Below are 40,953 nucleotides of genomic sequence, written 5' to 3'. Positions count from 1 at the left end.
GGATGCTCGGAAACGGGCACGTCCGGTTCGGGAGGCGGCATGGGGAAACGGGCCGGCCGGAAGACCGACACCGCGCCCCATGCCGACCTCACCAGTTGAGCGCGGCGGGCGACGCGGTGGCGCGACGGGAGTTGTACGTCATGCGTGCGGGCGTGCGGTTGCAGACCCTGCCGGCCGCACCGACCAGGCCCGCCGAACGCCGGCGGGGACGGGTGCGGGTCGGATGACCACCCGCCCTCGCCCGCACCTGCCGATGCGCCCGGCGTGGCTGTGCCGCAACTGCGCCGCGCCGTGGCCGTGTGGCCCGGCCCGGCTCGACCTCGCGGCCGAGTTCTACGGCCATTCGATCGCCCTGGCGTTCTACCTGGCCGCGTCGATGCACGAGGCGATCGACGACGCGTACGGCCTGGGTCTGTGCCCTGACCTGCCCGCGATGCACGCCCGGTTCCTCGGGTGGTTGTCCCGGGCCCGGCGACCGGAGCGGCACACGACTCAGGCCCGACCGGAGCGGTGAGGCCGCCGGGCGGGCGACAGCCCGTTGCGGCAGCGCACGGACCCGTTGCGGCGGCGCACCGGCTCGTTGCGGCGCCGCACCGGCTCGTTGCGACGGCGCACCGACCCCGGCGTGGCGGCGCACCGACCCGTGGCGGCGGCTCACCTGGCCGGCACGGCGGACGCCTTGACCTCGTGCCGGACGATGAGGTGGTGAAGGTACGGCAACCGTACTTCGACCGGGTTGTCCTTCTGTTCTTCGGGTTGCTGCTGTTCACCGGAGCTGTCGGGATCGCGTACCCGCTGTTGGATGTCGCCTGGGTTGGCCTGTTCCTCAGCGCGGCGGCGGTGGCGCTCGGCCTGGCGACGGGTGGCCGGCTGGTCCGGGACGCGGTGTTGCCGTTCCGCGTCGACGTCGATTCACGGGGCTGGTCGGTGCGGACCCCGAAACTGACATGCGACCTGCGGTGGGACGAGGTTGCCGCGGTCGTGCTCGTCGACGATCCGGCGGCCGTCGGCCGACGCACCCTGAGGGGGCCGCGTCTGCTGCTGGTGCCCGCTGCCGGGGTGCGTCTGGGCGTGGCGTTGCCGGAGAAGAGCCCGGTGGACGGCCGGGCGGCCGTCGAACTGTTCGAACTCCGCGAGGTGGACTACGAGGAGGGTCGGTTCGCGCGGGATCTGGCGGTGCTGGCGGGTGAACGGTTGCACAACCTGTGTCGAGCACCGGTCCGGCCGTCCGACGCGGTTCCCCTGCGGCGCTTCCCGGACGAGCCCGACCGTGTCCGGCTGGTGCGGTGGTTGGACCGGCGCAGGGCCCTGCTGTTCGCCGGCTGGTACCTGTTCGTCCTCGTTCCTCCGCTGCTGCTCGTCGACGTGGCGGCACTGCGCCACGAACTGCTCGGCGTCGTCGTGCTGGTCGTCTCCCTGGTGGTCGTCGGCGTCGTCGCCAGGGTGGTGCGGCACCTCACCGAGAGCTGCCGGGACCTGGTCGGCGGGGAGGCGATGATCGACGGCTCCGGCCTCGTGCTCGGTCCTGACCCGACGGCGCCCCGGGTCAGCCTGCTGTCGGGGATCGTCCGGGTGTTGCGACCGGGGCAGCTCAGCGGCTTCGGTAGGGCGTGGGTGCTCGCCCGCTCGGCGGACGGGGAACCTCCGGTGCCTCTGCTGCTCCTCGCTGATCCACGCACCGGGCTGCTGCGCGATCGGGACGACCTGCGGGCACTTAAGGCGGTCCTGCGTCGCTCCGCCGACGAACGGGACCGCGCCGCGGGTCGGCAACTCGACGAATTGGCGGCGCGGGCACCGGCATCCGCCGCGTCGCCCATCCTGCCCCTGTCGGGAGCCCCGCCGGCCCGCGCCCACGCTACCGCCCTGTGGGAGGCGGCGAAGGGGGTGGGACGTGCGGTCGTGCTGCTCGGTGTCGTGGTCACCGTCGTGATCGCGGGCGGCTGGGTGGTCGAGCGGACGACAGTCGTGGGACCCGTCCTGCTCGCCACCGCCGCCGCCCTGTTCTTCGCGTGGCTCGCCTACGCGGTGTACCGCGTGGTGGTGCTGCTCCGAACGCTGTTCGCGATCGTCGCGCGCCCGTTGCGCTGAGCCGGGATGGGGCGGCGTCGTCCTCAGAGACCGGTGCTGGGGTCCGGCACGGTGACCCGCGCCGGGGTTCGCACCCCGAAGACGGTGGCGACCAGATCACTGACCGTGTGCACCCCCGCGTCGATCGTCTTGCCGGGTGGGAGTTGGTACATGATCGCGACGACATAACGCTGGTCGTCGCCGGCGAATCCCACGGTGTTGGTGACCCAGTGCTTGCCGCCCGGGTCTGGTTCGATCGACCAGCCGTTCTTGGTGCCGGGTTGCTGTGCGGTGCCGGCCGCCCAGACGCCCCAGTGCTGGATCGAGCCGACCGAGCGCATCGCGTCGAGGAGGTAGGCCCGGTCGGTCGGGTCGAGGCGGTCCAGCACGTACGACATCAACCGCTGTAGATCGTCCGCCGTGCACTTGAGGTGTCCCCAGAAGCGCGAGTAGCCGGGGACGGTGGTCAGCCCCGTCATCCCGTAACGCTGCTGGAAGCGTTTGAGTTGGCTGTCGCGGCCGTAGCGGTTCCACAGGGCGGTCGCCGCGTCGTCGGAGGAGACGTTGAGCATGTCGGCGATCTGCCCGCGTGCGGTGGCGTCGAGTGTGATCTCGCCGGCACGGGCACGTTCCAGCAGGCCCACGGCCATCGCGAGCTTGATGGTGGAGGCCGTCCAGATCGGATGGTCGGTGGTCCCCGCCTGCCAGAGTTCGCCGGTCCGGCGGTCCCGCACCAGGATGCCGAGGACCCCCGGTCTGGTCGTGACCAGGGTGGCCGCCGCGGTGAAGCGCCGGCGCTGCGCCTCGTCGACGCCGACCGAGCCTGACGTGCTGGGCTGCACGTCCGGCGCCTGACCCAGTCCGCTCGTCGAGTGCGGCGGGGAGGCCCCGGTGGTCGGCGGGCTGGCCGGGCCGCTCGAACAGCCGGCGAGCACGAGCACCGCGCCCAGCGCCGCGAGAACCACTGAACGCCAGGCGAGGCGTCGACCTGGCCGCGCGGCCGCCAGGTCGCCCCCACGGGCCTCGTCGCCCTCGAACCGTCTGACTGTCACGGCGGGTGATCATAGTCCGGCCTGGGGCCGCGCCCGGTGCAGCCCGCGATGCCGGTCAGGCCCACGCTGCCGCTGACCGGGCGGGTCAGCAGTGCGGGCGGTCGAGCGGGGCGGCACCGGCGAGCGCTTCGACTGTCGCCGTCGGTGCGGCCGCCGCCGGAGGTGGCGAGGGCGCGACGGTGGGGCTCGGCGGGGCCGAGGGGGAAGCGCTGGGCGGGGCGGCACTTGCGAGGGCAACGGTGCTGCGTTGGATCCGCTGAGGGGTCATCCGGATACCGGTGGCGGTCGCCTGGCGTCCGTACACGTCGGTGACCCTGATGCGGTAGGGCCCGGGGCCGAGGCCGCCCTCGACGGTCCAGTAGTTGTCGCTCTGCCGGGCCGCCTTGCGGAAGCCGCCGCCCGGTCCCGCCGCCTCGACCGAGCGCAGCGGGTTGCCGTGGTTGCCGACCTGCACCGCGAACCAGTACCGCGAGGCGCCGCTCTTCATCCGGAAGGTGAGGCCACCGTCGAGCGGGGGGTTCACCACCGCGCGGTACGTCACCGACACGATGCCCTGCGCCCGGTCGGCGATCTTGGCGAACGCCTCGTCGGAGAGGTCGATCTTGCCGGCTCCGCATCCGCCGCACTGATCCATGACCATGACCCGGACCTTGCCCTTCGGGCCGCTCACGTCCAGGTAGCTGCCGCAGGCCGCCGCCCCGGCGTACGCGGACGCGCCGAGGGCCACGTAGAGCCGGTCCGCCGGCGGGCCCGGAAAGGAGCAGGTGCCGCCCGAGCGGCCCGCGTCGTAGAAGCTTGCCTTTCCCTTGTGGACGGCATTGCCGGTCGGTGGGGCGGCGCAGGCGGGGGCCGCGCCGCCGCGGACGGCGAGGGTGATCCCGAGTACGGCCGCCAGCGCGGTGACCCCGCCGCCGGCCAGCCAGTGTCGGACCCGCCGACTCGACCGGGGTGTGCCGTTGTCGCCGCCCGGGGTGTCGTCGTCGGGGGCCGTGCCTGGTGCCGTCACGGCGCCTGATGTTGCCGCATGGCTCGGGGGCAGCGCAAAGCCGTCCCAGCTGTCGTCACTCGGCGGATCGGCGGGGGCGCAGTCCGTTCAGGGCGGTGGTGACGACGAGGTCGGCGTACTCAGCGGTGAGTGGCCCACCGCGTTGTAGCCAGCGGCTGAACACCGGTCCCCAGATCAGGTCCACCGCCACGTCGAGGTCGATGTCCTCGGCGAGTTGGCCGGCCTGCTGGGCGCTGCGCAGGCGCTGCCGTTTGGCCTCCTTCAACGGCCCGTCCAGGCGTTCGGCGTAGACCGCCGCCAGGTCCGGGTCGTGTGCGATCTCGGTGGCCAGGGCGCGCATCGGTTGCTCGTACCGGGGATCGTTCATCTCCTCGACCGTGGCGCGCAGCACCAGGGTCAGGTCCGCCGCCAGGTCGCCGGTGTCCGGCAGCGTCGGCGGCCCACCGTCGGCGGCCTCGCTGAGCAGGAGGAAGGCGTCGAAGATGACCGCGCCCTTGGACGGCCACCAGCGGTAGATGGTCTGTTTGCCGACGCCGGCACGGGAGGCGATGCCCTCGATGCTGACCTTCGCGTACCCGACCTCCTGGAGCAGGTCGAAGGCCGCGCTGAGGATGGCGCGTCGGGAGGTCTCTCGCCGCCGTGCCGTGTTGGGCGTCATGAGGCGGCACGATACCAGCAGCGAGACGGACCGTCTCGTCTTGACGGGCGCCTCGTGTGGGGCCTACCCTTCTGGCATCACGAGACGGACCGTCTCGTCTCGTTTCGAGAATGGAGACCGACATGCGTACCTGGTTCATCACCGGCGCCAGCCGCGGCCTGGGTCGCGCGTTCGCCGACGCAGCGCTCGACCGCGGTGACCGGGTGGTCGCCGCCGCCCGGACCATCGCGAGCGACGACTTCGACGAGCGGCACGCCGACCGGCTGCTGGCCCTGACCCTCGACGTGACCGACCGGGCGGCGGTCATCGCCGCCGTGCACACCGCCGTCGAGCACTTCGGACACCTCGACATCGTCGTCAACAACGCCGGCACCCTGTCCCTGGGCATGATCGAAGAGTTCACCGAGGCGCAGGCGCGCGCCCAGTTCGAGGTCAACCTCTTCGGCGCGCTGTGGGTCAGTCAGGCCGTGCTGCCACACCTACGGGCCCAGCGGTCCGGCCACCTCGTGCAGATCTCCAGCATCGCCGCACTTGGCGGCTTTCCGAGCACCGGCCTGTACAGCGCGAGCAAGTTCGCCCTGGAGGGCATGAGTGAGGCGCTGGCGATGGAGGCGGCGGCCTTCGGCGTCAGGCTCAGCATCGTGCAGCCGGGCGGATACTGGACCGACCTCTACACCAGCCTGAGCGCCACGACGCCCCTGCCGGCCTACGCGCCGCTGCGGGCCGAGTTGGAGCGGCAGTGGGCGGAAGGCTCGATCGACAGCCCACCCCGGCTGGCCGCCGAGGCGTTGCTGCGCCTGGTCGACAGCGACGACCCGCCGCTACGGCTCCTGCTCGGCAGCATGGTGTACGACCTGGCGTTCGACATCTCCCGCCGGCGGATGGACACCTGGGCCGGCTGGGAGCAGGTCAGCCGCGCCGCCGAGCACGCCGTCGCGGCACCCGGACCTGAGCAGTGAGAGGGCTCCTCGTATCGCCACGAGCGACAGGTGCGGCGTTCTAGGCTCCGAGATATGGCGGCGGCGTGCCCATCTCGAACTGGCACACAAGTCCGGGCAGTGCCTTCACCCCATGTTTTCTCCTCACGAGGCGCAAACCTAGACGGAGAGGAACACGCATGGCTGTCAAGACCAAGACCCGTCCCGGTACCACGGAGATTCGGCCGTTCAGCGTCGACATTGCGCAAGCAGACCTCGACGACCTGAAGAGGCGCATCAAGGCCACCCGCTGGCCGGACAAGGAGACGGTGGACGACCAGTCGCAGGGCGTGCCACTCGCAACCATCCAGGCCGTCGCCCGCTACTGGGAGAACGAGTACGACTGGCGCAAGATCGAGGCGCGACTGAACTCGGTGCCGCAGTTCATGACCACCATCGACGGGGTGGACATCCACTTCATCCACGTGCGCTCGAAGCACGAGGACGCGCTGCCGCTCATCGTCACCCACGGGTGGCCCGGATCGGTGATCGAGCAGATGAAGATCATCGAGCCGCTCACCGACCCGACCGCGCACGGCGGCAGCGCGTCGGACGCCTTCCACCTGGTGATCCCGTCGCTACCGGGCCACGGCTTCTCCGGCAAGCCGACCGGGTCGGGATGGAACCCGCAGAAGATCGCGACCGCCTGGACCGAGCTGATGACGCGTCTGGGCTACACCCGGTTCGTCGCGCAGGGCGGCGACTGGGGTGCGGTCATCGTGGACCAGATGGGCCTCCAGGCGCCCCCGGAACTGCTGGGCATCCACACCAACATGCCCGGTGCGATCCCGCCCGAGATCGACCTGCTGTTCCAGGGCGACACCACCGGCGCGAACAACGCCATGGGCTCGCTGCCATCCGGGCTCTCCGCCGACGAGATGCGTGCCGCCGAGGAGGCCAACTACGTCTGGAAACACGTCGCCTACGCCCTGATGATGGCGACACGTCCGCAGACACTCACCGGGCTGGCGGACTCTCCGGTCGGTCTGGCGTCGTTCCTGCTCGACCACGACGCGAAGAGTCTGGCCCTGATCGCGCAGGTCTTCGACGGCGCCAAAGCCGGCCTCACCCGCGACGACATCCTGGACAACATATCGCTCTACTGGTTGACGAACACCGCGATCTCCGCGTCCCGCCTGTACGCGGAGAACAAGCTGTCGTTCTTCGCCGCCAAGGGCGTGACCATCCCGGTCGCCGTGAGCGTCTTTCCCGACGAGCTGTACGAGGCGCCGCAGAGTTGGGCCGAGCAGGCGTACCCGAACCTCATCTACTACAACAAGCTCGACGTGGGTGGGCACTTCGCGGCCTGGGAACAGCCGAAGATCTTCTCCGAGGAGCTTCGCACCGCCTTCCGGTCGCTGCGCTAGATGGCCGTGCACCTGCCCGCGCTGAACGGGGCGGCCGAGTGGCTCAACTCCGAGCCACTCGGCCCCGCCGACCTGGGCGGGCGCGTCGTCCTGGTCAACTTCTGGACGCTGACCTGCATCAACTGGCTGCGCCAGGAGCCGTACGTGCGGGCCTGGTCGCAGGCGTACCGCGACGACGGGCTCGTCGTCGTCGGGGTGCACACGCCGGAGTTCGGGTTCGAGCACGAGGTCGACTGGGTGCGGCGGGCGGTCGCGGCGCGATCGATCGACTACCCGGTGGCTGTCGACAACGACTACGCGATCTGGAACGCGTTCGACAACCACTACTGGCCGGCGCTCTACTTCGTCGACACCTTCGGGGTCATCCGCGACGAGCACTTCGGTGAGGGGCGCTACGAGCAGTCCGAGCGGGTGCTCCAGCAACTGCTCGGCATCGAGCGCGACCCCGTACCCGTCAAGGGGGTCGGCCCGGAGGCCGAGGCCGACTGGACCAACCTGCGCACGCCCGAGACGTACCTCGGTTTCCGTCGTGGCGAACACTTCGCGTCGCCGAACGGCCCGGCGCTCGACGAACGCCGCGCCTACCAGGTGCCGGCGAGCCTGGGCGTCAACACGTGGGCCCTGGCGGGGGAGTGGACGTTCGGATCGGAGAACGTCACGCTCGACCGGGCCGGCGGCGGCATCAGCTTCCGGTTCCACGCGCGCGACGCGCATCTCGTGCTGGCCCCCGGGGCGGGCGCGTCGATCCCGTTCCGGGTGCTGCTCGACGGCGCGGCGCCCGGCCCGTCGCACGGCGTCGACGTCGACGAGGCGGGCAACGGTGTGCTGGAGGACGGCCGCCTCTACCAGCTCGTCCGCCAGGACGGCGCGGTCGGTGAGCGGACCCTGGAGATCACGTTCGGTGAGCCCGGCGCCGAGGCGTACGCCTTCACCTTCGGCTGACGCGCGCCCACCCCCGGATAGTATCGACTGCTGTGACAACGCCTGAGATCACCATCGCCACCCCAGCGGACCGCTCTGCGGTGGTCGCCACGCTGGTCGCCGCGTTCGTCAGGGATCCCATCCTGCGGCACCTGTTCCCGGACGAGGAGACCTACCCGCGCTACGCCGCCACCTTCTTCGGGAACCTCTTCGACAAGCGGGTGCACCGCTCGTCGATCTGGACGATCGGTGGGGGCGCGTCGGTCGCCATCTGGGAGCCACCGGCCGAGGACCACCAGGCGGCCCCGGTCGACGGGTCCACGGCTCACTACCCCGCCGACGTGCTGGCCCGCGTCCAGGGCTACGACGACGCCGTGCACGCCGCGCTGCCGACGTACCCGTTCTGGTATCTCGGCGTCCTGGGCACCCACCCGGACAGCGCCGGACGCGGTTGGGGTCGTGCCGTCATGCGGGCCGGGCTGGATCGTGCCGCCGCCGAGGGCCTGCCGGCGATCCTGGAGACCAGCAAGCCGGGCAACGTCGACCTGTACCGCCGGGCCGGGTGGGAGGTGGTGGGCTTGCTGGCCGAGCCCGTGCCCACCTGGATCATGCAGCAACAGCGCGAGGGCGCACGCCTCGCCGAGGCCCTCCCCGGGAGGTAGCACGGCGTCGACGGTGGCGATCGTGCGGCCGCACCCGACCGATGCGGGCATCGGATGTCGGGTGGGCCACCGGCTCCGCGACCTAGCGTCGGTGCTCGAAAGGGAAGGGAGTGCCGGGTGCTGGATCGGCTCAACGACGCCATGGCGTACATCGAGCGACACCTCGACCGCAGGATCGAGGTGGCCGAGCTGGCGCGGATCGCGCTGACGTCGGAATACCACTTTCGTCGGCTGTTCTCCGCGCTGGCCGGGATGCCGCTGTCGGAGTACATCCGGCGGCGTCGGCTCACCGTCGCCGGTGCGGACGTGCTGGCGGGGGAGCGGACGTTGCTCGACGTCGCGGTGCAGCACGGCTACGGCTCGGCCGAGGCGTTCGCCCGGGCGTTCCACGCCGTGCACGGCGTGGGGCCCGGAGAGGCCCGGCGTACGGGGGCAGCGTTGCGCGCCCAGCCCCGGATGTCCTTCCGACTCACCGTCGAAGGGAGCGGCAGCATGGAGTACCGGATCGTCGACAAGGACGCGTTCGCGCTGGTGGGACGCAAGGCTCGGGTCCCACTGGTGCACGAGGGGATGAACCCGGCGATCGTCGCGTTCGTCCGGAGCATCGACACGGAGACGGCCGAGCGGATCGAGGCGCTCTCCGATCAGGAACCGAGGGGGATCGTCAACGTCAGCGACAACCTCGCCGACGGCCGGCAGGAGGGCGCCGAGCTGGACTACTGGCACGGCGTGGTGACCGGTGCCGTGCCACCGGAGGACCTGGACGCGCTGCCGGTGCCGGCCGGCACGTGGGCGGTGTTCACCACCTCCGGTGCGTTTCCGCAGGCCGTGCAGCACCTGTGGCGCGACGTGTTCACCACGTGGTTTCCGTCCAACCCGTACCGCAGCCGACCCGGACCGGAGATCTCCCGGGTCCGGGTGAACGCGGACGGCACCGAGGCCGACGCCGAGCTGTGGATCCCGGTCGAGAGGACCCCCACCCCTATGTAGAGTTCCGATACAGTGGTCGGATGCGGATCACCATTCCGGTCGCCAAGGTCCTCGGGGCGCTGCTCGCCGAGCCCGACGAGCAGCGCTACGGGCTGGACCTGATGCGACTGACCGGCCTGCCCAGCGGCACCCTCTATCCGGTGCTGCACCGGCTGCGAGGGGCCGGCTGGCTGGCCGCCGACTGGGAGCCGATCGACCCGGTCCAGGCGGGCCGGCCGGCCCGTCGCTACTACCGCCTGACCGCCGACGGCGTGGCGCAGGCCCGGCAGGCGCTCGCCGACCTGCGTGCCGCGATCCCCGACGGTCGTCCCTCGTGGGGTGGCACCGAGCCGACCGGCGCGCCGGCGTGGTGACCCGTCGCGCCGCCGAGTTGCTGTTGGAGATGGCCGCGCGTCGGTGGCCGGTCGACGTCCGCGAGGATCTGCGCCGCGAGTGGGCCGCCGAGGTGCACGTGCTCGCCGAGAGTGGTCGCTGGACGACGGTGCTGGGCTTCGCGGTGAGCCTCGCCGTCAGCCGGGCCGGTGCGCCGGTCGTCGACCGCCGCCTGCTGCGCGGTCGAGTCGGCCGTACCGCGGCGGCTCTGCTGCTGTCCCCGATCGCCTGCGTCGCGATCGTGATCGGCGGCGCCTACCTGCTGGATCCGCTTCAGCCCTGGCTGGCGGGAGTGGACTGGCCGGCGCGGGCACAGAAGCCGATCTGGGCGGCGGTCACCGTCGTGTCGGCGGTGTTGCTGGCGATGGTTGCCGCGCGCGGGGCCCGGCACGGCGCACTCGACGGCCCGTTGCGCATCGCGCTCGGCGTGGTGCTGCCCATCGGCGTGACAGTGGTCGCGTGCCTGTCCGTCCTCGTCCCGGAGGACCTGGCCACCTCGATACCCGGGTTGCTGCTCTGGTTGGCCGGTCTGACGCTGGCCCTCTGGGGCGCGGCGAGCCTCGCCGCCCGCAACCGCCTCCGCGCGGCCTGGTGGGTGGGCGTCCTCGGCGCACTCGCCGCGGCCGACCTCGCGGTGGTTCTCGCCGTTGTCGACGCCATCTCGGCGGGCAGTCGCGCCGGCCCGGTCATCGGTCCGACGCCAGTGGAGGACATCGACCGGATCTCCGCGCCGCTGTGGCTCCTCGCCGCCTGGACGGACTGGAACATCGGCCTGCCCCGGCCCGCCATCCCCTGGGAGATCTTCGGAATCATCACCGACCACGTGCTGGCGGAACCGATGCTCTACCTGGCCTGCACGCCGTACGCCCTCGCGTACACCATCCGGGCGGCGCGGTCCGCGCCCACCGCGCCGGTCGTCCGCACGCCGACCCCGGTGTGAACCTCAGTCGGGCACGTCGTCCCACGTCGTGCCCGGCTCCAGGTAACCGGCCACCTGGTTCGCGCGCAGCGCGTACGCGATGACCAGCAGGGCGTGCTTGTCCACCTCGGGCAGCCGATCCAACGGAAACCACCCCACGGCCAGCGACTCGTCGTCGTTGACCCGGGCGGTGCCGCCCACCAACCGGCACAGGAAGCCCAGATTCAGGTACTCACATCTGTCGCCGTTGGGGTAGGTGTGCGGATGCGAGACGGCGCTGGACAGCCGCACCGGCGCCACGTCCAGGCCCGTCTCCTCCCACACCTCGCGCACCAGCGCGGTGGCCGGCTGCTCGCCCGGCTCGACGAAACCGCTGATCACCGACCAGCGCCCGTCGTCGGCACGTTGACCGAGCAGCAGCTCACCGGCGTCGTTGCGAACGACGGCGCTGACACTCGGCAGCCAGAGCAGGTCGTGACCGACGTGCTTGCGCAACCCCACGATGTAGTCCGGTGTCGCCATCGGGTGATCATAGGCCGCGACCCCGCTGGCCAGCCGTCGCACGGGTCGGCCCGCCCAGGCGACGGATGCGGGTGGCCCCGTGTCCCGGGCACGCCCCCGGTGTCGATTCTCGTATTGATCACGACCGCGGGTCAGGCTCGGGTGATCGCGCCGCAACGAGCTGGTCGTCCTGACCTATTTCGGGTGTTCTGCCCCGCAAGAGTCGATGCCTATCTACTGTGGAGAGGGTCGGCGACTTGCGCGATCCGGTGGCGGCCGGTCGGTTCGCGGTGCACAGTGATTCCCATGAGCGACAGCGAACGTGGTGGGCATTTCTACTGGTGCACCCGGCATCACCGGGTCGAGACGGACGCCGACGTGTGTCCGGCGAAGCATGTCCTCGGCCCGTACGACTCGGCGGCCGACGCGGAGAACGCCCTGCAACGGGTGCAGGAGCGCAACGAGGCGTGGGATGCCGAGGACGCTCGTTGGGCCGGGGAGGACAGGTAGACGGCGCGGGACGGCCCGTGCCGAGGTATTTCGTGCTCCGCGAGGACGCACGCGAGAGCACGTCCCCGAGGAGGGAACCACGATGGCCGAAGCACAGCAGGCCACCACCCGTCCGACCGCCCGACGCACCACCGCGAAGAAGACCGCCGCGGCCGAACGGAACACGGCGGCGAGCCGGACCACCCCCGTGCGCAAGTCCACCGCGAGCGCCGCCGCGGCGAAGGCCCCGGCCCGGAAGGCCGCCGGCGGCGCGGGGCGTGCCCCGGCGAAGAAGACCACCACGGCGGCGAAGAAGGCCCCGGCGAAGAAGGCCCCGGCGAAGAAGGCCGCGACCAAGACCGTCGCGAGCAGGACCACCGCCGCGTCGAAGACCACCGCCGCCAGGGCCGGCGCGACGAAGAGGGCCGCGACCAAGACCAGTGTGGCGGCCAGGAAGGCCCCGGCGAAGACCTCGACCGCCACCCGCAAGACGACCACCGCCGCGAAGCGTGCTCCCGCGTCCACGGCACGCAAGAGCACCACCGCCGCGACCAGGACAACGGGCGCGGCGAAGAAGACGACGAGCGTCGCGAAGAAGACCACGAGCGCCGCGAAGAAGACCACGGCGTCGGCGGCGAAGAGGACCACCGCCGCGGCGAAGGCACCGGCTCGCAAGGCCGCGACCAAGGCGTCCCCGGTGCGGAAGACAACCGCGAAGAAGGCCCCGGCGAAGAAGGCCCCGGCCAAGAAGACCACCGCGAAGAAGGCCGCTGCCACCCGCCCGAGCGGCGGCGTCCGCAAGGCCGCCGCGAAGAAGGCGCCGGCCGCGAAGGCGACCGGCACGTCGTCGAGCACCGCCCGCAAGGCGGCGGCGAAGAAGGCCCCGGCGAAGAAGACCACCGCGGCCAGGGCGCCGGCCCGCAAGGTGACCGCCCGCAAGTCGCCGGCCCGCCCGGTGGCCGCCCGAGCCACCACCCCCCGCAGTACGCGCAGCGCCGCCCGGAAGGCGACCGGCTGAGGACACGTGTGTCTCGGTCCGGCTTGTCCCGTGGACCCGTCGCGACGCCACCGCTGAGGTGACGGGTGCGCACGCCGCTCCGAGCGCAGCGGTCAGTGCCGCTGCTCGGCGGAGATCTCGGCCGGTCACCGGAAGCGGATCACCGCCGGCGCTGTCAGGATTGACCCGTGGTCATTCGACGCGTACTCGCGCCCCGCATCGACTTCGGCGCGCTGCGCCGCGAGTTCGGCCTGCCCGAGGGCTTCCCGGCGGCCGCCCAACGGGAGGCCGACGCGGCGGCCGCCGCGCCGCCGCGGCCCTCCGTCGACCGCACCGACGTGCCGTTCGTCACGCTCGACCCGGCCAGCTCGCGTGACCTGGACCAGGCGATGCACCTCACCCGCCGTCCGGGTGGCGGCTACCGGGTGCGGTACGCGATCGCGGACGTCGCCGCGCACGTCGAGCCGGGTGGCGCGCTTGAGGAGGAGACCTGGCGTCGCGGGCAGACGGTCTACCTGCCCGACGGTCACGTGCCGCTGCATCCGCTGACCCTCAGCGAGGGCGCGGCCAGTCTGCTGCCGGACGACGACCGGGCGGCCGTGGTGTGGACCATCGACCTGGACGCCGACGGCGGCACGGTAGCCGTCGAGTTGGAACGCGCCCGGGTGCGCAGCCGCGCCAAACTCGACTACGCCGGGGTGCAGGCCGCGGCCGACGCCGGGCGACTGCCCGAGCCGATCGCGTTGCTGCCCGAGATCGGCGAACGACTGACCGCCCGCGGGCTGCGCCGGGGCGCCATCAACCTGCCGCTGCCCGAGCAGGACGTGGAGCCCGACGGCGACGGCTGGCGGCTGGTGCTGCGCGGGCCGGTGCCGATGGAGGAACACAACGCGCAGATCTCCCTGTTGACCGGCATGGCCGCCGCCGACATCATGCTGGCCGGTGGGATCGGCCTGCTGCGGACGATGCCCGCCCCGAAACCGGAGGCGGTGCAGCGGCTGCGGGCGGCCGCCGCCCCGCTCGGCGTGCACTGGCCGGACGGCGCGGGCCCCGGCGAGGTGATCGCCAGCCTGGACGCCGCGCAGCCGCGCTCCGCGGCCTTCATCGACCAGGCGGCCGAGCTGATGCGCGGCGCGGCGTACACCGCCTTCGACGGCACGCGGCCCGAGCAGCCGGAGCACGGCGGCGTGGCCGCGGCGTACGCCCACGTCACGGCACCGCTGCGACGCCTGGCCGACCGGTACGCCACCGAGGTCTGCCTGGCCCTGCACGCGGGCCGGGACGTGCCCGACTGGGCGCGCGCGGCGTTGCCCCGGCTGCCCGAGGTGATGGCCAGCACCGACCGGGTCGCCTCGGCGGCCGCCCGGGGCGCCGTGGAGTTGGCCGAGGCGGTGCTGCTGGCCGACCGGGTGGGGGAGACCTTCGAGGCGGCCGTGCTCGACGTCGACGCCCCACCCAACGGCAAGTCCCGGCCCCGCCCGCCCGGCGGCACGGTGGCCCTGGACACCCCACCGGTCCGTGCCCGCTGCCACGGCGACCTGCCGCTCGGCGAGCGGGTCCGGGTCCGCCTGGTCACCGCCGACCCGGCAGCCCGCACGGTGCTGTTCGAGCTGCCCTGAGCCCACTCGCGCCGGGCTCGCCCGTCTCCGGGGTGGCATCGCGGGCGGCCGGCGTCGCCGGCAGCGGGGATTGTCACAGCGCCTGCCGCTGCTGACCGACCGGACGGTTTGCGAGGATGAGCCCATGGCATACGACGCGAGCACGCTGCCCGACGTGTCCGGGCTGACGGTCGGCATCATCGGTGGCACCGGCGATCAGGGTCGTGGTCTCGCCTACCGGCTCGCCCGAGCGGGTCAGACGGTGCTGATCGGCTCCCGGTCGGCGCAGCGGGCCGCCGAGTCCGCCGCCGAGATCGCCGCGCTGCCCCGGATGCCGGCCGACGTGCGGATCACCGGCGCGGCCAACGACGAGGTGGCCCGCCGCAGCGACGTGGTGATCATCGCGGTGCCGTGGGACGGGCACGCCGCGACTGTCGCCGCCCTCGCCGAGCCGCTCGCCGGGACGATCGTCGTCGACTGTGTCAACCCGTTGGGCTTCGACAAGCAGGGCCCGTACGCGCTCACCGTCGCCGAGGGCAGCGCCGTGCAGCAGGCCGCCGCGCTGCTGCCCGACTCCCGCGTCTGCGCGGCGTTCAATCACGTCAGCGCCCCGCTGCTGGCCGACCCCGAGGTCGACCGGATCGACCTCGACGTGCTGATCTGCACCGAAGACCGTGAGCTCGTCGACATCGTCGGGGCGCTCGCGGCCCGGATCCCCGGGATGCGCGGCATCTACGCGGGCCGGTTGCGTAACGCCCACCAGATCGAGGCGTTCACCGCGAATCTGATCGCCATCAACAAGCGCTACAAGGCGCACGCCGGCATCCGCGTCACCGACCTCTGACCCGGGCGGCGTGCTCCACTCCGGTTTCCTGAAAACGCGGTGTCCCGGCGCTCGGGACACCGCGTTTTCGGCAAAGCCGAGTCGATCAGGCCCTAGAAGGTGTGCTCGGCGGCCGGGAACTCGCCGCCACGGACCTCGTCGGCGAAGCGGCGGGTCGCGTCGGTGAGGGCGCCGGCCAGGTCCGCGTACCGCTTGACGAAACGTGGCGCCCTGCCCGTCCGCAGGCCGGCCATGTCCTGCCAGACCAGCACCTGGGCGTCGGTGTCCGGGCCGGCGCCGATGCCGACCGTGGGGATCGGCAGCTCGTGGGTGATCCGCTTGGCCACCTCACCGGGCACCATCTCCAGCACCACCGCGAACGCGCCCGCCTCCGCCACCGCCCGCGCGTCGGCGAGCACCTCGTCGGCGGTGTCGCCCCGGCCCTGCACGCGGTAGCCACCGAGGGTGTGCTCGCTCTGCGGGGTGAAGCCGATGTGCGCCATCACCGGGATGCCGGCACCGACGATCGCGGCGATCTGCGCGGCGCAGCGGCGGCCACCCTCCAGCTTCACCGCGTGGCAGCCACCCTCCTTCATGAACCGGACGGCGGTGCGCAGCGCCTGGGCCGGGCCCTCCTCGTAGGAGCCGAACGGCAGGTCACCCACCACGAGTGCCTGCCGGGTCGAGCGCACCACGGCCCGTACCAGCGGAAGCAGGTCGTCGGCGGTGATCGGCAGGGTCGTCTCGTAGCCGAAGACGTTGTTCGCGGCCGAGTCGCCGACCAGCAGCACCGGGACGCCGGCCTGGTCGAAGATCCCCGCGGTGTACTGGTCGTACGAGGTCAGCATCGGCCACCGTTCGCCGCGCTCCTTGGCGGCGATCAGGTCGCGGGTGCGGACCCGACGGGTGACCGGTCCGCCGTACAGGGCGGTCACCTCGCTCGGAGTGGACTCCACCATCTCTGTCTCCCTTCCTCGAGGCCGCCTGCGCGGTCCCCGGGTTCCGTCGCGATCGTCGCACCGCGAGACGGGGTGACGGCAGGGCCCAGTGCGAGATGTCACTCCACCAGGCCGCGGGGCGGTGCCGGGCCGCGCCACCGACCCGGCACCCCCAGGTGTACGCCTCAGCCGTGCTCGCGCCACCGGTTGGTGATCGGCAGGCGGCGGTCCCGGCCGAACGCCTTCATGGAGATCTTCGTGCCCGGGGCGGACTGGCGTCGCTTGTACTCGGCGGTATCCACCAGCCGCAGCACCTTGTCCACCACCGCCGGGTCGTGGCCCGACTCGACAAGCCCGTCGCGGCCGAGGTCACCGTCGACGTAGCCGATCAGGATCGGGTCCAGGACGTCGTAGTCGGGCAGGCTGTCGCTGTCGAGCTGGCCCGGGCTCAGCTCGGCGCTCGGCGGCTTGCCGATCGAGTTCTCCGGGATCGGGGCGGTCTCACCGCGCCGCTCCGCGTCCCGGTTGCGCCACTTCGCGAGCCGCCAGATCAGCGTCTTCCAGACGTCCTTGACCGGGTTGAAACCGCCCACCGAGTCGCCGTACAGCGTGGAGTAACCCACCGCCAGCTCGCTCTTGTTGCCGGTGGTCAGCACCAGGTGGCCCTCCTGGTTCGACAGGGCCATCAGGATCACGCCCCGGACCCGGGCCTGGAGGTTCTCCACGGCCACCCCGGACAGCGACAGGTTGGCCAGGAAGCCGTCCACCATCGGCTGGATCGGCTCGACGCGGTAGTCCAGGCCGGTGCGCTTGGCCAGGTCGGCGGCGTCCTCCCGGGAGTGCTCGGAGGAGTGCTGACTGGGCAGCGACACACCGACCACCCGGTCCGGACCCAAAGCGTCGACGGCCAGCGCGGCCACCACCGCCGAGTCGATGCCGCCGGAGAGCCCGAGCACCACCGACGGGAACCGGTTCTTGTTGACGTAGTCGCGCAGGCCCAGCACGAGCGCCTGCCACACCTCGGCCTCGTCGGCCACCGGCTCGATCAGCCCGCCGGTCGCGGCCGGGCCGGACGGCGTGGGCGGAATCCCGTCCAGCGTGTGGTGCGCGACCCGCATGCCGTCCGCGATGGTCTCGGTGGTCGGCGTCGTGGTGGCGGCCGGCAGCTCGACGTCGTGTACGAGCAGGTGCTCGACGAACTGCGGGGCCCGGGTGAGCAGCTCACCGCCGGCGGTGACGATCATCGAGTCGCCCTCGAAGACCAGCTCGTCCTGCCCGCCGATCATGTTGACGTACGCGATGGCGGCCCCCGCCTCGGCGGCCCGGCGGCGGACCAGCGGCAGCCGGATGTCGTCCTTGTTCAGCTCGTACGGCGAGCCGTTGATGTTGACCACCAGGCCGACGCCGGCCTGCCGGGCCGCGGCGAACGGACCACCGGCCTGCCAGAGGTCCTCGCAGATGGTCAACGCGACGTCCACGCCGCCGATCCGCACCACGGTCAGGCTGTCGCCGGAGACGAAGTAGCGGTCCTCGTCGAAGACCCCGTAGTTGGGCAGGTGGTGCTTGAAGTAGCGGGCGGCCACGGTGCCCCGGTGCAGCAGCGCGGCGGCGTTGCGGGCACCCCGGCCCGGCTCGGCGTCGCCGCTGACCTGCGGCGGCCCGTCGGCGTCCAGGTAGCCGACCACGACCGGCAACTCCCCGAGGCCGTCCGCGGCCAGGTCGGCGGCGAGCCGCTCGACGGCGGCCTGGGACGCGGCGACGAAGGAGCGCCGGAAGACCAGGTCCTCGACCGGGTACCCGGTCAGCATCATCTCCGGGAAGAGCACCAGCTGGGCACCGGCATCGGCGGCCTGGCGAGTCCAGCTGCGGACCAGGGCCGCGTTGCCGGCGAGGTCACCGACGCTCGGGTTGACCTGGGACAGGGCGAGACGCAGGGTGGGCATGCCTTCATCTTGCCCCAGCCTCCGCGCGACAATCCGTACCCTCGGACGAGATTGCCGCCACCTGCCGCGACAGGCGCCCGCGAGGCCGCGACGGCAGGGGCCCGGCCGTCCCTGACGGCGGACGCGGACGGCACAGCCGGGCCGCACGCGTTCGCCGGGCGGGACACGAGGGGACGGCCGGCGGCGGTTCGCGTAACGTCTGCGTAACCAGGCCCGGTAAGACTGGGCGATCAGGTCGGGGCAGCCCGGCCAAGGCGGACAAAAAGAGTGTCGCGAGGGGTTGGGGAAGTGGACCGTCAGCAGGAGTTCGTCCTCCGCACGCTGGAAGAGCGGGACATCCGGTTCGTCCGGCTGTGGTTCACGGACGTGCTGGGCACGCTCAAGAGCGTCTCGGTGGCGCCGGCCGAGTTGGAGGCGGCCTTCGAGGAGGGCATCGGCTTCGACGGCTCGGCGATCGAGGGCTTCGCCCGCGTCTTCGAATCGGACATGGTGGCCATGCCCGACCCGACCACCTTCCAGGTGTTCCCCTTCGAGGGTGGGGTCAGCGGCGAGAGCGCCCGGATGTTCTGCGACATCCTGCTGCCCGACGGCGGCCCGTCCTGGGCCGACCCCCGGCACGTGCTGCGCCGCGCGCTGTCCAAGGCCGCCGAGAAGGGCTTCACCTTCTACACCCACCCGGAGATCGAGTTCTTCCTGCTGGAGAACGGCCCCCAGGACGGCTCGGTGCCCACCCCGGTGGACACCGGCGGCTACTTCGAGCACACCACGCACGCCGTGGCGCGCGACTTCCGCCGCCAGGGCGTGCTGGCGCTGGAACGCATCGGCATCTCGGTGGAGTTCAGCCACCACGAGGTCGCCCCCGGCCAGCAGGAGATCGACCTGCGCTACGCCGACGCGCTCACCACCGCCGACAACATCATGACCTTCCGGCACGTGGTCAAGGAGGTGGCGCTCTCCACAGGTGTGCAGGCCAGCTTCATGCCGAAGCCGTTCACCGACCAGCCCGGCAGTGGGATGCACACCCACCTGTCGCTGTTCGAGGGCGAGCGCAACGCGTTCCACGACGGTGGCGACCCGATGAAGCTCTCCAAGGTGGCGAAGTCGTTCATCGCCGGCCTGCTGGTGCACGCCCGGGAATACACGGCGGTCACCAACCAGTGGGTCAACTCGTACAAGCGGCTGTTCCCGCAGGCCCTGCCGGACCGGATCACCGAGAGCCCGGCGTACGTCTGCTGGGGTCACCTCAACCGTTCCGCGCTGGTCCGGGTTCCCGCGTACGGCAAGCCCAACTCGGCCCGGGTCGAGGTCCGCTCGTTGGACTCGGCGACCAACCCGTACCTGGCCTTCGCGGTGCTGCTCGGCGCCGGCCTGAAGGGCATCGAGGAGGGGTACGAGCTGCCGCCGGGCGCCGAGGACGACGTCTGGTCGCTGACCAGCGCCGAGCGGCGTGCCATGGGATACGAGGCACTGCCGGAGAACCTCGCCGAGGCGATCGACGTGATGGCCGAGTCGGAGCTGGTCGCCGAGGTGCTCGGCGAGCACGTCTTCGACTTCTTCCTGCGCAACAAGCGGGCCGAGTGGGAGCAGTACCGTCGCGAGGTCACCCCGTACGAGCGGCAGCGTTACCTGGCGCTGTAGTCGCGGGGCTGACGCGGTTGCGCACTGCCGCTATCGTCTCGATCACCGCGCCGGTACCCCTCCGGGCGGAGAGTCGGGAGGCAGTCGGTGCTGGAGGATCTGCTCAGCGGTGCCTGGCAGAGCGTCGTGTTCGGGATCGTCGGCGTGGGGCTGATGGCGGCCGGCTTCGGCCTGGTCGACCTGCTCACCCCGGGGCGGTTGCGGGACCTGATCTGGGTCGACCGCAACGTCAACGCGGGGCTGCTGCTGGCCGCCAACCAGCTCGGCATCGCCGGGATCGTCTTCACCGCGATCCTGACCAGCTACAGCGACTTCGGCAGGGGGCTCGCCTCCACGGTGCTCTTCGGGCTGGTCGGGCTGGCCATCATGGCGCTGGCCTTCGTGGTGCTGGACCTGCTCACCCCGGGCAAGCTCGGCGAGGTCATCTGCTCGCCCGAGCCGCACCCGGCGGCCCGGGTCAGCGCCGCCACCCACTTCGGCGCCGCGCTGATCGTCTGCGCCTGCATCGCCTGAGGCGGTCGCGTCCCGGTCCGATCGCTGAGCCGGTCGCGTGCCGGTCCGGCGTCGTACCCCGGCCGTAGCGTGCGGGGCATGAACCGTACGGACCGGCTCTACGCGTTGGTCGAGGAGCTGCGGGCGGTGTCGCCACGGCCACGCAGCGCCCGCTGGCTGGCCGTCCGCTTCGAGGTGAGCGGCCGGACCATCGAGCGGGACATCGGCGCCCTCCAGGAGGCCGGGGTGCCGATCTGGGCCGAGCCCGGCCGCACCGGTGGTTACGTCCTGGACCGCAGCCGCACCCTGCCCCCGGTCAACCTGACCGCCGCCGAGGCGGTGGCGATGGCCGTCGCGCTGCACCGGCTCGACGGCACGCCGTTCGCCGGGCCGGGTGCCACCGCGCTGCGCAAACTGGTGGCGGTGCTGCCGGCCGCCGACGCCGCCGAAGCGCATCGCCTCGCCGGCCGGGTGCACCTGGTCGGTGACGGGCCGGCCACGCCCGTCCCGGCCATCGTCGCCGACGCGGTCGCCGCGCGGCGGGTGCTGCGCATCCGGTACGCCGACCGCGCCGGCGCGGACTCGGTGCGCGACGTCGAGCCGCTGGGCTACCTCGGCAACCCCCGACACTGGTATCTGCTGGCCTGGTGCCGGCTGCGCGACGAGCTGCGGTGCTTCCGCACCGACCGGATCCGGAGCGTCCAGGCGTTGCCCGACGTGGTGGTCCGGGAGTTCCGCCCGACCGATCTGGACATCCCGCGCGAACGGGTCCGTCCGTTGAGTCTGGTCTGATACCTGACAGCATGCCGAGCAGGCTTGCGGGAGGCTGGCGGGTCTGCCGTCGCGGGGGAGGACCAGGTGCCCGACACGCTCAGCTACGCCGACGCCGTCCGGCTGCTCGGCGGGGAGAACAGCCGGTTCGTCACCTGGTTCGACAAGCTGACGGGCTGGTCGCTCCTGGGTGCCTCGGCCGCCGGCGTGCCGGGAGCGCTGGGCATCTTCGACGCCAAGGCGGAGTTCGTCCGGCTCGGCCACGAGTTGGTGCGCAACGTCTCCGAACAACGCTCCGGGTTGTCCCGGTACGACCGGACGCAGCGTCTGGAGGCGGCGCACGCCGTGATCGCGGTGACCGCCTTCTTCGAGGCGCTGCACGACGTCGATCTGCCCTTCGACGCGGCCGACCTGGCGGTGGACAAGCGGGAGCAACTGGCACTCGCCGGTTCCGGGTCGGTCAACGACGGCATCATGGACTCGTTCTTCGGCACGGCGGCACCGCTGCCGGGGCCACACCTGCCGTACCCGGCGCTGCGGGCGGCCCTCGTCACGTACTTTGACGGTCTCGCCGGCCGGGTCCTGCACTTCGTCGAGGGATTGGCCGTCTGGGAGCAGGCAGCCCACCAGCAGCGGCGCGGCACCGCCACGGCCCTGTCCCGACTTCCGGACGTGGCCGTCGGACGGCACCGGGACCTGTTGACCCGGTTGGCGGAGGACTTCTTCGAGGTCAACTTCTGGCTGGGGTTGCAGGAACACGAGGCCACCCGCCACCAGCTCCGGGCGATCTCGGTCGGGTTGGAGGAGATGCGCCAGGCCCTGGCCGCCATGTCCACGGGCCGCGCTCCCAACGACAGACGTGTCGGTCTCGCCGCCGCCTATGCCTCCGATCTGCGGCGACCGATCGTCTCGTCGGGGGACGTGCCGGCGGGTCTGCGGATGCCGACGCTCGGTGAGGCGTACGTGCCGCCATTGTGCCGGATCGCCGAGTTGGGGGCCGGGGCGCGCGCCAGCGACGAGAACTGGTGGCGCGACCGCCCACTCCGCGAGGATCTGTGGCAGTCGCTCGTGGTGCACCTGACCTCGGCGGGTGCGACGACGGCGCCGTTGCTCGTGCTCGGTCAGCCAGGTTCGGGCAAGTCCGTGCTCACCCGGATCCTCGCCGCCCAGCTCCCCGCCGCCGACTTCCTGGTGATCCGTGTCGTGCTGCGGGAGGTGTACGCCGCCGGTGACCTACAGGACCAAATCGAACAGGCACTACGCGCGGCGACCGGCGAGCGGCTCACCTGGCCCGACCTGGTCCGGTCGGCCGGCGACGCCATGCCTGTCGTGTTGCTCGACGGGTTCGACGAGTTGCTCCAGGCCACCGGCGCCAGCCAGACCGACTACCTGCGCAGGGTGGCGGCGTTCCAACGTCGTGAGGCGGATCAGGGGCGGGCGGTCGCGGTGCTCGTCACCACCCGGACGAGCGTCGCCGATCGCGCCCAGCCGCCGCCCGGCACGGTCGCGGTGCTGCTGGAGCCGTTCGACGCGACCCGGATCGATACCTGGGTGGCCACGTGGAACCGGGTCAACGCCGGCTGCTTCCGGGCGTCGGGCACCGGTCCCCTGGACCCCGAGGTGGTGCGGGCACACCGGGAGCTCGCGGAGCAGCCGCTGCTCCTGCTGATGCTCGCGCTCTACGACGCCGACGGACACGACCTGCGCTCGGCCGGCGCGTTGGGGCGTGGTGAGCTGTACGAACGGTTGCTGAAGCGGTTCGCCCACCGGGAGGTCCTGAAGCAGTCCTCCGGGTTGTCGGAACGGGACCTGGCCCGGGCGACAGAGGAGGAACTGCGTCGGCTCTCGGTCGTCGCCTTCAGCATGTTCAACCGGGGCGTGCAGTGGGTGAGCGAGGACGATCTCGATGCTGACCTGGCCGCGTTGCCCTTCCTCGGGCGGCGGGCCCCGACGGTCCGGCAGGACGAGCGGGGGTCGCTGAGCACCGCCGAGATCGTGCTGGGGAGGTTCTTCTTCGTGCACCGTTCCACGGCGGTGCGGGAGCACGGGCCGTCGCACACCTACGAGTTCCTGCACGCGACCTTCGGCGAGTTCCTCATCGCCCGTACGGTCACGCTCGTCCTGCGTGACCTCGTGGTGCGGGAGGCCGCGACCCTGCTCGACGACGCTCCGGTCGACGACGACCGGCTGTACGCGTTGCTCTCGTTCGCCGTGCTGTCCAACCGTGCGCCGGTGGTCACCTTCGTCGTCGAGGCGCTGGCGGCGTGGCCGGAGCAGCACCGCGCCGAAGCTCTGGACCTGCTGCTGCGACTGTTCCGTGTGACGTCGGAACCGCGCCCGGTGGGCCGCCACGAGTCCTACCAGCCCCGGCGGTTGCACCTGCCGGAGCGCTGCGCGGTGTATGCCGCGAACCTGCTGCTGCTCGCCTTGTGCGTCGCCGACCTGCCGTGCGGCGACGTGTTCCCGTCCAGTACGCATCCCGTGCGGAGTTGGCGGAGGCAGGCGTTGCAGTGGCGGGCCCACCTGGACGACGCCGCCTACCTCGGTCTGCTGACCCTGGTCCATCCGATCCGGAGTTGGCAGGACGGTTACCCGGGGCTCATCCTGTCGCTGAGCCCCGAAGCCGATTCGACGGAACCGGACCCCCGCTGGCACTTCCCCGCCCCCCTTGACATCACGACCTCTGATGAAGACGGGGCGCACAGGTACGTCCCCGATGTTGATCTCTCCCTGTGGCGCCGAAGCGTCCATTTCGAGTGCGATCCGCACGCCGAGGCGATGCTGCACGCCGTGGAGCCGGCGAGACTCTCCTTGCCGGAGAGGCGCGTCGACACCCTCACTTACTTCTTGAGCTTTCCGGACGGAGACCGCTCGGAGGCTCGACTGTTGCTCGATGTCGCTCTCCTGCCGCTGCATCCCACGCCGCTCCCGCAGCGGGAGCGGGTGTACCGGCGACTGCTGGCAAGCCTTGAGCCGCAGCGGCCGACGTCGCAGCACCTGCCGGTTGCCGCCTTCCTGCTGGACCGGCTGGCCCTCGACACCGAGCTGTCATCCGCGTTCGCCGCCAGTGTCCTCCAGCGCCTGGACGAACTGGACCTGACTGTGGGCCAAGCCGCCCCGGCGGTCAGGTGCGTGCTCGCCTTCGTGGGCCGTGACGACCAGGTCGACGCCAGGTGGGTCGCGCTCGTCGGCGGCCTGCTCGCCGGGGCTCGGGGTGGGGCGGCCGGTAGGGGACATCCGCTCGACTGGTTGGACGAGACGACCTGCGAGCTGGTGGTGCGGATGTACGAGCTCGAACTTCATCGCGAGCCGATTTCGGCGGCGGAGGCGCAGCACTTCGCGTTCTGGCACGGCTCCCGTCGGCCCGACCTGGTGCAACGGCTGCGGCGGTTCGCGGACGGGCCGTAGGCCGGCCAGTTCTGTTGAAACAGAAACACCGACAGGACGTTGTCGCGGACGCCGCCGAGTCTGTTCCAGACAACGGCCGTACGGCCGGCACGGGAAACTCTGGAGGCAGTAGATGTCCGCGACACCCATCACGTGGTTCGAGATCGGCACCGACCGGCCGGAGGAGGCGGAACGCTTCTACGGCGGGCTGTTCGGCTGGACCTTCGAGGAGCAGGGCTCGGCCAACGGCGGGTCCTACCGGGTGACCGGGGCCGGCGGCGACACCGGGATCGGCGGGGCGATCCGGGCCACCGACGGGACGTCACCGAACTACGCGGTGTTCTACGCCGAGGTCGCCGACGTGGCGGAGACCTGTCGGCGGGCCGAGGAGTCCGGCGGCCGGGTGCTGGTGCCGGCGCGAACGGCCCCGAGCGGGCTCACGTTGGCCCACCTGCTCGACCCGGCCGGCAATCACCTGGGGGTCTTCACGCCCCCGCCGGCCTGACGCTCGGGTCGGCCTTGCTGGTGCGCGGGGATGATCGACTCGGTTTTCAGGATTCGGGGGTGTTGGGCTGGCGTGGACACCGCCGGTTCACGGAAGTCGAGTGGATCAAGTCGGGGCAGGCCCGGTCTGGCCAGGGCCTGCCCCGGTGGGTCACCTGCCGGGCGTACCCGCTGGGCCGCCGTGGTTGCCCGGTCCGCCGTGACCGCCCGGCCCACGGAAGACGCCGGCCTCGATGGCCTTGGTGATGGCGTCGGCCTGCTCCTGGGTGAGCTTGCCGTCCTTGACCGCCTGGTCCAGGCGTGCCTTGAGTGCGGCCTGCCGTTCCTTGAGCGCGGCCTGCCGGTCCTCGGCGGACGGGCGCTGCGGCCGATCGGCCGGCCGGTGCTGCTCGCGGACCTTCTCCAGCGCGGCGGTCACCTTGTCGGTGGGCACGCCCAGCTCCTTGGCGAGCGCTTCGGCGAACTCGTTCTGCCGGTCGGCCTTCGCACCGGGGGCGGCGTCGGCCTTCGCACCGGGGGCGGCGTCGGCCTTCGCGCCGGGGGCGGCGTCGGCCTTCGCGCCGGGAGCCGGAGCGGTGCTGGCGTTCGGTGTCGGAGTCGGGGTGTCCGCGGCGAACGCGATCGTCGGGGCGGCGATCCCCACGCCGAGGACACCGGCGGTGGCCAGACCGGCCAGCAGGTGCTTCCTACGGATGGTGCGGGACATGCTGTCCTCCAGAAGGTCGGTGACGTGCGCTGTCAGCACCGACAGTGACCAGGCTGGCTGGGCGTGACCCGTGGCGAACCTGTCAGCGGGCTGACAATCTTGGCTCGCCGGCGGTCAAATCGATTGCGCCACCACCCGATGAACCAGCAGGGTTGGCGATTCACCGACGAAAGGACGCACGTCGAGATGACCGTCGAGATCCGGGAGATACCGCTCGTCGAGCCGGGCGTCGGCCCGTACGGCATCACGGCCGGCCCCGACGGCGCGTTGTGGCTGACGTTGGTCCACGCCGGCGCGATCGCCCGCCTGGGGGCCGACGGCGGGGTCCGGACGTACCCGCTGGATCCGCCCGGCGGCCGCCCACTGGTCATCACGGCGGGGCCGGACGACGCCCTCTGGTTCACCCGCTCGGCGGACGACCGGATCGGTCGGATCAGCACCGACGGCGAGCAGCGCACGATCGCCCTGCCGACCGGTGCCGGGCCGGGCGGTATCGCCGTCGGAGGAGATGGCGCGCTCTGGTACGCGGGGATGAGCTCCGACACGATCGGCCGGGTGGACGTCGACGGCACGGTCACGGTGTTCCCGTTGCCGGTGACCGGCGGGTTCGCCTCGATGATCACCGCCGGGGCGGACCAGGCTCTCTGGTTCACCCTCAACCAGGCGAACGCGATCGGCCGGATCGACCTCGACGGCCGGGTGACACTGCATCCGTTGCCCACCCCGGACGCCGGCCCGGTCGGCATCACGCTCGGCAGCGACGGTGCGATCTGGTTCGTGGAGATCACCGCCGGCCAGCTCGGCCGGATCGCCGCCGATGGCGAGACCGTCGAGTTCCCGCTGCCCGATCGTGCGGCCCGTCCGCACGCCATCGTGGCCGATCCGGCCGGTGGCGTCTGGTTCACCGAGTGGGGCGCCAACCGGATCGGTCACCTCGATCCCACCGGCCGGATCGACAGCTACGCCCTACCCACCCCCGACGCCGAACCGCACGGCATCACCCGCACCGCCGACGGCATCTGGGCCGCGCTGGAGATCGGCGCGGTAGCCCACCTGCCCCTCGCCTAGCTGATCAGGAGCCTTGCGTCACCGCGGGGGCTGCGGTCAGGGTGCCGGTGTCGGCGTCGAGGGTGGCCTGGGTGCCGAACGGGACAGTCAGCTGGCCGTGGCCGTGGCCGATCGGCAGGCCGCCGAGCACCGGTACGCCCAGGTCGCCGAGGCGTTCGGTGAGCACGTCGACGATCGTGGTGTCCCAACCGTCGCCACAGTCGGTGAACTGCCCGACCGCCACCCCGGCCAGCCCGTCCAGCGCGCCGGCCCGGCGCAGGTGGGTGAGCATCCGGTCGACCTTGTACGGGGGCTCCTGCACGTCCTCGATCAACAGCACCGCACCGGTCAGGTCGGGCAGGTCCGGGGTGCCGATCGACGCGGCGATCAGGCACAGGTTGCCGCCGAGCAGGGTGCCGGTGGCGCGACCCGGAACGCGTACGCCGAAGGTCTCCTCGGTGGGCAGCGCGCTCATCGACACCGGCTCGGTCGTCATCAGCGCCGCGTGCAGGGACTCGGCGGAGCGCAGCGGGGTCCGCTCGTCCCGCCAGGCCGCCCCCGGGCCGTGCACCCCGGCCAGCCGGGCACCCCGCCACAGGGCGAGTTGCAACGCGGTGATGTCCGAGAATCCGGCCACCACCTTCGGGTCACGGCGTACGGCGGCCATGTCGATGGCGTCCACGATCCGTTGGACGCCGTAGCCGCCACGGGTGCAGATCACCCCGCGTACCCGCGGGTCGGCGAACGCGGCGTTCAGGTCTGCGGCACGCAGGTCGTCGGTGCCGGCGAGGTAGCCGTGGCGGGCGTACGCGTTCGGTGCCGGGACGGGCCGCAGGCCCCAGCCGAGAAGCAGTTCCATCCCCCGGGCCACCCGCTCCGGCGAGGTCGGCCCGGACGGTGACACCAGCAGCACCGTGTCACCCGGTCGCAGCACGGGCGGGCGGACGACGGCGGTGTCCTCGTTGATCACAACCGCAGAGCCTAGCGACCCCGCCGGATCCAGGCTCGACGGCCGGCGCGCGCATCCCGGTGGCGGGGGGCATGGCGGCACACCGCGCACCGGCTAGCCTCGACGGGTGGCAACCGCGCTGGTGATCGAGAACGACCCGACGGACGACGCGCGCCGGCTGGGTGAATGGCTGACCGAGGCTGGGCTGGAGCTGCGGGTGGTCCGCCCGCACGCCGGCGACGAGCTCCCCGCCGACCTGGAGGGGTACGCGGCGTTCGTGGTGCTGGGTGGCGACCAACAGGCGTACCCGCTGCCGGACGGCTCGCCCGGCGCTCCCTGGTTCCCGGCGGTGGAGGGCCTGCTGCGCAAGGCCGTCCGCTACCGGGTGCCCACCCTGGCGGTCTGCCTGGGCGCGCAACTGCTCGCCACCGCGCATGCCGGTCTGGTCGAGCGGAGCGCGTCCGGGCCGGAGATCGGCCCCGGCGTGGTCGGCCGGCGCGACGCCGCCGAGCACGATCCGTTGTTCCGGTACGTGCCGCTGATCCCGGACGTGCTCCAGTGGCACGCCGACGAGATCACCGAGCTGCCCCGGGGCGCCACCCTGCTGGCCGCGTCCACCCGCTACCCGCACCAGGCGTTCCGCCTCGGTGACCGGGCGTGGGGGTTGCAGTTCCACATCGAGTGCGACGCCGCGATGATCGCCGACTGGGCGACCGACTCGACCCAACTCGCCGAGCTGGGCTACGACCCGGAGCTGGTGGTGGCGGCCTGCGCCTCGGTGCTGGCCGATGTCGAGGAGGTCTGGCAGCCGTTCGCCGCCCGGTTCGCCGCGCTGGCCCTCGGCGAGCTGGACGACAGCACGACGCGGCGCGGCCTGCCGCTGCTCGGGCACTGATGAGCCGGCCGACCAGGGCACCGGGCCGGCTCGCCCGCTACGGCTTCGGCACCGCCGAGGGCGACGGCGGCGCACGCGCCGCGGATCTGCTCGGTCCGGACGGGCTGCGGCTGTGGCGGCCGGAGGAGCAGGAGCCGGCCGACGAGGCCGCGGCGGAACTGCTCGCCGCACTGTCCCGGGCCGCCGACCCGGACCTGGCGCTGCGGCAGCTCCATCGCATCGTGGAGACCGAACGCCGCACGAGCGCAGGCAGCGCCGGGGGTCGCACGAGCGCCGCAGGCAGCCCGAGCGCAGGCCGCGCCGGGGTCAGCCCGAGCGGCGGCAGCGGCGGGGTCAGCCCGAGCGCAGGCAGCCCGAGCGGCGGCAGCGCCGAATCGTCGCTGCTCGCGGACCTGCACACCGACCCCGGCCTGCGGCGGCGACTGGTCGCGGTGCTCGGCGCGTCGGCGGCGCTCGGTGATCACCTGGTGGCCAACCCCGAGCACTGCCTGGCGCTGCGCACCGCCGCGGACGGGCTCGCGCCGATCGCCGAAGGGCGGCTGGAGCCGACCGGCGATGGTAACCCGGTGGCGGTGCTGCGGACCGCGTACCGGCTGGCACTGTTGCGGATCGCGGCGGCCGACCTGACCGGCGGGCGCGGCCTGGAGCAGACCATGGCCGCGCTGTCCGCGCTTGCCGACGCGACGCTTGCCGCGGCGTACGAGATCGCCGTCACGGAGCTGGCGGAGGGCACCGGGCGGCCCCGACTCGCGGTCGTGGCGATGGGCAAGTGCGGCGGTCGCGAGCTGAACTACGTCTCCGACGTGGACGTCATCTTCGTGGCGGCCGAGGACGCCGACCTGTCGGCCGCGACACTGGTGGCGACCCGGCTGATCCAGATCTGCGGGCTCGTCGCCTGGCCGGTGGACGCCGCGCTGCGCCCGGAGGGCAACCGGGGCCCGCTGGTGCGTACCCTGGCCAGCCACCTGGCCTACTACCGCAGGTGGGCGCGCACCTGGGAGTTCCAGGCACTGCTCAAGGCCCGCCCGGCCGCCGGTGACGTGCCGCTGGCACAGGAGTGGATCGACCAGCTCGCGCCACTGGTGTGGCGGGCGGCCGAACGGCCCGAGGCGGTCGAGGACGTCCGCGCCATGCGACGGCGGATCATCGACCACATCCCGCCGAAGGAGTTGGAACGCGAGATCAAGCGCGGCCCCGGCGGGCTGCGCGACATCGAGTTCGCAGTCCAGTTGCTGCAACTCGTGCACGGCCGCGTCGACGAGACGCTGCGCGGCCCCGGGACCATCCCGGCGCTGCGCGCGCTCGTCGCCGGCGGCTACGTCGGTCGGGCCGACGGTGAGGCGCTGCTGCGCGGCTACCGCTTCCTGCGCGGCGTCGAGCACCGACTCCAGCTCCAGGGCCTGCGTCGTACGCACACCGTGCCCAGCGAGCCGGGCGCGTTGCGCTGGCTCGCCGCCGCGCTGGGTTTCACGGCCACGCCGGGGCACAGCGCCGTGGAGAGCTTCCGGGCCGAGTGGGTCACCCACGCCACCGAGGTACGCCGACTGCACGCCAAACTGCTCTACCGGCCGCTGCTGGAGTCGGTGGCCCGGGTGCCGGCCGACGGGTTGCGACTCACCCCGGAGGCGGCCAGTCACCGGCTGGAGATCCTCGGCTTCGCCGACCCGGCCGGGGCGCTGCGGCACCTCCAGGCGCTCACCGGCGGGGTGAGTCGCACGGCCGCCATCCAGCGGACGCTGCTGCCGGTGCTGCTCAGCGAGTTCGCCGACGCGCCGGAGCCGGACCGGGGGCTGCTCAACTACCGCAAGGTCTCCGACGAACTGGGCAGCACCCCCTGGTATCTGCGGCTGTTGCGCGACGGTGGCCCGGTGGCCCGGCGGTTGGCCCGGGTCCTCGCCCTGTCCCGGTACGTGGCGGACCTACTCGCCCGGGACCCGGAGGCGCTGCGGCTGTTGGCCGAGGAGAACGAGCTGGCTCCGCGTCCGCCCGAGGTGCTGCGGGAGGGGTTCCTGGCGGCGGCGGCCCGGCACACCGACCCGGTCGAGGCCACCCGCGCGGTGCGCGCGCTGCGACGTCGGGAACTGGTCCGGGTGGCCTGCGCGGACGTGCTCAGCCGGGCCGGCGCGCTCGCACCCACGCCGAACCGGCCCGACGGCACGAACCGACCCGTACCCGGGCTGCTCGACATCACCGAGGTCGGTACGGCACTCGCCGACGTCACCGACGCCACGCTGGCCGCCGCGCTGCGCGCCGCCCGGGCCAGCCAGCCGGCGCCAGCAGGGTTGCGGTTCGCGGTGATCGGCATGGGACGGCTCGGCGGGTACGAGTCGAACTACCTCTCCGACGCCGACGTGCTCTTCGTCTACGACCCGCCCGCCGGTGCCGGCGAGAGCGAGGCCAGCGCGGCGGCGCACGCGATCGCCGAGGAGCTGCGCCGACTACTCGGCGTACCCGCCCCCGACCCGCCGCTCGGCGTCGACGCCGACCTGCGCCCGGAGGGCCGGCAGGGTCCGCTGGTGCGAAGTCTCGCCGCGTACGCGGCGTACTACGCCCGCTGGTCGCGGGTGTGGGAGGCGCAGGCGTTGCTGCGCGCCCGGTTCGTCTGCGGCGACGCCGACCTGGGTGCCGAGTTCGCGACGATGATCGACCCGGTGCGGTACCCGGCCGACGGGCTGACCCGCGAGCAGGTCGTCGAGATCCGCCGGATCAAGGCCCGGGTGGAGACCGAGCGGCTGCCCCGGGGTGCCGACCCCGCCACCCACACCAAGCTGGGTCGGGGCGGGCTCGCCGACGTGGAGTGGGCGGTGCAGCTCGTCCAGCTCCGGCATGCGGGCCGGATCCCGGAGCTGCGCGGCACGCGTACCCTCGATGCCCTCACGGCGGCCAAGCGGGCCGGCCTGGTCGACCCGGCGGACGCCGCGGAGATGGCCGCCGGGTGGTCCCTGGCCGCGCAGGTCCGCAACGCGTTGATGCTGGTCCGGGGTCGGGCCGGCGACCAACTGCCCCGGCACGGGGTGGAGTTGGCCGGCGTGGCGCGGCTGCTCGGGCGCGACGACCCGGGGGAGTTCCTGGACGAGTACCTGCGCACCGGCCGCCGCTCCCGTGCCGCCGCCCAGCGGGTGCTGGAGGGGTAGCGGGCGCGTCAGCTACCGAGGGTGTATTCGCCGGGGCGGGGCACCGTGACGGTGGTCCAGGCCCCGTCGGCGGAGACCGTGGCGCCGCCGGACGCGACAAGCCACCGGCTGTGCCGGACCCGGACCGCCACCGGACCGGCGGTCGGGGCCCGGAAGGTCACCGTCGCGCCGTCGGCGCGGATCAGCTCGGCGGGCGCGGCGACCAGCGGCGTCGGGTCGGCCACCGCCCAGACCCGCCAGTGCGGGCCGGACCAGACCGGCGTCAGGTACGGCAACCCGCCCTCGACCAGCTCCGCCTCGGCCCGCCCCACCCAGGACAGCGGGGCGTCCGGCAGCGCCACGAACTGCACGGCGTTCTCCGCCAGCCAGGCCCGGTAGCTGCTCGGCGTCAGCGGCGTGCCGGTGCCGGCCGCGCCGGGCACGGTGGTGAAGAACAGCGGGTTGCGGTCGATGTCGGCCTGCCGCAGCCAACCCCGGGCCAGCGGCACCTCACCGAGGCGGGCCGCCTCCCAGTAGTTGCGGGTCGGCGGCACCTCGACCCGGCCGGTGAGCCGTTGCCCGGCCAGGAAGGCGCGCAGCGGCGCGTGGTAGCCCGGCGCACTCGTCGGGTCGCCGATGCCGAGCAGGTCGGCGGGGACCACCGGCGGCTGCCACACACAGACCGCCACCAGCAACGCGGTCAGACCCACCCCGCCGCGCAGTCGCGCCGGCCGCGACCGCCTCGCCGCGGACCCGGCTGCGGCGGCGCTGGTCCGGGCGGCGCTGGTCGGGGTGGTGCTGGTCGGGGTGGTGCTGGTCGGGGTGGCGTCGGTCGGGGCGGTACGCCTCGCCGAGCGGAGGGCCAGGCGCGCGGAGAGCCAGGCGGGCGGGCGGGCCGCGGCGGCCAGCACCGGCAGCGCGAACATCGTCACCAGCCGGGTCGCGTTCAACCCCACCGGCGTGTGCACCGCGGCGGCGGCGAGCACCCCGGCGGCGGAGAGTAGCGCGCCGAACCGCACCGGCCGGCACGTCACCAGTGCCGCCACCAGCAGGCTGGTCAGCACCGCGCGGATCGTGTCGGTGCGGCTGATGTTCATCCAGCCGCCGTCGCCGAACAGCAGCGCCGTCGCGGCCAGCGGCACCGCCGCCGCGACACCGAGCGCCAGGCCGTCGGCGTACCGGCGGGTGAGCAGCAACGCGACGCCGACCAGGCCGACGAACAGGCCGGCCACCGGGCTGGTCGCCGAGGCCAGCAGCGCGGCGAACGCGGCGAGCGCGAGCCGCCCTCGCCCTCTGTCGCCTCGGGGTGCGCCCGGACTCAGCGCGAGCAGCGCGGCCAGCCCGAACGCCACGCCCAGGGCGTAGGTGACCCGGCCGGAGACCAGGTTGCCGACAAGCGTGACCACCCCGACCAGGCTGCCGAGCAGCGGTCGGGGCACCTCACCGCGGACCAGCAGCGCGGCCAGCGCGGCGGCCGACGCCACGAGAGCCAGCGCGCCCGTCACCCGCACGCCGAACAGTGCCATCAGGGGCTGGGAGAGCAGGCTGTAGCCGAACTGCTGCACCCCCGCGTACCACCGCAGATCGACCGGGGTGGGCCCGTGGGCCGCGAAGAAGTCCGCCCGGGCCACCTGCGCGGCGAGGTCCGACCCCATCAGCGGCAGGGCCAGCCAGAGCGCACCGAGCACGACTGCGGAACCGGTGGCCACCGCCACCACCCGACTGCGTCGCATGCCCACCTCCGTACCGCGACCACCGTACTGGCAGCATGTCCGGCGTGCCTCACCACCTCGCGCGTTGGATCGGCCTGGCGGGATCGGCGTTGCTCGCCGTCGCCGCGTTCCTCGGCGGCGCCCTGCCCGGCTCCCCCCTGCGTTCCAGCCCGGTCAGCATCTGGCAGGGCCCGAACGGCCCGCTGGTCCTCGCCGCCTGGCTGGTCGGCACCGCGTTGCTTGCCTACGCCTGGTGGGCGCTGCGGGACTCGGTGCCATCGACCCGCTGGGCGTTGACCACCGTCGGGCTCTGGCTGCTGCCGGTGCTGATCGCGCCGCCGCTGGCCAGCCGGGACGTGTACGCGTACGCCTGCCAGGGCGCCAGCTACGCCGCCGGGATCAACCCGTACGAGCAGGGCGTCTCCGCGCTGCCCTGCCCCTGGCTGGACACCATCTCGTACATCTGGCGGGACACGCCCGCGCCGTACGGGCCGCTGTTCGTGGTGCTCTCCGCTGCGGTGGTCAAGGCCACCGGCTCGCTGACCGGCGCGATCGTGGTGTTCCGGCTGATCGCGGTGGCCGGGGTGGCGCTGACCGCGATCAGCCTGCCGGTGCTGGCGCGCCGCGCGGGCGTACCCGCCGATCGGGCGATCTGGCTGGCGCTGGCCTGCCCGCTGGTCGCCGTGCACCTGGTCTCCGGCGCGCACAACGACGCCCTGATGGTCGGTCTGCTCGTCGCCGGACTGGCCGTGATCGTCTCGCGGCCGGGCCGCCCCGGCCCGCTGCTCGCCGGTGGCGCGCTGCTCGGACTGGCCGCCGCGATCAAGGTGACCGCGGCGGTCGTGGTGCCGTTCGCGGCGTTGGTCGCGATCGTCGGCGGGTACTCGATCCGGGCTCTGTTCCGGCACGGCGGGTGGGTGGTCGGCGGCGCGGTCGCCGCCGTGGTCGGGGTGACCGTCGCGGCGGGGCTGGACTTCGGCTGGGTCAGCGGGCTGGCCAGCGGCGGTGACGCGATCGCCTGGACGTCGCCGTCCACCGCGGTCGGCCAGACCGTCGGCTACCTGGCGCTGCCGTTCGGCGGGCACGTCGACGCGCTGCCGGTCACCCGGGGGATCGGCGTGGCGGTGCTCGCGCTGCTGCTGGTCTGGCTCTGGTGGCGGGCCCGCACCCGGGAGCCGCTGTGGCACGCCGCGGTGGCGTTGACCGCCACTGTCGCCCTCGCGCCGATCTTCCACCCCTGGTACTGGATCTGGCCGTTGGCCGTGCTCGCGGCCACCGCCCGACGGACCGGATGGTTCACCGTCGTCGCGCTCGTCGCGTCGTTCCTGGTGCTGCCCGACGGCACCGGCCTGCCCCGGTTCACCAAGACGGTCGGGGCGCCGCTGATGACGCTGTTGGTGATCGCCCTGGTCGTCTGGTTGGTACGGTCGGCTCGGGTGGCCCGTCAGCCGGTCGCCGCCGATTGAGGGAAGGTGCGCCGGTGACCGCTCCCGGCGCGTCGCCCCCGCCGGCTGGTCCCGGGGTCGCGCGTTCTGCCCGGTACGCGGGGCTGGTCGGCGCGGTCCTGCTCGCCGTCGCCGGTTACCTCGGCGGGGCACTGCCCGACGCCCCGCTCGGCGCGACACCGGAGTCGATCTGGCGAGCCCCGGGCGGCCCGGCGACACTGGCCTGCTGGCTGGTCGGCACCGGGCTGCTGGTCGGGGCGTGGTGGTCACTGCGCGAGACGGTGCCGTCGACCCGGTGGGCGTACGGCACCGCCGGGCTGTGGGCGCTACCGCTGCTCGTCGCGCCGCCGCTGGGCAGCCGGGACGTCTACTCGTACGCCTGCCAGGGCTGGACGTACGCGCACGGCGTCGACCCGTACGCCGTTCCGGTGGCGGCGGCGGGCTGCCCCTGGGCGGACGCGGTGGCACCGATCTGGCGGGACACCCCGGCACCGTACGGGCCGGTGTTCGTGCTGCTCGCGGCGCTCGCGGTGGTGCTCGGCGGCGGCCTCACCGGCACGATCGTGGCGCTTCGGGGCATCGCCGTGGCGGGGCTGCTGCTGGGCGCTCTCTGCCTGCCCGGACTGGCACGTGCGGCCGGGGTGCCCACCCGGCGGGCGGTCTGGCTGGCGCTGGCCGGCCCGCTGGTCGGGGTGCACCTGGTGGCCGGGGCGCACAACGACGCGGTGATGCTGGGCCTGCTGCTGTCCGGGCTCCTGATCGTGGTCCGCCGACCGGGTCGGCCGTCGGCGCTGCTGCTCGCCGGGGTGCTGCTCGGATTGGCGGTGACGGTGAAGGCCAGCGCGGTGGTGGTGGTGCCGTTCGCCGCGCTGGCCGCGGTGCGGGGCCGCCACACCGTACGGTCGTTGGTTCGTGACGGCGGCTGGCTGACCGGGGGGTTGCTCGCCGCGCTGCTGGTCAGCTCGGCGGTGTCCGGGCTCGGGTTCGGTTGGGTGGGCGGGTTGACCCACAGCGGTGACTCGGAGCAGTGGACGTCGCCGCCCACCGCCGTCGGCCTGGTCGTGGACTATGCCGGCGCGCTGGCCGGGCGGGGCCCGCAGGCGGTGCCGGTGCTCCGGGCGGTGGCCCTGCTGCTGCTCGCGGTCGTGCTGGTGGTGCTGTGGTGGCGGGCCTGGCGGGCCCTGCGGGCCCCGGATGATCCGCCCCTGGCCCGCCCCTGGGTCACGCTGCACGGCGCCGGCCTGGCCCTGGCCGCCACGGTGGTCCTGTCCCCGGTCTTCCACCCCTGGTACGCGACCTGGCCACTGGTGCTGCTCGCGCTCACCGCCCGGCGGACGACGTGGTTCGTGCTGCCGGCCGCGGCGGCGGCCTTCCTCGCACTGCCCGACGGCACCAACCTGGCCCGCTTCACCAAGGCCCCCGGCGCCCTGGCGATGACCACCCTGCTCCTCGCGGCCCTCCTCCTGCACACCCTGCGCAGGATCTCCCAACCGCGCTGATCACGAGGTTGGTGGCGGTGTCGATCTCCGAACGCCCCGCCAACCTCATGATCAACGAAGGGTGTGGTCAGGATTGCCTGCCGCAGGTCGGGCAGGCTTCGTGGCCGCGCCTGGTGCTGGGGGTCAGGCGGGTGCGGGACCGGAGGGTCAGGAGCAATACGGCGGGACCGACGAGCGCGACGACGACGGTGGTCATGGCCAGCGCCGTGAAGCTGACGCCGCCACGTGTCGGGACGATGGCATCGCTAAGGGCGGGCACCGCCAGGAAGCCGGCGGGGGTGAGCAGCGTGACGAACGCCCAGCCGCCGCGGGTATCGCGGCTCATCGCCAGACCCGCCGCCAGCAGCGCCCCGGCGACCAGCAACAACCCACCGACAGCGGGCAGGAAGTGCAGGACGGTGAAGCCGTAGTAGCTGTAGCCCGCTTCCAATCCCACCAGGAATTCCGTCGCCGCCACCGCCACCAACGCGGACACCAGCGGCGCGAGGCGGATCGCCCTCGATTGTCGGTCCGGCAGGGCGAGCCCCAGCAAACCCAGGGCCACCTGCGGTATCAGCACGTACAGCGGCGGTCGGGGCGCGTCGAGCAGCACGGCCACCGGTGGCAGCGCCAGCGTGAGCAGAAGCGCGAGGGCGATGGTCAACCGGGCCACCCGGCTCGGCGCGACGGCCGTCGCGACCGCCGCCAGCAGCCAGCCCGCCCACGCGACGACACCGAGCGAGACGAAGGGGCCGACGCGGGGTACGCCCCATTCCACCGGCGCCGGATGCAACTCCGTCACGCCCCAGACACCGGCGAGGACGCTCGCGGTGACCATGGACAGCAGCGCCGCGAGGCGTACCCCGGGAACCAAGCTTGCGACGCCGCCGGCCCGCAGTCGCTGGCGGAGCCCGCCGCGGAGGAGGTCCGCGGCGTCCGCGGGCGAGGGCCAGCGGCGACCCGGGTCAGCCAGATCGAGGTACGTCCCGACGATCTCGGCGCCCCGGGATCGCCGGTAGTCGACGGGGTAGGCGCGCAGCAGCCGCAGGTAGCGACGCTCAAGCTCGGTCATGCCAGCCCTCCGGCCACGCGCGGGGTGATCGGTCGGGCGGTGCGGGCCCGCTCGGCGAGCCGGGCGGTGGCGGCCTCGACGTTGCGACGCAGCCGCTCGGTCTCGGCGGTCAGCGTGGCGTCGCCGGTGGGGGAGAGCCGGTAGTAGCGGCGCAGCCGGCCATCCACCACCTCCTCCCGGTCGACCTCGACGAGGCCGGCGTCGACAAGCCGGTCCAGTGCCCCGTAGAGCGTCCCGGGGCGCAGCGACACGCGGTTGTCGGAGAGGGCGGCGACCTCGCCGATCAGGCCGTAGCCGTGCATCGGCTCGGCGGCGAGCGCGGTGAGGATCAGGAAGGTGGGTTCCCGCAGCGGTGTATCCATCGCTGCAATGTATCGGACGCGAAGGTATATCGGAAGACGTTATAAAGCCGCCGGGGGGGGGGGCGGGGGCGGCGGGGGGGGGGCGGGGGCGGGGGGGGGGGGGGGGGGGCGGGCGGGGGGGGGGGGGGCGCCCGGGGGGGGGGGGGGCGGGGGGCCCCGGGCGGTTTTTAGCGTTCTTTTATTTTCTGCCGCGGCTTTTCGGGGGCCCCCCCCCCCCCCCCGCGGCGGGGCCCCCCCCCCCCGGGGGCCCCCCCCCCGGCCGGTGGTGAGGTGACTGCTCAGCAGTCGTAGTACATGGCGAACTCGTGCGGGGTCGGGCGCAGGCGCACCGGGTCGACCTCGTTGGCGCGCTTCCAGTCCACCCAGGTGGAGATCAGGTCCGGGGTGAAGACGCCGCCGTCGAGCAGGTAGTCGTGGTCGGCCTCCAGCGAGTCGAGCACGGCCGGCAGCGAGCCCGGCACCTGCTTGACGTCGCCCCACTCCTCCGGCGGGAGGTCGTAGAGGTCCTTGTCGATCGGCGTCGGCGGCTCGATCTTGCTCTTGATGCCGTCCAGGCCGGCCATCATCATGGCCGAGAACGCCAGGTAGACGTTGGCCGACGGGTCCGGAACGCGGAACTCGACGCGCTTGGCCTTCGGGTTGCTGCCGGTCACCGGGATGCGCGTGCAGGCCGACCGGTTGCGCTGCGAGTAGACCAGGTTGACCGGCGCCTCGAAGCCCGGCACCAGGCGACGGTACGAGTTGACCGTCGGGTTGGTGAAGGCCAGCAGCGACGGCGCGTGGTGCAGCAGACCACCGATGTACCAGCGGGCCATGTCGGACAGACCCGCGTAGCCGGTCTCGTCGTAGAAGAGCGGCTCACCGTTGAGCCACAGGCTCTGGTGGGTGTGCATGCCGGAGCCGTTGTCACCGAAGAGCGGCTTGGGCATGAACGTCGCGGTCTTGCCGTTGGCCCACGCCTCGTTCTTCACGATGTACTTGAAGAGCTGAAGCTGGTCACCCGCGTGCAGCAGGGTGGAGAACCGGTAGTTGATCTCGGACTGGCCGGCGGTGCCCACCTCGTGGTGCGAGCGCTCCACGTTGAAACCGGTGTCGACCAGCCGGCGCACGATCGAGTCACGCAGGTCGGCGTAGTGGTCGACCGGCGGCACCGGGAAGTAGCCACCCTTGTACGCGGTCTTGTAACCACGGTTGCCGCCCGGCTCTTCGCGGCCGGTGTTCCAGGCGCCCTCGACCGAGTCGATGTAGTAGAACGACTGGTGCGCCGAGGTCTCGTGGCGGATCGAGTCGAAGATGTAGAACTCCGCCTCGGCACCGAAGTAGGCGGTGTCGGCGATGCCGCTCGCCGCCAGGTACGCCTCGGCCTTTTTCGCGACGTTGCGCGGGTCGCGGCTGTATGCCTCGCGGGTGAACGGGTCGTGGATGAAGAAGTTCAGCGCGAGCGTCTTCTGCGCGCGGAACGGGTCGATGAACGCGGTGGCGACGTCCGGGAGCAGGAGCATGTCCGACTCGTGGATCGCCTGGAAACCGCGGATCGACGAACCGTCGAACGCGAGGCCGTCGGTGAAGAGGTCGTCGTTGACGGACTCGACCGGCAGGTTGAAGTGCTGCATCACGCCGGGCAGGTCACAGAAACGAACGTCGACGAACTTCACGTCCTCGTTCTTGAGGTATCGCAGCAGTTCCTCGGGATTGGCGAACACACATCCTCCTGGCACGTCCACGGGGTGGCTAGGCTTCTGGCGACGCTAGGGCCGGGCGGTTGCCCGGCCGTGTCTCCGTTGTTTCTGCCGTGTTACGTCCCTCGTGGGACGTGGGTGACGCTCCCGTTCACGCCTCCGGCCCGCCACGAACGCCGTACCGACTGTGCCAGTGTAGTGACATCTGATGCCTTTGGCCCGAATCAGCACACCGTGGCGGCGGTCCCGGCAAGCCCTCGTGCCGACGCGGATACCCTTGACCGCTGTGACCAACCCGCACGCCCCGGCAGCGCCGGCCACCGACCCCAGCTTCACCCCGCCGAGCCTCGGCAAGCGGTTCGGGGCGCTGATCATCGACTGGGTGCTCTGCCTGCTGGTGTCCAACTTCTTCGCCGACCCGGTACGCGACGGCTGGGCGCCGGTGCTGGTGTTGGTCCTGGTGTACGGCATCTTCCTCGGCCTGTTCGCCCAGACGCCGGGCATGTACATCACGAAGATCCGCTGCGTGAGCTGGCGCGACGGCGGCCGGATCGGAGTGCTCCGCGGGCTGATCCGTGGCCTGCTACTGGCGCTCGTCGTCCCCGCGCTGATCATGGACGAGCACCGCCGTGGCCTGCACGACCGGCTCGCCGACTCGGTCGTCGTCGACGCCCCCCGAGGCTGAGCCCCCCGGGGCCCGTCCGACGTCCCGGGCCCGCCCGGCGTCCCGGGCCCGCCCGGCGTCCCGGGCCCGTCCGACGTCCCGGGCCCGCCCGGCGTCCCGGGCCCCTCCCGCGCCCTCGGTCCCTCCGTCCCCGGTCGCAGCCCCGTGCCAACCTGCCGCCCCGCGATCTTGCACTTACTGTCGCGACATAAGGGGTCATCCCGCGCATCTCGGCGACCGAAAGTGCAAGAGCGGCGGGGCATGCGGCCTTGCCCCCTGCCGCCCGGCCCGCCCGAGATCGTGCTCGATCCTGGGTGGCAACGCCGTTGCGGTAGGGCTGTGGCCGACGGGTCAACCCGCTGCTGACTGACGGGGCTTGTAGATCACGACACGTCGAGCAGGGGAATCGCGCCGATCTTGCACTTTCTGTCGCTGATTTCAGCGGGAATGTTCACTAATGTCGGGGCAGAAAGTGCAAGATCGCGATGCAGGCTCGGCGATCATGGCGTGGAGCGCCTGGTGTGGTGTTCTGCGGGCTCCTTGCGTCCGTTAATTCCCGCCTCTTGAGGCCAACTGGAACCAGGATCGAGCACGATCTTGACCGGCGACGGGGCCCGGGCCGCCCTCCGGCGGCCCACGCGTCCGCATCCGGGCAAGATCCTCACAACTTCAGGGATGTTGCTGCCTCCGGCGCGTCTGAGGCAGCAACATCCCTGAAGTTGCGACGATCTTGGCGCGGGGCGCGGGGCGCGGGGCGCG

The 40,953-nt window shown here is 72.6% G+C and carries 36 protein-coding genes; 24 read left to right on the top strand and 12 right to left on the bottom strand.

What is annotated here, in order from left to right; genetic code table 11:
* The first annotated feature begins 223 nt into the window (after positions 1 to 223).
* On the top strand, positions 224 to 514 hold the full coding sequence (locus ACGFIW_RS33480; protein WP_393324473.1) for a hypothetical protein: 291 nt from the start codon (positions 224 to 226) through the stop codon (positions 512 to 514).
* A 191-nt stretch (positions 515 to 705) separates the two neighbouring features.
* Positions 706 to 2,088, top strand: a complete 1,383-nt coding sequence (locus ACGFIW_RS33475; protein WP_393324470.1) for a hypothetical protein — start codon at positions 706 to 708, stop codon at positions 2,086 to 2,088.
* 23 nt (positions 2,089 to 2,111) lie between these two features.
* On the opposite strand, the gene ACGFIW_RS33470 is transcribed toward ACGFIW_RS33475, so the two are convergent.
* The 3 genes from ACGFIW_RS33470 to ACGFIW_RS33460 form a co-directional block, all read right to left on the bottom strand.
* On the bottom strand, positions 2,112 to 3,119 hold the full coding sequence (locus ACGFIW_RS33470; protein ID WP_393324467.1) for a hypothetical protein: 1,008 nt from the start codon (positions 3,117 to 3,119) through the stop codon (positions 2,112 to 2,114).
* 85 nt (positions 3,120 to 3,204) lie between these two features.
* Positions 3,205 to 4,125: an expansin EXLX1 family cellulose-binding protein gene (locus ACGFIW_RS33465; protein ID WP_393324464.1), complete on the bottom strand. Its 921-nt coding sequence runs from the start codon at positions 4,123 to 4,125 to the stop codon at positions 3,205 to 3,207.
* A 55-nt stretch (positions 4,126 to 4,180) separates the two neighbouring features.
* Positions 4,181 to 4,783, bottom strand: a complete 603-nt coding sequence (locus ACGFIW_RS33460; RefSeq protein ID WP_393324462.1) for a TetR/AcrR family transcriptional regulator — start codon at positions 4,781 to 4,783, stop codon at positions 4,181 to 4,183.
* A gap of 110 nt (positions 4,784 to 4,893) precedes the next feature.
* On the opposite strand from ACGFIW_RS33460, the gene ACGFIW_RS33455 reads away from it, so the two are divergent.
* From ACGFIW_RS33455 to ACGFIW_RS33425, 7 genes are all read left to right on the top strand, one after another.
* Positions 4,894 to 5,742 (top strand): SDR family oxidoreductase, encoded by an 849-nt coding sequence (locus tag ACGFIW_RS33455; protein ID WP_393324459.1) that lies wholly within the window; start codon positions 4,894 to 4,896, stop codon positions 5,740 to 5,742.
* Between the two features lie 158 nt (positions 5,743 to 5,900).
* A complete protein-coding gene (locus ACGFIW_RS33450) occupies positions 5,901 to 7,127 on the top strand; it encodes an epoxide hydrolase family protein (protein ID WP_393324456.1) in 1,227 nt (408 codons plus the stop codon).
* Complete coding sequence (locus ACGFIW_RS33445; protein WP_393324454.1) at positions 7,128 to 8,069, top strand: redoxin domain-containing protein; 942 nt, start codon at positions 7,128 to 7,130, stop codon at positions 8,067 to 8,069.
* 32 nt (positions 8,070 to 8,101) lie between these two features.
* Entirely contained in the window at positions 8,102 to 8,710 is a 609-nt protein-coding gene (locus ACGFIW_RS33440; protein WP_393324451.1) for a GNAT family N-acetyltransferase, read from the top strand.
* A 117-nt stretch (positions 8,711 to 8,827) separates the two neighbouring features.
* Entirely contained in the window at positions 8,828 to 9,700 is an 873-nt protein-coding gene (locus ACGFIW_RS33435) for a GyrI-like domain-containing protein (protein ID WP_393324448.1), read from the top strand.
* Positions 9,701 to 9,720: 20 nt separating this feature from the next.
* Entirely contained in the window at positions 9,721 to 10,053 is a 333-nt protein-coding gene (locus tag ACGFIW_RS33430) for a PadR family transcriptional regulator (protein WP_393324445.1), read from the top strand.
* Positions 10,014 to 11,012 carry a hypothetical protein gene (locus tag ACGFIW_RS33425; protein WP_393324442.1) on the top strand — a complete coding sequence of 333 codons (999 nt, stop codon included), beginning with the start codon at positions 10,014 to 10,016 and terminating at the stop codon, positions 11,010 to 11,012. Before ACGFIW_RS33430 ends, ACGFIW_RS33425 begins: the two co-directional genes overlap by 40 nt.
* 3 nt (positions 11,013 to 11,015) lie before the next feature.
* On the opposite strand, the gene ACGFIW_RS33420 is transcribed toward ACGFIW_RS33425, so the two are convergent.
* Positions 11,016 to 11,513 (bottom strand): NUDIX domain-containing protein, encoded by a 498-nt coding sequence (locus tag ACGFIW_RS33420; protein WP_393324439.1) that lies wholly within the window; start codon positions 11,511 to 11,513, stop codon positions 11,016 to 11,018.
* A 285-nt stretch (positions 11,514 to 11,798) separates the two neighbouring features.
* On the opposite strand from ACGFIW_RS33420, the gene ACGFIW_RS33415 reads away from it, so the two are divergent.
* From ACGFIW_RS33415 to npdG, 4 genes are all read left to right on the top strand, one after another.
* Entirely contained in the window at positions 11,799 to 12,002 is a 204-nt protein-coding gene (locus ACGFIW_RS33415) for a hypothetical protein (protein ID WP_393324437.1), read from the top strand.
* Positions 12,003 to 12,084: 82 nt separating this feature from the next.
* On the top strand, positions 12,085 to 12,999 hold the full coding sequence (locus tag ACGFIW_RS33410) for a histone (protein WP_393324434.1): 915 nt from the start codon (positions 12,085 to 12,087) through the stop codon (positions 12,997 to 12,999).
* A 167-nt stretch (positions 13,000 to 13,166) separates the two neighbouring features.
* Positions 13,167 to 14,597 carry an RNB domain-containing ribonuclease gene (locus ACGFIW_RS33405; protein ID WP_393324431.1) on the top strand — a complete coding sequence of 477 codons (1,431 nt, stop codon included), beginning with the start codon at positions 13,167 to 13,169 and terminating at the stop codon, positions 14,595 to 14,597.
* A gap of 124 nt (positions 14,598 to 14,721) precedes the next feature.
* Positions 14,722 to 15,420, top strand: coding sequence for an NADPH-dependent F420 reductase (npdG, locus tag ACGFIW_RS33400; protein WP_393324428.1), 699 nt, complete (start codon positions 14,722 to 14,724; stop codon positions 15,418 to 15,420).
* 92 nt (positions 15,421 to 15,512) lie between these two features.
* Here the strand turns inward: npdG and panB are convergent, their stop codons facing one another.
* On the bottom strand, positions 15,513 to 16,358 hold the full coding sequence (gene panB / locus ACGFIW_RS33395) for a 3-methyl-2-oxobutanoate hydroxymethyltransferase (RefSeq protein WP_393324425.1): 846 nt from the start codon (positions 16,356 to 16,358) through the stop codon (positions 15,513 to 15,515).
* Between the two features lie 164 nt (positions 16,359 to 16,522).
* The gene (locus ACGFIW_RS33390) at positions 16,523 to 18,280 is read right to left on the bottom strand and encodes an NAD+ synthase (protein ID WP_393324423.1); all 1,758 of its coding nucleotides are present in this window, start codon (positions 18,278 to 18,280) and stop codon (positions 16,523 to 16,525) included.
* 288 nt (positions 18,281 to 18,568) lie between these two features.
* On the opposite strand from ACGFIW_RS33390, the gene glnA (ACGFIW_RS33385) reads away from it, so the two are divergent.
* The 5 genes from glnA (ACGFIW_RS33385) to ACGFIW_RS33365 all read left to right on the top strand — a co-directional run bounded on the left by glnA (ACGFIW_RS33385) (position 18,569) and on the right by ACGFIW_RS33365 (position 25,073).
* Entirely contained in the window at positions 18,569 to 19,918 is a 1,350-nt protein-coding gene (gene glnA, locus ACGFIW_RS33385) for a type I glutamate--ammonia ligase (protein WP_393324420.1), read from the top strand.
* Positions 19,919 to 20,005: 87 nt separating this feature from the next.
* Positions 20,006 to 20,431, top strand: a complete 426-nt coding sequence (locus ACGFIW_RS33380) for a DUF350 domain-containing protein (protein WP_393324417.1) — start codon at positions 20,006 to 20,008, stop codon at positions 20,429 to 20,431.
* Between the two features lie 78 nt (positions 20,432 to 20,509).
* Positions 20,510 to 21,202, top strand: a complete 693-nt coding sequence (locus tag ACGFIW_RS33375; RefSeq protein ID WP_393324414.1) for a helix-turn-helix transcriptional regulator — start codon at positions 20,510 to 20,512, stop codon at positions 21,200 to 21,202.
* 66 nt (positions 21,203 to 21,268) lie between these two features.
* Positions 21,269 to 24,589, top strand: a complete 3,321-nt coding sequence (locus ACGFIW_RS33370) for an NACHT domain-containing protein (protein ID WP_393324411.1) — start codon at positions 21,269 to 21,271, stop codon at positions 24,587 to 24,589.
* Positions 24,590 to 24,701: 112 nt separating this feature from the next.
* The gene (locus tag ACGFIW_RS33365; RefSeq protein WP_393324408.1) at positions 24,702 to 25,073 is read left to right on the top strand and encodes a VOC family protein; all 372 of its coding nucleotides are present in this window, start codon (positions 24,702 to 24,704) and stop codon (positions 25,071 to 25,073) included.
* A 150-nt stretch (positions 25,074 to 25,223) separates the two neighbouring features.
* Here ACGFIW_RS33365 and ACGFIW_RS33360 read toward each other — a convergent pair whose 3' ends face one another.
* A complete protein-coding gene (locus ACGFIW_RS33360; protein ID WP_393324476.1) occupies positions 25,224 to 25,778 on the bottom strand; it encodes a hypothetical protein in 555 nt (184 codons plus the stop codon).
* Between the two features lie 186 nt (positions 25,779 to 25,964).
* Here ACGFIW_RS33360 and ACGFIW_RS33355 point away from each other — a divergent pair, with 186 nt between their 5' ends.
* The gene (locus ACGFIW_RS33355) at positions 25,965 to 26,846 is read left to right on the top strand and encodes a virginiamycin B lyase (RefSeq protein ID WP_393324405.1); all 882 of its coding nucleotides are present in this window, start codon (positions 25,965 to 25,967) and stop codon (positions 26,844 to 26,846) included.
* A 4-nt stretch (positions 26,847 to 26,850) separates the two neighbouring features.
* Here ACGFIW_RS33355 and ACGFIW_RS33350 read toward each other — a convergent pair whose 3' ends face one another.
* Positions 26,851 to 27,795: an LD-carboxypeptidase gene (locus ACGFIW_RS33350; RefSeq protein WP_393324402.1), complete on the bottom strand. Its 945-nt coding sequence runs from the start codon at positions 27,793 to 27,795 to the stop codon at positions 26,851 to 26,853.
* 106 nt (positions 27,796 to 27,901) lie between these two features.
* Between ACGFIW_RS33350 and ACGFIW_RS33345 the strand changes: the two genes are divergently transcribed.
* Positions 27,902 to 28,669, top strand: coding sequence for a type 1 glutamine amidotransferase (locus tag ACGFIW_RS33345; protein ID WP_393324399.1), 768 nt, complete (start codon positions 27,902 to 27,904; stop codon positions 28,667 to 28,669).
* Positions 28,669 to 31,803, top strand: a complete 3,135-nt coding sequence (locus tag ACGFIW_RS33340) for a bifunctional [glutamine synthetase] adenylyltransferase/[glutamine synthetase]-adenylyl-L-tyrosine phosphorylase (protein WP_393324397.1) — start codon at positions 28,669 to 28,671, stop codon at positions 31,801 to 31,803. Before ACGFIW_RS33345 ends, ACGFIW_RS33340 begins: the two co-directional genes overlap by 1 nt.
* A gap of 8 nt (positions 31,804 to 31,811) precedes the next feature.
* On the opposite strand, the gene ACGFIW_RS33335 is transcribed toward ACGFIW_RS33340, so the two are convergent.
* Positions 31,812 to 33,515, bottom strand: a complete 1,704-nt coding sequence (locus ACGFIW_RS33335; protein ID WP_393324395.1) for a hypothetical protein — start codon at positions 33,513 to 33,515, stop codon at positions 31,812 to 31,814.
* Positions 33,516 to 33,559: 44 nt separating this feature from the next.
* On the opposite strand from ACGFIW_RS33335, the gene mptB (ACGFIW_RS33330) reads away from it, so the two are divergent.
* Both mptB (ACGFIW_RS33330) and mptB (ACGFIW_RS33325) read left to right on the top strand, forming a co-directional pair.
* Complete coding sequence (mptB, locus tag ACGFIW_RS33330; RefSeq protein ID WP_393324392.1) at positions 33,560 to 34,960, top strand: polyprenol phosphomannose-dependent alpha 1,6 mannosyltransferase MptB; 1,401 nt, start codon at positions 33,560 to 33,562, stop codon at positions 34,958 to 34,960.
* 14 nt (positions 34,961 to 34,974) lie between these two features.
* Positions 34,975 to 36,438, top strand: coding sequence for a polyprenol phosphomannose-dependent alpha 1,6 mannosyltransferase MptB (gene mptB / locus ACGFIW_RS33325; RefSeq protein ID WP_393324389.1), 1,464 nt, complete (start codon positions 34,975 to 34,977; stop codon positions 36,436 to 36,438).
* A 67-nt stretch (positions 36,439 to 36,505) separates the two neighbouring features.
* On the opposite strand, the gene ACGFIW_RS33320 is transcribed toward mptB (ACGFIW_RS33325), so the two are convergent.
* The 3 genes from ACGFIW_RS33320 to glnA (ACGFIW_RS33310) all read right to left on the bottom strand — a co-directional run bounded on the left by ACGFIW_RS33320 (position 36,506) and on the right by glnA (ACGFIW_RS33310) (position 39,554).
* Positions 36,506 to 37,489 (bottom strand): hypothetical protein, encoded by a 984-nt coding sequence (locus tag ACGFIW_RS33320; protein ID WP_393324387.1) that lies wholly within the window; start codon positions 37,487 to 37,489, stop codon positions 36,506 to 36,508.
* On the bottom strand, positions 37,486 to 37,851 hold the full coding sequence (locus tag ACGFIW_RS33315) for a PadR family transcriptional regulator (RefSeq protein WP_393324384.1): 366 nt from the start codon (positions 37,849 to 37,851) through the stop codon (positions 37,486 to 37,488). The genes ACGFIW_RS33320 and ACGFIW_RS33315 overlap by 4 nt, the downstream gene beginning before the upstream one ends.
* A gap of 278 nt (positions 37,852 to 38,129) precedes the next feature.
* Positions 38,130 to 39,554 carry a type I glutamate--ammonia ligase gene (gene glnA, locus ACGFIW_RS33310; RefSeq protein WP_393324381.1) on the bottom strand — a complete coding sequence of 475 codons (1,425 nt, stop codon included), beginning with the start codon at positions 39,552 to 39,554 and terminating at the stop codon, positions 38,130 to 38,132.
* Between the two features lie 262 nt (positions 39,555 to 39,816).
* Between glnA (ACGFIW_RS33310) and ACGFIW_RS33305 the strand changes: the two genes are divergently transcribed.
* Positions 39,817 to 40,215 (top strand): RDD family protein, encoded by a 399-nt coding sequence (locus ACGFIW_RS33305; protein WP_393324378.1) that lies wholly within the window; start codon positions 39,817 to 39,819, stop codon positions 40,213 to 40,215.
* The last annotated feature ends 738 nt before the right edge of the window (positions 40,216 to 40,953 follow it).

The organism is Micromonospora sp. NPDC048935, from assembly GCF_043197875.1.
Classification (GTDB): Bacteria; Actinomycetota; Actinomycetes; order Mycobacteriales; family Micromonosporaceae; genus Micromonospora.
The sequence above is the reverse complement of the archived record's forward strand: the minus strand, read 5'-3'. Positions and strand labels throughout refer to the sequence as shown.

Coding starts and splice junctions, on each gene's coding strand:
- ACGFIW_RS33340 (WP_393324397.1), top strand. CDS start 28,669: ATGAGCCGGCCGACCAGGGCACCGGGCCGGCTCGCCCGCTACGGCTTC.
- ACGFIW_RS33365 (WP_393324408.1), top strand. CDS start 24,702: ATGTCCGCGACACCCATCACGTGGTTCGAGATCGGCACCGACCGGCCG.
- ACGFIW_RS33420 (WP_393324439.1), bottom strand. CDS start 11,513: ATGGCGACACCGGACTACATCGTGGGGTTGCGCAAGCACGTCGGTCAC.
- ACGFIW_RS33335 (WP_393324395.1), bottom strand. CDS start 33,515: ATGCGACGCAGTCGGGTGGTGGCGGTGGCCACCGGTTCCGCAGTCGTG.
- ACGFIW_RS33460 (WP_393324462.1), bottom strand. CDS start 4,783: ATGACGCCCAACACGGCACGGCGGCGAGAGACCTCCCGACGCGCCATC.
- ACGFIW_RS33430 (WP_393324445.1), top strand. CDS start 9,721: ATGCGGATCACCATTCCGGTCGCCAAGGTCCTCGGGGCGCTGCTCGCC.
- ACGFIW_RS33480 (WP_393324473.1), top strand. CDS start 224: ATGACCACCCGCCCTCGCCCGCACCTGCCGATGCGCCCGGCGTGGCTG.
- ACGFIW_RS33415 (WP_393324437.1), top strand. CDS start 11,799: ATGAGCGACAGCGAACGTGGTGGGCATTTCTACTGGTGCACCCGGCAT.
- npdG (WP_393324428.1), top strand. CDS start 14,722: ATGGCATACGACGCGAGCACGCTGCCCGACGTGTCCGGGCTGACGGTC.
- panB (WP_393324425.1), bottom strand. CDS start 16,358: ATGGTGGAGTCCACTCCGAGCGAGGTGACCGCCCTGTACGGCGGACCG.
- ACGFIW_RS33450 (WP_393324456.1), top strand. CDS start 5,901: ATGGCTGTCAAGACCAAGACCCGTCCCGGTACCACGGAGATTCGGCCG.
- ACGFIW_RS33455 (WP_393324459.1), top strand. CDS start 4,894: ATGGAGACCGACATGCGTACCTGGTTCATCACCGGCGCCAGCCGCGGC.
- ACGFIW_RS33375 (WP_393324414.1), top strand. CDS start 20,510: ATGAACCGTACGGACCGGCTCTACGCGTTGGTCGAGGAGCTGCGGGCG.
- ACGFIW_RS33355 (WP_393324405.1), top strand. CDS start 25,965: ATGACCGTCGAGATCCGGGAGATACCGCTCGTCGAGCCGGGCGTCGGC.
- ACGFIW_RS33410 (WP_393324434.1), top strand. CDS start 12,085: ATGGCCGAAGCACAGCAGGCCACCACCCGTCCGACCGCCCGACGCACC.
- ACGFIW_RS33320 (WP_393324387.1), bottom strand. CDS start 37,489: ATGACCGAGCTTGAGCGTCGCTACCTGCGGCTGCTGCGCGCCTACCCC.
- ACGFIW_RS33445 (WP_393324454.1), top strand. CDS start 7,128: ATGGCCGTGCACCTGCCCGCGCTGAACGGGGCGGCCGAGTGGCTCAAC.
- ACGFIW_RS33390 (WP_393324423.1), bottom strand. CDS start 18,280: ATGCCCACCCTGCGTCTCGCCCTGTCCCAGGTCAACCCGAGCGTCGGT.
- ACGFIW_RS33315 (WP_393324384.1), bottom strand. CDS start 37,851: ATGGATACACCGCTGCGGGAACCCACCTTCCTGATCCTCACCGCGCTC.
- ACGFIW_RS33360 (WP_393324476.1), bottom strand. CDS start 25,778: ATGTCCCGCACCATCCGTAGGAAGCACCTGCTGGCCGGTCTGGCCACC.